The sequence below is a fragment of the Bartonella sp. MR63HLJHH genome (genome assembly GCF_042194155.1).
Classification (GTDB): Bacteria; Pseudomonadota; Alphaproteobacteria; order Rhizobiales; family Rhizobiaceae; genus Bartonella; species Bartonella grahamii.
The window spans coordinates 1-41185 of sequence record NZ_JBHIMN010000005.1; the positions used below are offsets into that span (position 1 = coordinate 1).

Consider the following 41185-nt stretch of genomic DNA (forward strand, 5'->3'; position numbering starts at 1 on the left):
CAAGCCCTTGCTCTATCTGGCGCAGATTGGTCGGCTTCCCAATAAGGTTTGGAAAAGCCGTGGTGATTTCTCCTTGAGATTTCCTTCCAACTTTATGCCCATCAAGGGTAATATCTTCCATCACACCTTCAACTACAACAATCTTGAGATGACCGTGCAGGCAGAGTAAAATAGGCTTAAAATTTGCCAACAGTTAGAGGAATTAGTGTCTAAAAAATTCTGCTAATGAGGTTTATTTTGCTTTTCCTTGACTTTTAAGCCACGCTAGCATGTCTGAATCCACACGCACAGTTAGCAACAGTTTTCGTTGGTTTATAGAATGGATTGAGAACGGCGTTTTTCCAGAATGCATCATTGAGTGACGAAATATCTCTATGATCAATTGTACTGTCCGGCATTACAGCCAGTTTATCAACTTCAACTCTCTGTTTATCTGTCAAAGGTGATAAGTTACCTACCTCAATTTCATAACGAACTTTCTTCTTTATAACGTTTCCTTTCTTTCAAGTTGGCTCGCCGTGCTGAAATAATACGGATTACCTCTATGCCATCTTTATCGTCATGGACAGTATGCGCTACGAATAATAATAAAAAAACATCTATGAGCCCTAAAGCTTGCTAACCATACTCTCCGTTTTCAATACGATCTTGTTTAGCTATGGAGAATGGGTCCGAAAAAACACATGCAGCCATTTCAAAACTTACACGGTGCTTTCTAAGATTATTTTTTGTTTTAGCTTCATCCCACTCAAATCTTATTTTTATACCTTATATTAACACATTTATAAGGGTATTATGTACATCAAGAGTTTTAAATGAACACTGAATTATCGATGTTTTTGTACAATTAATATAATTTAATACTTTAAAAATTATTGATTAATTAACTGAAAATATTAAAAAAATAATAAATAATCCTAAGGCGTTATGCATATAATATGCAAATCGAATAAAACTTACAAGCATGTTGAATAAAATGATATTAATTGACTATTTAGGGGTCTGCTCCTGAAAGCAAAAAATAAATTTTGGTGCCGAAATATTCAACTTTCGTATGGCTACCTTTGAGAGCTATACAGATAAAAATACCAATAAAAAGTAAATAAAACAGAATGGTATTCCGTGGTACTTTTTAATCCACATACATTTGGTAAAAATTGTTCTTCAGTACAGAACTACCCCTTTTTAAGAATGAATGAGAGGAGCGATTTTTTTAATGGTCAACGCTACAAAGGATGCAATCAGCACTTTCAAGAAACCACCAGCCAAAAAACCTAATGAACTTATTAAAACCGTCAGCAAAGGAACCTGAGTCATATAAGCTACCCATGGTATTCCAAAAGAATAAACTATCCCAATGCCGCCCACAGTATTTATCACAAATAATGTTATAAAATTTAACCGCTTCCAAAACAATTCTACCATTAAACCAATAAAAAATGCAGCAAATGGAAAACTAATCAGATAACCACTCGTAACTCCTGAAAAAACACTAATTCCACCACGACCACCAGGCAATAGAGGTAACCCAATCGCAATAAGAACAAGGAAAAGAAGTGATGCTAAAGCTCCCCTTTTCGCTCCAAGTATAGAGCCTGCTAACATCGGAGCCATAGACTGAGCTGTAATAGGGACACCCAGCAAAAAAGGAAAATAAATAGGAGGAAAAAGACTCAAAACAGCGTAAATAGCGGCAAATAAAGCAATATAAACTAAATCTTTTGTATTCACTGAATTATTCCTTCACTATGAAAAAACTTTTGCTATTGTTGTATAATTAATAAAAAGTATCAGATTTATAAAAGTACACTTTAAATGCCTTAGATATAGAGAAAAATACTATAATAATTTATTTTAATAATATCACTTATATAAATCACATTGGATTCTACAATGTTTAATTACATCATAGATTACTATGGTTAAATTCAGTAAACTTATTGTGATACATGAATATCATATAATAACAGCATAACAAAATAATACATTTATTTTAGCTTGTTCTTATTATGCTTTGAATGAATGAGAGGAACAGATCTTTTAATCGCGAGTGCAACAAAGGATGCAATCAACACTTTTAAACAATCGCCTATCAAAAAACCTGATGAAGCCATTAAAACCTTCAGTAAAGAGACTTTGGTCATATACGCTGTCCATGGAACACCAAAAGAATAAACTATCCCAATGCCACCAACAGTATTTATCACAAATAATGTTATAAAATTTAACCGCTTCCAAAACAATTCTACCATTAAACCAATAAAAAATGCAGCAAATGGAAAACCTATTAAGTAACCACTTGCAATCCCTGAAAAGACACTGATCCCACCGCGACCACCAGGTAACAGAGGTAATCCAATCGCAACAAGAATAAGAAAAAGGAGTGACGCTAAAGCACCCCTTTTTGCCCCAAGAATAGACCCTGCTAGCATCGGTCCCATCGATTGAGCTGTAATAGGTACCCCTAGAAGAAAAGGAAGATAAATAGAAGGGAAAAGTCCCAAAATAGCATAAATAGCGGCAAATAAAGCAATATAAACTAAATCTTTTGTATTCATTTGATTCTTCTTTCACTATAAAAAACTTTGATTATTATGAGATGCTGTATCAATGGTATCAGCATCATAAGAACGCGCTTCCAATGCTTCAGCCACTTCTGAAGCCATTCTTATGGTTCGTATAATTAAAGGTATCGCAAGAGCGACAATGTTAGTATTAAGTCCCCGTGCTTGCTGTGCTTCATGTACCTCATTAAACTTTTCACTCAAAAGAGGAATAAACCTGATCGCCATAGAGATAACCATACTCACTTTTGATGGATTTATACCAAAACAGCAAAAAGGCTGAAGCCCGACTTCAATTGCATCCACCATATCTGAAACTTTTGTTGTGAATGAAACAAGTGATGATAAAGAAAAGAGGATAACAAGACGTAATATGACCTCAACCCCCGTAAGCCAACCGCTAAAAATAGTTTGAAATACAAATAAAAGAACTAAAAGCAATCCCATCGATTTAAATTGCTTTATCGCAGTTTTGAAAGGGACCTTGGCGACTCTATAGAATAAGATGACCAACAACAAAAATAACCCAAGAAGCGCTATGGAAGAAACCATTATTATAAAAGTTCCACACGCCGCAAGAAATAATAACTTAACTCCAGGACTTAACCTATGAATAAACGTATCCCTTGGAATATATAAACCGATCATGACATTCTTCTTATATACTCCTTGATAGCAACAAAAGGTACATCATCAATTGCTATCTCCCCCTTATCAAAAACCAGCACTCTATCAAACTTTTTCAAAAACTCCAAATCATGCGATACAACTATTGCCGTTTGTGGTAATTCTTCTATCACTTGCGTAACGCGATGCTTATTTCGCAAATCAAGTAATGTCGTCGGCTCATCAAAAATAATGTAGTCTGGTTTCATTGCAACTACACCGGAAATAGCAACGAGTTGTTTTTGCCCACCACTTAATAAATGGACAGCGTGATTTCTGAAGTCTTGAAGTTCATAGCGCTGTAAAATTTCATCTACACGCTCCTTAATTTCATCTTTACTAAGCTTTAAATTTTTGAGACCAAATGATAAGTCCTCTTCAACTAATGGTAAAACAATCTGATTATCGGGATTCTGAAATACAAATCCAACTTTACGCTTTACTGCTTTTGCATCGCGCTTGGTATCAAGCCCATCAACGCTTACAAAACCGTGAGATGGTAATTGGAGTCCATTAATAAGACGAACAAATGTACTTTTTCCAGAACCATTCGCACCTATAACAGCAATTCGTTTTTCGGTAAGCTGTACAGTAATATTTTTTAAAACACACAAATCACCAAAAACTTGTGTTACCTCATCAAATTTTATAGTCCCCAAGATTTATTCCAATCAATCCCTTTTATTAGCTCTTCTTTCTCTATCGTTTCAGTTTATAACCTAAAAGTAATAATAAGCACCATAGAGGAATAATAATGACTGCCAAACTCATATCAGGCATCTGTACAGGAATATATGTTTCAAGAAAAGGCACGCTTATTCCTATCATATCAAAAAGTCGAGTCATCAATCCATTTTGCCCAAAACCACTGATAAACATAATGCAAAATAATAAAGCAAGAAAGCAGAGACAAAGATAGTTAGCGTAAGGATATAAACCAAACGCATAAGTAAAGTCGCCTTTTTTGTTCTTATGTGCATTGCGAAATTTCAAATGAACAATAACAATAATAGCCCAAGTAATCACTGCTGCTGCAGTTGCAAGAGCCATGATCCGCATGAAACTATTATCAGGAACAAGAGCATTAACAACGACAATCAACACCGTACAGAATGATGAAAAAAGGATAGCAATATAAGGAACACGAGCAGCACTCAGTTTACTAAAAATATGTGGTGCATTTTTTTGTACAGCTAAACTATAAAGCATACGTCCATTAGAATAAATGCCACTATTGTAAACAGAAATAGCAGCCATAATCACCACAAAATTCAAAATATGACCAGCAGCAGGAATTCCTATAGTCTCGAAAATTGTAACAAAAGGACTACCATTTTTTCCAATCATATTCCAAGGGCTGATTATCATAATAACGCTGATAGAACCAATATAAAAAATTATAATTCTCCACATAACTTGACGGATAGCCGCTGGAATTGTTTTTTGTGGATCAGATGCCTCTCCAGCAGCAATACCAATAAGCTCTGTTCCTCCAAAAGAAAACATTACTACAGAAGTCGCTAAAACAACCCCTACTGCTCCATAAGGGAAGAAACCGCCATGGTCCCAAAGATAATGAATATTCGCTTGATTTTCCCCTAGTCCAGTGACAATGAGAAAAATTCCCAAAATAATCATACCAATAACAGCAACCACTTTGATCAAAGCGCAAGCAAATTCAAATTCTCCATAAAAACGAACATTAAACAAGTTAATGAATGTAACAAATAAAAGAACAACGAAAGATGCCTTCCAGTGATCAATCAAAATCCAATGATCAAGGTAAAACCCTATCACTGTAAGTTCAGCCATGCTCACAAGAATATAAAGAAACCAATAATTCCAACCTGTTATGAAACCAGCTAATCTCCCCCAATATTTATAAGCAAAAAAACTAAATGCTCCTGAAGACGGTTCTTCTACTGACATTTCACCAAGCATTCGCATAATGAAATACATAATAAGCCCGCCGACAAGATAAGATAAAATGACTGAGGGACCAGCTAATTGAATTGCCTCGGTTGATCCATAAAAAAGTCCCGTCCCAATAACGCCACCCAAAGCAATCATTTGAATATGGCGATTTTGAAGGCTACGCTTCAATTCATTGTGCTTTTTTTCAAACATCATGCCTCATTACTTTTGTTGAACCTAACCTCAACTTTTATCGAAAAATTAGGCACCTTTTTCAAAAAACACAAAACAAACGTAAACCTATTTTCTTATCATAATGCAACTCCTTATTTTTTTGTGCATTATACATATGCCCCGTTGAAGTTTTAAGAAAAAATATGCTCCACTATTTATTTAAATTAATGTCCTTCATTTTCGTTACACTAACCATTATAGCATTGGTCATTGATAACGCACACTCTGTAATCACATCACATTGGACAACAACCCCCTTTAATAAAATTTTAATAAACCTTCTGCAAACAGATGTCTACCACCTTAATCAATCTCTATGCAAAGTAATGCCTGATTTTCTGTCTTCAATTTGCATTACTCTCACTTATTTACCAGCATGGTTTATCTTTGGTGCTTTAGCAATAGTATTTTGTATCTTAAATTACGAAAAACAAAAACCTTTTCACAAAATATCATATACATATAACGAAGAATATATTTAATCTTGAAAAAGACTTCTAGAGCTCTTTGTACTATACACAACCGATATCGCTTAGAGCACCTCACCCGATTAAAACAACTGAAAATAACTTGATCATCAGAATGGATTAAAACGCTTTATTATAAATATACGCGCTCACTTATGATTTCTATAGATAACGATAACATCACTTCATTTGTATCACTTTAAAAAAATTAGCGAATAAATCTAACTCCCATCTATAGAAAACTCTGTACAGAAAAAACTTAACATATTGAAGTTCATATATTTTTATGGATGCTTTTTATACTCTACAAAAACTTTTCTTAATTTTAGTACTAGAAATCACATATAAAAAACGTCTTCTAATATCAGCACTCCTTATAAAATTGGAACTTCTTGAAATTAATGAAGAAGCTTATAAAAATTATTCTACAAATCTAACAAAATGCGTTAAATAAAAACTAATCTGTAAATAATTGCAATTGTAATAAAGAACATTTTGCACCTTCCTCCCATTGTGATATCCACCCTATTACATCTAAAAAAATCCAAGAGACTATTAGTAGAAAAATTTTTAAGCACCTTCTCCCTATTGAGAAAATGGTAAAATAACAGCTTCAGTAACACTCTGTTCTTTTAAATCTGAAAATCGTCTCGCTAAAACATCAACTTTTTTAGATATCTCATCCAAACTTTTCCATTGATTCGTTACCACTCGAGAAAGTTCCTCAATGAATTTTTCTTGGTAAGCTAGCTTTATTTCTAGTTCTATCAGCCGATCTTCATCCGACATGATTCTTACTCCATCTTAAATAAAAAAACGTGATTAATTTTATTAATCCTCCCCCTTTTTCTTCCCCTAAAAATGAGAAGTAACTTTTCAACTAATTCTACTCATCTTATTTGCACATTATAAAGGGTTTATAATGATCTTTATTTTCCTAATCACTTATTCAACAAATTTCTTTCTTAAGAATCAGAAATGTTTTTATCTTTACTAAGTTATCTTGACACCATTTTCCATCCTAAGGATCTACATTCCCAGCTTCTTAATTTGAGTGCTATCGTAAATTGGAAAGCATTTATAGTATTAAGATCAAAGAATACTGTCCTCTGACTTTTACATACTTCTCCTGCAAATTATTATCATATTTTATAAATTATTGAAAAAATGCATTCTTGCTTTTATACGTACTTTTAGCTATTACCCTCAAATTAGTTTTGTCTCATTGATTTACAAACCTATGCCGCATTAGCTCAGTTGGTAGAGCACATCATTCGTAATGATGGGGTCGCTGGTTCGAATCCGGCATGCGGCACCGCATTTTCTCTTTTTCATATTAGAACATATGGATTTTTATTTAATTATCTGTTTGAAGACCACCTTCTACAGTTTATATAATTTTACCTAATTTGTTCTTATTTCTTTGGAGTAAAGGCTAAGATCTCTTTCTTTCTCCACCTCACCGCTCTCCCTAGCTTATATGGCTCCGGAAACAACCCCTGAAGCACCCAATTGCGAATCGTTGTTGTGGATACACTAAAAAGCTGTACACATTCACGGGTTGTTACATATCTATCGCCATCATCAAATATCATCTCATTACCTTTCTCTTTTTTATGTTATGTAAATGGGCGGAGATGCTAGGAGGAGAGAACCTCCCATATCTTCAAGCGGCTTTTTGTTAAAATCTTTTGTATCTCTTGTACTATTGCCTCTAAAAAGATTTCAATAGCTTGATTGATTTGTTTAAGACGCTTCTGGAAACGTAGCCAATACAACACTAGACAAAGATGATACCATTGTCCCCGAATGCCCCATAAAACACTTCATATGAAAAAGACGAAAGCATTATTCATATGGAAAAATATATGAAACCGAAATCATCATTCAAGTTTATTACAATACAATATTCTTTACAACACTATCCAATATCATTGGTCCATATATTGAATATGCTCCACTACTATATTGTTTTAGTTGGAAACAGACTACTAGAGAGGGAGAAAATATCGATTATGTTTTTATATAACATTTTATTTAAAATCCTTCATAAAGATATTTTTTAAGAAAATTAAGCAATTAGAGGAAAAAATAAATAACAGTTAAATTCACTATAGATTTTTTGATTAAATATGTATAATACGTTATGTGTATATCGTATTGATTCTAAGATAATTTGTAGATCTATAATATTCAACTGTAATGTTTTTTTGTTTTTATGAAAATAATTCTATGGTGTAAGTTATGGGTTATGCAATTACTTGAAAATCAATACCTATTATTTCATTACTTATTATATCTCTTATTTTTTTGTTAAAAAATGCTTTTTTTCATCAGGATTATTGAAGTTTTTTTAAGTAAAGTTCTTCTAAATCATTCTGGATCAACTGTAAGAATTTATGAGTAAAATCTATCTGATTATAAATGGATTTATTATAAAGTTATTATATTGAGATGGAGATCAATTGCTGCAAAATGAATGGTGTTTAGCATAATATTTGTTCAAAAAACGATATGGGTTTTAACATAACTCACTATGGAGATTTTGAATTTATTATGCCCTTTCGCTGTTCTGTTCTTAAAAATGAGTAGATGTAAGTTTTCGATTCATATCCTGCTTTGTGTAGTTTTTTTATAGGTAAGAATAATGCGAAAAATATCAAAAGAAGGGCTTGCATTGATTAAGCAATTGGAAGGCTTACGTTTATCGGCTTATGAATATTCTGGTGGTGTATGGACAATTGGTTATGGACATACAAATGCTGCTGGTGCTCCAAGCGTCCACAAAGACATGCAAATTACGGAAAAAGAAGCTGAAAAAATCCTTTGTCAGGATTTGAGAGAGTGTGAACTCGTTGTTGAAAAAGCCGTTACCGTTCCTTTAAACAATGAACAATTCGCGGCATTAGTATCATTTTGCTATAACGTAGGAATAACAGCCTTTTGCAATTCTACACTTTTAAAAAAGCTCAATAAAGGTGCATATGAAGTGGTACCAACTGAATTGCAAAAATGGACAAGAGTAGGAGGAAAACGTATCCAAGGTCTTGTCAATCGCCGAGCAGCCGAAGCAGGATTATGGGCGAAAGGATCTCATGTTGCCCCAAATTATCATGTAGTAGAATCAGAAGGTGTGACAGGTATTTGCAAAGTAGAAGCTCTTGCACCAATCATAGGTTCTTTTTCAGGGCTTGGAGGGCTTTTTTCAGGAAATGGTCCTGTTCAATGGGTTTTAGCAGGCATTATGGTTTTAGCTGCTTGTACAGCTATGGTATACATTGCTAAACGCTTTCAAGAACACCGCCTATGATCTTATGGATAAAAAAATATCTAACAATGACGTCAGTGACCATAGCAACTTTTCTTATAGCTTTAGTGAAAGCCTTTTTTCTTGGGAAACAAGTTGAGAAGCAAAAGCAAACAAAGGAAGCTTTCAAGATAGGACAACACGGCTTAAGGTAGAAAATGAAGATTAATAAGAAAAGTGATGCTGCTATGCGTACTAAGCTTTCTAACTGGCTGCGCGACGAATGAACGAACTTCTTGTATTGGATGGCTGCCAATTTATTTGAATCGACAAGATATCAATGTGATTAATCCAAATTTGGCGAGAGATATTTAAAACATAATGAACAAGGTGCAGGTCTATGTGGTTGGAGACATAAACGGAAAATAAAGTGCTAAAGATACAATTCCTCTGAAACATTAATCAATGAAAAGATTTGAAAGAGGTCGATATATTCAGATTAAAAGTAAAAGAACTTAAAGGATAAAAACACTCTGGTGGTCGATTGGATTTAATTAGAGTGACGGAGATGTCTGAGTTGAAGCGAAAGAATTCAACAAGGTTATATTTGTATAAAGTGATTGAGTCTATTGATGTATTCTAAGAGCATCTTTGTTATCCTACCAAAAGAAGATGAGAAAAGATTTTACGGATTGCACTGCTATCGTCGTTCAAAGAACTAATGATAAACAACGTTCTGTCTTCAACAAAATAGGGTTTGGCATGCTTAAGAAAAACAATCTACGGGATTGTATAATGAATAATGGACAGCTTTTATGTGATTTGTGAATGACGTTGTTTCAGTTTTCTAATTGTAATAATGATGTTGAAGATAAGACAAATAGTTTCGCACGGTATCTGCTTTTTCATGCTAAAGTGGCGCAAAAACATTGTGAGTGATATTGGCTGTTAATTTTTCTGTAGTAAATTCCCTATGTGGGAAATAACATGAAACTCTAGTGGAGAAAACCAGCAACCGTTTTTACCTTCATTTTTCAACTCTGCTTTTTTGCTTTCAAAAGCCGTTTTTGCAATTTCTTGAAAAATATTGCTTTGCTGTTGTAAGATAACTTGTTCCTGAAATAAAATGGGACCATTACCTTCTTTTAAAATATCACTGTAATATCTTGCAAACTCATATGCTGCTTTTAGAGAAAGTTTGTAACGTGCCTTTCACGGCGTTTATTGTGATGTGTATAACGGAAAAATTAAGAGTGCGTATTATCTTTTCGAACATTCAACCACAATCTTACTTCATCACAATATTTACCTTAGGAAGATACTTTTACAAAAGATGCTGATAATCTATAAATCGCCCTCACCTAATTCACCTTCTCGTTCATCCTTCTATGCATTGCCCGTCCACCTTTTAAACCACCTTAAATTTTTGATATAGAATTTTTTCTTTAGTTTTTATTTTTTATTGAATCATAAAAATGATCTGTACCAATCTTGCCTCTATGCATCTTTATACATTTTGATTCTTGTTTCTAAAGCCCAGTCTACAAGCATGTCACTCTGTTTTTTATATTTAATATATATTTTTAGATTTATTCGTAACTTGCTAGAAAAGTTTCTATATTTTGATAGCAAATCTTCTATCAGTTCACTTTTTTCAAAAGATTCTGAAAGGATTCTCAAAAAGTCTACAAATTTAAAGACTCTTTAATGCGTATTGTTTCTTTTTTAGAAATCAAAATTGGTGATGCCTCATTCCTTACCAGAAATTGTATTATTTGAAGAGCAATCTGTATAAGATGATGTCATCTCTTTTATGAAGTTAACTAAAGTTTTTTGAATTTCTAGCATATTGTTTAAAGACAAAAGAAACCTCCCTTTTATTTATGCAAGCAGCTTAGACATCGGCTGATAATTCTCCCGCTTATAAAAAGCTTTTCTGGAATAACCTTCAGAACCACAATAAAGTGGTGAAAGATAAAACAAGTTTTTAGATGATCATAACGCACAATAAAATCAGACCAGTTTAAATGTTCAATGCTAACACCTGCTAAACAAAGGCAAATAAGTTTTAGCACGCCTTCAAATTGGAAAGACTTAAACCCACGCGCTACGACGGATTTCAACTCTCATCGTACGATTTACCTTCCCTCTAAAACTTAATCGCTGTAAATATAAAAACCTTGAAGCCTGTTCTAAATCCGTGAGAGTTGCTGGCTCTTGCTGTATTAAACGTTGAAACTCCTCACAGCTACTCATCTGAAATGCTAGCATTTTTCATAAAAGGACGATAGTAGCGTTGTAACATCCCCAAAAAGTTTACGACATCACCTGAGAGATTATTGCTGATTTCAGGGGATAGAATCAATTTCTGCTCAAAGAAAATCCCAGCCATACCAACAAAAGATTTAGTCTACATGCTATGAGAAATATCCTCAATAATTTTGATAATTTTTTTAGTCAAATTTCTTTTGTTACCAATATCAGCAGCAACTGTTGTGGAATTAACAGAATTATAATTTTTTATCTTAAAATGTATCCATTATTTTTTACATTCTTTCATCTATCTTAGCCTTCTTTTCACAGCTTCAAATGATAAAAAGTAGCTGCAATGTTAAGTTGTCTTGCATCGAACAAATTTCTCGCAAACTATCCCTATTGGCTAGATGACAACACATCCTCTATTTAAAGAAAGAAAACTTTTCTTTTTTATTCAGCGATAAAGTAAATATTATCCAATTACTTATGAGAGTAATTCGATCAAATGGAAACTGTAATTTTTTCCACTCTGAGTAATCCTGTACCCGTTTATATAGATTTGAAAAACACGCTGTTATGAATATTCATAAAAATGCTTTAAAAATTGATATCAGAAAAACTTCTGTTTAAAAAGGGAAAGGTGTTCTCTTACTTGCTACTGAAGAACCTGTTCAGATTTGTCTTGATATTGCTGTAGAGCTTCAAAAAACATAAAGTTATCCCAACGTTTACAAGTGTGCCAACAATTCAACTTTGAGATAATATATCTGTGCTAGAGTTATGCCAATCTCACCAATCTGTTATTGTCTGTGAAGAGCATAGTATCAATGGAGAAGCCTAGAGATGCAATTGTTAAATCGCTTATAGAACAAAACATTCTATGCCAATTTGTATCATTAGGAATACCTAACGACCCCATCTGCAATAAAAACAAACTGGATTTTTAATAAATTATGCAATCAATAGAGAAAGCATAAACAGTGTTAGCAATGACATACTATACAAAAAATATTCAACTGCTTCCTAATATGTTCGCCAGTTCAAAAACATCATAACTCATTGAGGATGCAAGAAAATAAGAAAGAAAAGCACATTAATTCACGCAGTCTTGCTCTCAGTAAACGAGCTTTTTTAAAGATTGGATGGGTATTTTTTTCATTGCTTAAAAATGTACTCCATAAAAACAATATCATACCCATATAATATATTATCCAATAAAATTAATATAAATAATATATAGATTATAGAAATATTATTTATTAGATCCATTTTTATTATAATTATAGCTTTCAATAAATACATATTGACATTTTTAATAATTTTATTTATATACCATAATTAATATTATTCTATATTAAAATAAAACTAAATGAAGCTTATAAATTTACGTTTTATGCTAATGTGGGAAAGAAGTAATTAACATGTTATATTTTTATATATAGGAGGGAAAAATGCTCACAGCATTATTTATATCTATTTTTTCTATATCAACAGTTGTTTTACCTTTAATATCAGCGCTTGTTCCTTTTTATCCATAGAATGAGCTTTTAATAAAGTAAGTAAAAGATGTATGCAATGTTATTAGTATTTTTTTTGTGTTTATTATTATTAAGATTTTTGCGTTAATATTATTGTAATTACCGAGTATTTTCTGTGATTTTATAGAGGAGCTTTTTGATCTTTTCTATTTAAATTTAACTGTCAACATATTTGTAAAATATATAATTATGCTCCTCTATAAAAAGACTTTCTTTTTCTGAAAGCAGTATAACATATTGCTTTCATTGCTTAAAAACATCTATATTTACTAAACTCTTGCGTGTAATATCTTTGATTGTCTGAGTACCGGTCAGTGTCATAGCTACCCGCATTTCATTGGCAAAAAGATCAAGGAGATGCATAACACCTTTCTTACCTGCTGCTGCAAGCGCATAAACAAAAGCACGGCCAATCATAACAGCATCCGCACCTTGTGCTATCATGCGTACAACATCAAGACCAGAACGAACACCTGAGTCCGCTAAAATAGTCAAATGATCCTTTACAGCATCCGCAATTGCAGGCAACGCTCGTGTTGTTGATAATACACCATCAAGCTGACGTCCACCGTGATTAGAAACAACAATACCATCCGCACCAAATTTTACTGCTTCTCGTGCATCTTCTGGATCAAGAATACCTTTCAAAATCATTTTTCCTTTCCAAAAATCGCGAATCCATTGTAGATCATGCCAACCAATTGATGGATCAAAATTTTCACCAAGCCAACCAACGTAATCATCCAATGCAATTTTCTTTTTGAGATAAGTGGAGACATTTCCAAGATCATGGGGGCGCCCCATAACACCAACGTTCCAAGCCCAATATGGATGAGTAAACGCTTGTAAAAAACGACGTAATCCAGCATAAGGACCAGACATCCCCGAATGCGCATCACGATAACGTGCACCAGGAACTGGCATATCAACTGTAAAAACCAACGTACGTACACCAGCTAACCAAGCCCGTTCTAGTGCATCACGCATGAAACCGCGATCTTTGAGAACATAAAGTTGAAACCAAAATGCACCTCCAACCGCTTCTTGCACTTCCGCAATGGGACAAACTGAAACAGAGGATAGAGTAAAAGGAATCCCTTTTGCCGCTGCGGCACGCGCCGCTTCTACCTCTCCACGACGTGTATACATGCCCGTTAGCCCAACAGGTGCAAGTACAATCGGTAAATCAAGTGTCTGTTCAAAAAGCTTGATTGAAAGATCAACTTCACCAACTTGCCTCAGAATCCTTTGACGCAGTGCAAGAGCTTGAAGATCTGTACAGTTACGTCGCATCGTTTCTTCAGCATAAGCCCCACCATCAATATAGTGAAAAAGAAAGGGAGGAAGACGACGCTTTGCCGCCTTACGATAATCAAGTGTTGAAGAAATAATCATTGATGGCACCATTGTTCCTAAATAAAAAGAGAAGACATACTAAAACGCATAAAAGCGAACCCGTGTACCTTCCTACTCGATATTCTCCCAAAACGCTCTATTGAATAGATAGAAGCAACAGAGATTGCAACTTTCTAAAAAAACTAATTGATAAAAACAATGTCTTTATTTCTCCTATCCAAATTTAAAATCTCACAGTATGGGGTATCATTAATAACGTATCCTCTCATATATTGTTCATGTACAATTGAAATATTATACTTTCTTTAAACGAATACCTCTTCGAAAGCGATTGCTCCGCAGCTTAATTAGTTATAATTTAAAGTCGTTTCTCCCTCCAAAGATCCTTAAATTATCGGTTATAAGAATATAGATCCTGTAGTCATTAAGTATAAACCATAATCTCCCCCAAAAGATAAAAAAATACTTTATTAATACTGGAAATAAAGCTGTCGCATACATCCAGAAATCTTCTTATATCAATACTCAAAACTGAGACCTGTTACTTATTCATGAAAGTTTATAAAAATATACAGTGCCTAATTCACATAAAGCATAAAAAATTTTTTTAATGTTCATACGAGTAGAAGCTTTCCATATTGAATTGAATAATTTTCTAGCAATATTTTATATCTTGAAGCTATAAATGAGTTACTAAAAGTAGAACAATGTTTATTAAAAAAATTGTTACTAAACTGTAGTGAAAAACTTCTTTATTGGCTTTCAAGGATAATTTTTATACGAAATAAAATATACTGGTCATTCAAGCTCTAGAAAAATGGAGCAATAGCAGCATCCAATCTCGCATGTTTACTTTGAAAAACAAATACGTTACTGTTATATTGAATTTTAGTAATTTATTGATTTATTATAATCAATAAATACGAATAACATATTGAATATAGTAAAATTCTTTCATTTTAGATTTTTTCATGATGAAATAATCAAAACTATTCTTTTGCACATCATAAACGAAGTTCGTATAGATAAAACCTCTTGAAAAAAAGAAGTAAAAATGCCTCTCAAATGCAAGGGATGCAATAACTTTGGAAACTAAAAATAGAATGAATGGCGCCAATTTTGCGAAGAACAAAATTTTCTTTTATCCAAAATACACTTTCTGCATACATGTTATCAAAACTCGTAGTTTCCAACTCATTTAAAATGCTTGGACAACTTTAAACCCTGTGCTTGATAATGTGATCCAACATCATGTCCATAAAGGGTTGATGGTCGATTAAGCATATGCTCATAGACCAAACGGCCAATCATTTGACCATGCTCTAAGATAAAAGGAACTTCATGGCTCCGCACTTCTAAAACCGCTCTTGCTCCTTTTCCACCCGCTTCCATATGCCCAAATCCTGGATCAAAAAAGCCTGCATAATGCACCCTAAACTCACCAACTAAAGGATCAAAAGGAGTCATTTCTGCAGCATAAAGCGGAGGCACATGAACAGACTCTCGTGAAACTAAAATATAAAATTCATCAGGATCAAGAACCAACTCCCTTTGACCACGATCAAAAAGAGGTTCCCAAAAATCTAAAACGTGGGCAACAGCACGTTTATCAATATCAATAACACTTGTATGATGTTTACCACGATAACCTATAAGGCCGTTTTCGTCTCCCTTTAAATTAATGGAAAGACCAATACCACCAGCGCTAATATTAGGAATATCCTCCGATATCAGTGTTTCTTGCTTTTGCAAAGTGTGTAACTCAACTTCATTTAAATAACTTTGCCCTTTTCTAAACCGAAGCTGTGATAAATGTGAGCCTTTATGCACCAAAATTGGAAATGTGCGTGGACTAATTTCCAAATAAAGAGGACCATGATAACCAGCACAAATTTTATCAAACTCCTGAGCATTATCCGTAATGACACGCGTAAAAATATCTAATCGGCCTGTAGAACTTTTGGGATTGGCAACAGCAGATAAAAATTCTGGTAAAGCTAAATTTTCCAAAAGAGGAACAATATAAACACACCCCGTTTCCAAAACGGCTCCGTCTCGTAAGTCAAACTCATGTAACTTTAACCGTTCAAGCTTATCCAAAACTTTTGTATTAGGGCCCGGCATAAAAGAAGCACGTATACGATAAGCTTTCTCCCCTAAACGAAGATCAAGGCTTGCTGGTTGTATTTGAAATCTATCAAATGGATACTGAGCCTTGAGAAAGTTATTCTCAATCAAAGCTTGTATATCACTATCTGCTAAAATACCGCTTATACGCGCCATATATATTGCCTTTCCTTTTTACATTGTTTCTTTTTTGACCTAGATGATAAATTGGTGCAAGCTATTTTAAGGTGATAAAAACTATTTTTTGTGTTTTTTCCAACCGATTTGTTAACATAAAATAAAATAGGAGGTATTGTAAAAAATAATACCTTCCATACTCTCTTATTCTTGAATGTCGCGCAAATGATGTTATCATAATTTTCTATAGAAGCCTTAAGATTCCTGTTAGAATTTATTATGATTATACGCCATCTTAGCGAAAATATTATTAATCAAATCGCCGCTGGTGAAGTTATTGAACGACCAGCAAATGTTGTCAAAGAACTTGTTGAAAACGCTATTGATGCTAGTGCAACACGCATCGAAATTATTACAGCAAATGGTGGAAAAAATTTTATAAAGGTGAGTGATAATGGTTACGGAATTCCTGCAGATCAGTTAACTTTAGCAGTTTCTCGCCATTGTACCTCAAAGATTACCGATGACGTACACAATATCTGCTTCCTTGGGTTTAGAGGAGAAGCCCTCCCCTCTATTGGTTCTGTTGCTAAACTTAAACTCATTTCACGAACAAAAGATGCTGAGAGCGCTGCTGAAATTTCCGTTACTGCAGGAAAAATTGTAGGACCCAAACCAGCTGCTGCAAACCTTGGAACAATTGTTGAAGTTCGTGATCTTTTCTTTGTCACGCCGGCACGATTAAAATTTATGAAAACCGATCGAGCTGAAACAAATGCTATTAGCGATATGATTAAGCGAATTGCTATCGCATTTCCACATATCCGCTTTTCTCTTTCAGGACTAGACAGAACATCTATGGAACTGTCCGCTACAGAAAATAATATTCAAGGACAATTACAACGTATTACGCAAATTATGGGAAAAGAATTCGCCCCTAATAGCATCGCACTGAATGCTGAACGCGAAGCAGTGCGCTTAACGGGTTTTGCCTGTTTGCCATCTTTCAACCGAAATAATAGTCTTCATCAATTTGCTTATGTTAATGGGCGTCCCGTGCGTGATAAATTTCTATGGGGCGCTATCCGGGGCGCTTATGCTGATGTGATGACACGAGATCGTTATCCTGTCGCTATTCTTTTTATTGATCTCCCACCTGCTGAGGTAGATGTTAATGTACATCCAGCCAAAGCTGATGTACGATTCCGTGATCCAGGATTAATTCGTGGTTTGATCGTTGGAGCTATTCGTGAAGCATTACAGCAATCTGGTATTCGTCCTACTTCAACCCGTTCTGAAGCAACGCTAGCTGCATTTCAAATACAAAAACCATTGGCACAACAACCGTTAGGCAATTTTAAGAACACGCACCAGTCCTCTTCTTATAGCCCACAACCTCATCATTTTGCCGCTGCTTCAATGGTTCACAAACCATTGGATATTACTAGTTCTTTTGGTTTAAAAGAAGATGCTACTCCTATTATGGAGGGCTTAAATATACCAAGTGGGGATACATACATTCCAAACACTACATCTTCATCAGAAGAGTTATCTTATCCACTAGGAGCGGCCAGAGCACAAATCCATAAAAACTATATTATCGCCCAAACACAAGATAGTTTGATCATTGTCGATCAGCATGCAGCTCACGAACGATTGGTTTATGAAGCACTCAAAAATGCACTTTATTCCAAACCGCTTCCTTCACAGTTATTACTTATTCCTGAAATTGTAGAACTCTCTGAAGAGGATGCAACATGCCTTTTAACGCATAAAGATGCTTTGCAAAAATTTGGATTAGGAATAGAACCATTTGGACCAGGAGCAATTGTTGTGCGTGAAACACCTTCCATGTTAGGAGAGATCAACGTCCAAGCCCTTATTAAAGATCTTGCAGATGAAGCCGCTGAGTATGATACAACAAACAATTTAAAAGCAATGCTTGATTATGTTGCAGCAACGATGGCTTGTCACGGTTCAATACGGTCAGGGCGCCTTTTACGTCCCGAAGAAATGAACACACTGTTGCGACAAATGGAGGCAATACCCAATACAAGTACATGTAATCATGGACGCCCTACTTATATTGAACTCAAATTGGCAGATATAGAACGGCTATTTGGCAGAAAATAAACTCTTAACTATTTTGACAAGAAAAATATTTTTAAATTAACTCTCGACTTTATAATATATCTTATGGCACTTTTCTTGAATCTCTTGTATTAGTAAAAAGGAATTATAATGTTTTCCGATAGTGAACGCGAAGCAAAAATTCATTATTCTAATAATGGATATGACATTATAGAATATGGTACCTACACCATTTGTGCTGTTAGCGGACAAAAAATCCCTATAGATGATTTAAAATATTGGAATCATCACCGTCAAGAAGCATATGCTAGTTGTGAAATCTCCTATCAGCGCGAACTTGAGTGCAACCCATATCTCAAGCAATTGTTAAAAACAAAAGAAAAATAAACCCTCGAAAGCTATAAATTTAGCCTTTACCTTTTAGACAAGAAAATTCAAGGGAACGTTTTCTAAAGCGGGTCATGACCTCCTCAAGGACCATACGACAGAAATCTTTTTGAACAAAATCGACATTCACATCAAAGACAATAAGATTTTTAAAATCTTTTTGCGTGTGAATTGTCTGTATACGGATATAATCTTTAGCTGTTGTTGCTAGCCATAAATTGTGCATTTTAGCCTTTTGTATAAGGCTTTTTAAATTTTTATCTGTGAAAAAATAGTGGTCTGGATACATGTAAGTTTGCACCACATGACCAGATAATTCTTTAATAGATTTAAAAAATTTATCTGGATTGCCAATACCGGCAAATGCCAAAAATGATTTTCCTGAAACCTCATCAGAGGCACTGGCTTTAAGATGAGCACGATATAAAGGCTTTCCAGTACGAGAAACAAGAAAAGAAACATTATCAGGCGCATCGGAATGACCAATCAATAAAACACTATCCATAAAAGAAAACTGCGTTTTTAATGGTACGCGCAAAGGTCCTGCTGGAAAGACAGCTCCATTACCAAAACCGCGCATCGCATCAACAACGAGTAACGTATAATCCATATAAAGACGGCGACTTTGAAATCCGTCATCCATTAAAATAAGATTACATCCCTCTTGCTTAAGCTGTTGTGCCGCTGCATAACGATTAGGTGATACAGCTACCAAAGCATGCCGTGCAAGTAAAAGTGCCTCATCTCCAACATTGTGTGGAGTATCATATTTCTCATTTACAAGATGTACCCCTTTAACTGATCCACCATAACCACGTGATACAACACCAGGTACGAAACCAAGTTCTTTAGCCACTTTGGTAAAAGCAATAACAACCGGCGTTTTACCCGCACCGCCACATGTAAAATTTCCAATACACAAAACTGGCAAATCAATCACGGAAGGCTGTCTTGTCATAAAACGACTTGAAAAATAACCATACCCCCATGAAACTGGAGCTAATACAAAACGCAAAAAGCTTTTATTTTTCCACCAAAAATGGGGGGCGCTAATATGCATATCTACCCTGACGCTGACGTAAACCCGTTTGTATTACAAGGGGTTGTAAAAATGGATCTAAAGTCTTTAATGTGCGCTCAAGTGCACCTGCCATATCTGTCGCCACTTCATGAGCCTTATCAACCATTTCTTGTCGCAATGTTTCATTTGTTAAAAGCTTATACACCTGAATAGCAAGCTGTTTTGTATCTTGAACTATATATGCTGCATCATGCGTTAAAAATTGTTCGAACATCTCTTGAAAATTTGAAACATGGGGCCCTGTCAAAATAGCGGAACCAAGCAAAGCCAATTCCAATGGATTGTGTCCACCATTTCCACATAACGACTTACCAACGAAAGAAACTTTCGATAAGCGAAGAAAAAGCCCCATTTCTCCAATTGTATCTCCCCATAAAATATCGGTATTCATGTTTGGAACAGCATCTCTACTCCTCCGAATAAAACGCAACCCCTTATTATCGCATTTTCTGATAAGATCTTCTGAACGTTCAGGATGACGAGGCACAATAATTGTTAATAAATCTGGCAAATAATTTTTAACAATCTTATGGACCTCAAAAGCAATCTCCTCTTCCCCTTCATGCGTTGAAACAGCTGCCCAAACTGGGCGATTGCCGATTGCATTACGATAACGTGCAAGCAATGCTTGATTTTCAACCAGAACAACATCAGCCTTGAGATTCCCAGAAAACGTAACAGATTTTACGCCAAGTGTATGGTAATAAGCTACATCTCTTTCGTTTTGACCAATCGCCAAATCAATATCCTTAAAAATATGTTTGGCAAGAACGCGTCGTTTTTGCCAAGCTTTAAAAGAACGTTCAGACATATGGGCATTAACCAAAATCTGCGGAATACGCATTTTTGCAAGTTCTTTAATACGAAGAGGCCAAATTTCTGATTCACAAATCAAGGCGAGATCAGGCTTCCAATGACTAATAAAACGGCGCACTGCAAAATCTAAATCCAAAGGAGCATATTGATGAATCAACCTATTACCAAAATGTTTTTTCACAAGAGTAGAAGATGTCACAGTCCCTGTCGTCATTAACACATTGATTTTCAATGATAAAATATAATTTATAAGTGGGACAAGTGCAAGTGTTTCTCCAACACTTGCTGCATGCAACCAAACTAACGAACCTTGGGGGCGTACATGAGAACTTTTACCTAAACGCTCTTTTTTGCGACACCACTCTTCTTTTCCACGAATAGCACGGAAGAACAAATAAAAAGGAATAACAGGACATAAGCAAAAACCAATCATCCGATAGCTTAAAAGAGCCGTATGTGCCTTTAATTCTACCATTTAAAATCACCTCTTCCAGCTATTTTAAGATATCTATATGCTTATTTTGTTAAAAAATTCACACTATTAGTTACATCCATATTTTTTTAATATCATCCATATCTTGAATAAAAAACGCTTCACCCATGAGAAAATTCAATACATAAAGGACAAAAAACGTAATTTTATCGCCATATTTTTTTTAAAATTTTCCTATAAAGATAACCTATACACGTTATTTAAATCTCTTTTAATGAAACTTTGTCACTTATATGGATTTTATCACTTCATTCTGCACCCTATAAAAAATCTTACTCAAAAAATAACAAAGCTACATTTCAGTCGATTATAATTTTGAAAATATAAATGATAAATATCATACAACCTATAACATAGATTGTATCAATTTTTTTCAGCTCACTGAATAAATACTTCTTATGATTTTAGTAAAACTTTGAATTTTGCACGTTGGTATTTTAAAGAAAAAACTTATGTTTACATATATTATGTATTATCAATTTTTCAAAAAATAATCCATATAAATATTATAACCTATATAAAGCCAATAAATAAAATATGTTTTAAAAAAGCCTAATCTCTATGATTTCATTTCAATAAAATGAATATGTAAAACTAATCTTAAAAAAACTTTTGAACGGTATAAAGTTCTCATTTTAAATTGTGATATAATCTCTTAAAGGTAATCCAGAAAAATCTAATCTTGTTTAATAGAAAATTTCTTAAAAGTCTTAAAGCAATTTAAATAAGAGTTTTCAAAATTTTAAATCCTCTCTTTTCAGGAGATCGCATGGTGTATTATTCCTTTTAAGATTGTGTATAATCAACACAAAATGATTAATTTATAGATTGTAGTTTTAAACGAGTACTCAAAAAAACTTATGAGGTAAGTTAACTTCATCAATCTATTCAGTTTTTCTAAGTTTCTAATTTTGGTAAGTTTCTAACGACTTTCATGGTTTCTAAGCTTATAGTGATAACTTGTTGGAAAAATTCCAATGGATAAGTAGGGAGTGCTAATAATCTCAACGGAGTAGTAATTGGTATCATTAATAATGCTACTCTTTTTATTAATCTGAACGCATTAATGTTTCATACTCCATTCAAAAGCAGAGTGACTATTCACAATATAATCATAAACTTCGAGTGATAGCTCGTCATGATAATATTGCTGTTGTAAATAGGTTAATAGAACTGTCTTGCATTTTTATTAACCGCAAAGATGGTGGTGCAACAATGGATTTTATAACTTGCACGGATACCATTATGAATGTGCTTGGGTGCCTTGAAAGATGTTTCCTTAAGAAAACATATGAATTTTAAACAACAAGCATATTCTTTTCACAGCATTCTATTTTACCCGAAGAACGTACCTATGAAAAGGACGACTAAACAAAAGCGTGAAGCAATCTACAGGCTATAATGACCAAATATTCAAGCTTTACTCTGCATCGCCTAACTCAGCATCAAGAAACTGATGCAAATCTACAATGCAATAACGTTGTAATGCATTATCTACACTGCTTTGTGCTTTTGCCTGCCATGCTTCTTGAGCGGATTGATAATCTGAGAAAATACCAACCACATCTAAATCATCAGGATTCTTAAATTGATTACTGTTAAGATTTTTTAATTCCCCACCAAATACAAGATATAAATATTGTTTTTTTTCGTTGGTTTCAGTCATATGTGCCTCCATATCATTTAGATTATTTTAGCGCGCTTTTACGTGATTAAACTAACTTTGTTTGACGAACAACATCTATCATATCTTGACAGCAATTATTTTTACCAGCAATTAAAAGTCCATATTGGTAAGGTTCAATTCCATAAGATAGTAAAGGGGCATCAAGCGATAAAAAACACCCTCCACACTCCTGCAAAATAAGATCAGCAGCGGCAATATCCCATTCATGACAATTCGGACGAACTAATACGATATCAATTTCATCTTGAGCAACAAGAACAATACGATAAGCAAGAGAAGGAAGATAATGGTAAAGACTAACTCGATTGAGAAAATCATCTGGTAATTTTTTTGCGAGCGATTTATCAAGCGAAATTTTATATTTTCGATGCCCCCCCGAGGCTAAACGAGGAAGTTTTATCCCATTTAATGTTGCCCCTCCACCCGTTACAGCTGCATAAATATCTCCTTGAGCCGGACATTGTAGAACGCCCACAATAGGACGCCCATTCTCAATAATGGCAACCGAAATACACCAATAAGGACTGCCAGAAAGAAAACCTCGTGTTCCATCAATAGGATCAACCACAAAGGAGCGTTCATAATCTTGTTGTTCTCGATTATCTTTTGTTTCTTCTGAAATCCATCCATAATTTGGACGCGCTCCAAGAAGCTTCTCTTTCAAAAAATGATCAACAGCAAAATCTGCCTCACTGACCGGTGAATTCCCCTCTTTAATCCAAACATCCAACGTGCATCCAAAATACCGCATTGCTAAATCTCCTGCCTCTCGACAAACATCCCGCAAAAGATTTAAATCAGAAGAATGATGCGTGTTATTTTCCTGCAAGTGTCATCCCTTCAATTAACAATGTTGGAGCCGCCGTACCATAACGCCGATCAATATCATTGGCAGGTGTTAAATGTGCTAACATATGAAGCAAATCAGAACCTAGCGTTACTTCACTCACCGGATAAGCAATTTCACCATTTTCAATCCAAAAACCGGAAGCCCCACGACTATACTGACCAGTAATAAAATCAATGCCGTGACCGAATAATTCGGTCACATAAAATCCATTTCGCAAATCTTTTATCATATCGCAAGGCGATACTAAACCCGGTTCAATTGCAAAATTTGTACTTGTCGGCTGCACTAATGATGCCGAACGCACACCGTGTCCATTTGTTTTAAGTCCCAATTCACGTGCTGTAGATGATGAAAGAAGCCAATTTTTTAAAATACCATTTTCAATAATATTGAGTGTTTGCCCCTCTACCCCTTCTCCATCAAAAGGATGAGAAGCATTTCCACGTAATCGCAAAGGTTGATCGGTTACATTAACATTAGGCTTCATCACTTCCTTGCCTAGGAAATTCTGTAAAAGACTTGTTTTACGAGCTACAGAGGCTCCATTGACCATAGATGCGATATGCCCTGCAATTCCGCGAGCCGTACGCGGATTAAAAATAACATCAACGCCCCCAGTCGCCGCACGAACTGCACCCAAACGTCGGACAGCACCAAACCCTGCATTCTTTCCAACAGTTTCTGCTGCCTCTAAATCAGAAAAATGTAAGGCTGTTGTATAATCATAATCCCGCTCCATTTGTGTGCCTTCACCTGCAAGAGCACTACAAGAACGTGAAAAGCAACTGGAGCGATAGGCTCCACAAAAACCATCGCTGGTCACAAGAATAAACCCACTCCGACCATAAGCTGTTGCAGCGCCACCAGAATTACTTACACCTTTAACATCAAGAGCTGCTGCCTCTGTTTTTAAAGCATCTTCTGTTAAAAAATGACTGCTTGGCACAAAATCATCAAAAAGATCAAGATCTTTAGGAGACTTAACCAAACACTCTTTATCTGCCAAACCTTCAAATAAACTATCGGGAGAAGCTTTAGCCATCGCAACAGCACGTTCCGCAAGTTCTTGCGGATAAGACGCTAAATTAGCAGAAACACTTGCTACTTTTTTTCCAACAAAAACCCTTAGAGTAAAATCATTGCTCTCTGCTGCTTCTGTTGATTCGACTTTCCCAAAACGAACTGATACACTGGTAGAATGAGCATGAACAATAACGGCATCAGCAGCATCTGCCCCAGAACGCCTTGCTGCTTCAACCAGTGAAACAGCTTTCTCAATCTGGTTTTTGTCAGTCATTATAGACTCCCTGAAATATTTTATTATTTACATTGATAAGCACTCTGACAATTTTATATAAATCAGAATATAACTCTTGTATGTTTATTCATAAAATTACGCACATTTCATGCATTTTTTCTTTTAATGCATCGAATAATTTCCTTTTTAGCTTCTTTATGAAAAGACGCAATATGTCGTAAAATTTCTTTAGTTTCAAGATTTCTCATTGCCCCTTATCATTTTAGATAACCCAATCTGTACTGATAATCAAATCAACCGAAAACTTGGCAATCAACAAACGACCTAGCAATAACACTTGAATTTAAGTCAAAATCCTCAAAAATTCGAAAAGCATAAAACGACTTAAGTCACAAACCTTATGTCCTCTGGATAGTCAAACAACTTCCTTTATTCCTATAGCATTCTTTAATTTCCAAGCAAGAATCAAGAAAATGCCTTATATTTGTGTATACTTCTTTGCTTCTATAAACTCTCTCATAATAAGATGGCAATCTTGTAAACAAAAAACATAAACGGAATAAAAAATTTTTCCTTTCATTATGGTTTCAACAAAATGAGCAGTCATAAACTTCTTTACCCTCATGGACGTGGTATCACAAAGAACTCATTTTTTATATTTATCAGAAATAAGTTATAATCATAACATTCTCTCTCGTTTCTAATGCGTCTAATCGAGAGCATCTCATTTTTTCATGCGTCATCCTTAATCGGTTATTTTGTTATTAAACAGGCATAATTTGACAGACTTCTTTTTCCTGAAACAAAAATTCTAAGATACTGGATAGATTTTGATTTAAGAACTATACTCTTTCCTCTTTCCCCTCCATTAAAAAATAAAGAAGTGTAATATTGTCATAAAACGATAATCAATAAAACTTTTATATGAAACTCAACGTTGTATCTATCTTTCAATTCAATCTGCAATAAGCGTATTCTTCCAATTAATTTTGACAAGTTTATCGCTCATAATTGTTTTAACAGATACAAAAGTATTTGCAGAAACTAGGATATCTGTATGCATTTTAAAAAATCGCTTTTTTAAACATTTAAACCAAATATATACAATGATACGAAATTAATTTTACGGAAATTAAGAGTGAGCTTATTTATCCTTTAGAGCCTTTTAAAGCTGTACTCTTTAGAAAGTCATCATCTTTTAATCAAAAAAAACACTTTGATTTATAATTATAATTGATCGTTTTGTAATTTGCATAAAAGAATCAAATATCATTAAATTTTCTCCATTTTAAACTTATTTATGTTGAGGAAATCACAACTATTCGCTCTCACATCATGAATAGAGGTAATGTTGATAAAAACTATTTAAGAAGAAGTCAAAATGCCTTTTATCAAGGCTCTCAAATCAAAAACTATCGCAATACTAGAAACTGGCAAATATCATGACAATATTGACCTACAGATTCACAAGAGCAGAAGCTTCTACAACTTTCTTTATTTTCAGTAAAAATGCGCACCTCATAAGCTTTTATATATTGAATAAAATTCAATGACTCTTATAAGATCTTTGGTGCAAAATTAATTTTCTCAGATGATTTGACTCGATTTCAACGACTAATGAAAAAACAAATCATACCTCATCGATTTGCTATATACTCATAACTGATTTCATTCTAACAAGGCTAAGATTTCTGCGCCTTTGTAAAGGTATTAACTTCTTTATAAATGCACCCCCTTACGAGATGATTTTGTTTTCAATAAGAGCACGTCTGCTCATTTCAATCATTGCATCACGAAGGTGTAACTTAATTTTTGACCCAATAACCATTCCAAAGAAAGGAGAAAGTAAACCAGACATGGTTACAGTATGGCGAATTTTGTTATTTGAAGAATGAGATTTTTTTGAACAAATATATTCATGATCAAAACTCATGTGAGTAAGAGGCAGTTTAGCATAATCAGAAAAGAAAACATTTTTTATAACTTTATCAAGTGTAAAAGTTACTGTAGGTCCCTTTTTAGGTTTCATGCGTCCTGTAGCCCCTTCTTTGAAAGGACCAGAAAGTTCTACCCACTCAAGTTCACTATCCCAGCAAGGCCATGATGACACATCTTCCCATATAGCCCAAATTTGCTCAGCACTCGCTTCTGTGTTAATTTCTTCGCTATATATCCATTTAAACATGATAATCTTCCCTGTTTTAGAAATCATTTAGCTTTATTGCTAAAGAATAATATAAAAATTATTCTTAAAAATGTAATAACGATAACACACTTAATACTTTCAGATTTACTTAATATATAATGATTAACTCAACAAGCGATATTAATAAATAAACACACAAATGTTCAGTATAAATGAACACTATTGTCTACCTTAAATAGAAAATATCTGTTTTAAGTTCATACAATAATAAAGATAAAAGTTACACACTATTTAGGATATAAATGCAGACTGCATAGTTGAAAGCTTTCAGCTGCTAATGAGATGTTGATGATTAATGTGCAGCCGAAAGAAATTAGACAAAAAGGTATTATAACTGTTGTCGTGAAATATATATCCTATTGGAGAAAAAACATTCATCGGTAGTAAAGCTAATAATACACTAAAGCTTTGACAATGTGTTACACTTTTAATGTAGATGAAATTAACAAATCAGCATATAACTTACAAAAATTAGCAGCAATACATACTGCTAATTTAGGTCCAATAGCATTACACCTCAAAGCAATTTTTGGCTAGACAGAAGAACAGATGGCCCCTCTATATTAAAGGGCGTATATTGTAAAAGACTCGCTCTTGGGGCTATGAAAAACTTCAAAAAATGAGAGATTCAGACAAAAAACATAATGAAATCAAAATTCATCAATTCCTTTAACATTAGAATCTTTTATTTATTTTCTGTTTAACCTTTTAAAAACCATATAAAATGAAGAAAACTGTAAAGAAGCATTTTTTCATCCTACCGGATAAAAACAAGAACTTTCTCAAAATGTAAGCGATCGTAATTTATAGAGACGTATTGCTGTCTCACCATAAAAACGCTCATCGTCTAGATAAAAGACATCAGGTAAATGAATCATTGTATCTTTCTTTTCTTCAAGTATGAAGAGTGTATCAGCTTTTGCCCACCCTCCTCGCAAAGCTTCTACGAAAGCACGTTCACCTAAACAACGGCTATAGGGAGGATCAGCGCAGATAACATCAAATGGAAGCATTGTGCCAATATTGCCAAGTTTTGTCGCATCACGACGCAAAATCCGTCCTATCGACTGTAATTCAAAGGCTTCTATATTTTTTTGAAGCAACCCACGCCCCTCAACCGAGTTTTCAACAAAAACAGCCGCCTTTGCTCCACGTGAAAGTGCTTCGATGCCTAAAGCACCAGTACCAGCAAAAAGATCAAGAATACGTTTATTGGTCCAAAATTGTTCTTCACGGCTAGAAAGAATATTAAAAAGGCTTTCACGTGTACGATCACTCGTTGGGCGAATCGACTGATTAACAGGCGAAAACAAAACACGCCCAGCAAATTTACCGCCTATGATCCGCACGTGAACCTCCAAATCGCTTCGAAGTTTTTGCACCATCCCTATGTGGTTTAGATTTTTTCATAGCACCACCAAACGATTTTACCTTTTTCTTTCTCTCAAAAGAATGCTCCTCATGTCCACTTTTTATCATTTTCTCTTTATCCTTGAAAAAGCGATCTTTCTTACCAGAGGGATGCGTCTCGTCATAAGATGTTTTGCCACGTTTTTGAACAAAACTTCCCCTCTTCTCTTTGTGTAACGGACTTTCTTTTAGTTTTTCCTTGCCTCGATGAAAGGATTTTCTACCATCCAAATCGCTCTTATGGTCATGCGATTTCTCCTCACTATAGGAAGGCTTTCTACGTGTACTCTGCGGACGTGCACCAGGAGCCATCCAAACATTAGCACGGCGAGAACGCGGTAGAAAACGCTCTGCTTTTCCTTCCTCACTTTTCTCCTTCTTTACATTCTCATGAGACTTTGTACTTAATCGTGCACGACTATGTTCAACAGAATCATCTCTTGGTCGGCGCCGTATCGCCCTTTCACTTGAGAAAACCCAACCATCATTTGCAACAGAAAGATCTTTTTGGCTTTGCTTTTCTGCAACAACTGCAGAATTTGAAAATGGCTTAAGAATAGGAGCATCAAAATCTGCATTAGCTTGCATAATCAAACGCTCCCCCAACTGATCTCGTAACATCCGCCCTTTTAACTCTTGCACGGCTCCTTCTTCTAAATCAGAGAGATGAAATGGACCATAAGATACACGTATTAATCGATTAACTGATAATCCCAACGCCCCTAAAACATTCTTTATTTCACGATTTTTTCCTTCACGCAAAGCGACAGAAAGCCATATATTAGATCCTTGTTCACGTTCAATTGATGCTTCAATCGAACCATAAAAAATGCCATTAATCGCAATACCATTTTTAAGGTTATCCAGCGCGCTCTTCTTTACTCTTCCATGAGCACGGACGCGATATTTGCGGACCCATCCTGTTACAGGAAGCTCTAATACACGCGCTAAGCCACCATCATTAGTTAAAAGCAAAAGCCCTTCCGTGTTAATGTCAAGCCTTCCAACAGAAAGAACACGCGGCATTCCTTTTGGTAAATTACTAAATACTGTAGGTCTGCCTTCAGGATCACGGTTCGTGGTGACAAGGCCTGCTGGCTTATGGTAAAGCCATAAACGCGTTCGTTCTATAGGAGGTAAAGGTTTGCCATCAACTTTAATAACATCAGAGCGGCTAACATTAAAAGCAGGCGTTGTCACGACCGTACCATTTACAGAAATGCGACCTGCAACAATCATCATTTCTGCATCTCGACGCGAAGCAACACCAGCACGCGCTAACCTTTTAGCAATTCGTTCACTCTCATTATTTTCATTCATTTGCGTTTCAAACCAATCTTTGCCAGTATGTTCAGAAAATTATTCACATGCACCATACCGCTTATCCTGAAAGAGGAAGTAGCATAATCATTTATCATTTTCTATCCTTTAACGACAATAATGTATTTGTTGACTTGCACGTTTGTTTTAAACACTTTAAAAAATAGAGGTATTCCTTTCATTATAAAAGCGTAATAAATTATTCATTCCATCACATTTCTTATCGAGATAACCTTTAGATTTTCTATACCTTCAGTAGAAAGAATATGATGACTTTGACGCCCATGGAAATAGCCCTTTTAGAAGCGCAATGGGCTGCAAAAAAAGATGAAGTTCCCGTAGGCGCTGTCATTACACGTGGAAAAGCTATCATTGCACGCGCTGGTAACTTTATAAAATCTGCATATGACCCTACAGGACACGCAGAAATGCGCGCAATCCGTATGGCTTGCGAAACATTGCAAAGCGAAAGGCTTCCTGATTGCGACCTTTATGTAACACTTGAGCCTTGTGCTATGTGTGCTGCTGCCATTTCATTTGCACGCATACGACGTCTCTATTACGCAACAAATGATCCCAAAGGGGGAGCTATAGAAAATGGTCCACGTTTTTATCAGCAACCAACCTGCCATCACAAACCTGAGATTTATTCTGGTTTTAAAGAAAAAGAAGCTGCTCAATTACTTAAAGATTTTTTTATACAAAAGCGATACTAAAAACAATTCTTCTTCCATAACTTTCACTCTTTAAAAACTATCCTATTTCTCAAAAAAAGACTATTAATTCCTCTGATATATATAGCAAAAGCCATTTCGAAGCATTTTTTCTCTTTTTTAATGCTGAATATTGCTTCTATTAGATAATACATTCACTCATAAGAATAATTCATTATTTTGTATATAAAATATAAAGTCCAAAATATCGTAGATATACTCTCATTTCAAATTACATTGAAGCAATAAAAGTTACTTTCTTGCACATCATAAGCGGGATTATCTTCTGGATAAAGAACGTTTTAGAAAAGACTAAAAATGTCTCTTATGAAGGCTCTCAAATGCAAGAATTGTCGCAACATTGGAGTTTGGAAAATAAAATGATAGTATCAGTTTTCTCCTTCCTAAGCATAAAGATATTGGAGCACAATAGATTTTACGTTATACTATCCACATGAGCGATGTTGTAAAATGAGCTTGAGAAATGTTTCGTGTTAGGAAACGCATAAGGACTCTCTCGATGCTGTTGTCATATTGCTATTTCATGAGAATAACACCCCTCCTACAACAGCATTATAACTGCGCGAGAATGAGAGCTTGGTATAATAAGTAATTAGAAAAATTCTTTACTTTAAATATTTTGTCTTTTCCCTATCGACCAATAGGTGCGGTTTTTGCCGGTTGGCGATAACTTAAAGGTGGTTCAGTGAGATAGCGACGGTATTTTGAACTTCCAACTTGTGCTCTCTGACGACGTAAATATTCCTGTCGTTGCTTCGCATTCAACTGTGAAGGGTTTTCTGAACCAGCGCCATTAATTGACGATCCTTTGTGAGGAAAAGACTTATTTCCTTGATGCTTCTTCGATGCTGCTATTTCATTGACAGATCTATCTTGTTGTGGAATCGGTAAAAATCCGCGCGAACTAGGGCTTGGTATTACAAGTTTTGGATGAGGTTTCATAACAATCTGGCTACTGTTATTTGTTGGTGTTAATGAAGTAATATTAGCAACATCTTCAAAAAACTGTATCGAAACTGGTTTATCGGTACCATAGGTAGGAGCTGATAAATTGCATCCCGTTAAAACAAAGCACATCCCTAAAATTCCTATTGGAAATATTTTTATTTCACGTTTTCTCACTGCCTATTCCATTTCCTAAGTATATGGCTAATTAACATTCCCGTTATTTATGAGAGAACGTTCCATACACAAATTTCCCCCCTGCAGATAAAACAACGGAATTTTTCTCGTACCACAAAAAACTATATTCATCAATATGAGAAATTTACTTGCATTTCTTTCCTTTGATCTAAAATTTTAAATCTTGCCAAGAATCTGCAATTCCCGCAAAGCAGCTGCATCACGAGCAGATACATCCGGATAAGCAGGATCACTCCCAACATCTTGTGTATAACGCCATGATCGAGCACATTTTTTTCCTAATGCCTTCTCTGGATATACACCAACACCTTCAACATCATTCAAAGTAAAAGCATCGGAAGGTATTGTATCCTGCGTAATTGTGAGTTCACTGGTAATACAGATCTCCGCCATATCCACATTTTCTAATGCTTCTCGTAAAGCCGGATTGGAAATAAAAACAACAGGAGCGGCTTCTAACGAGGATCCAATACGCTTATCAACGCGTTCAAGCTCTAAAGCACCTGTAACAACTTTACGGACCTGCCGAATTTTTTTCCAACGCTCAGACAAAGATTGATTTTGCCATTCTTCTGGTACAGAGCGAAATTGTTCTAAATGCACCGATTGGCTTTCTGGGTAACGCTCTAACCAAGCTTCCTCCATAGTAAAAGGCAACATTGGAGCAAGCCATGTTACCATACGCTCAAAAATCTCACGGACAACCTGCAAGGAAGACTTGCGTTTTTTTGATGAAGGCGCATCACAATAAAGAGAATCCTTGCGGATATCAAAATAAAATGCCGATAACTCAATGATTGAAAAATCCAATAATGCACGCATAATCTTTTTAAAATCAAATTCATCGTAAGCGCGATTAATCAACTGATCAAGTTCAAAAAGCCTATGCAATATAAATTTTTCAAGATCCGGCAGTGCGCCATAAGATATTTCTTCTCCATCATCATACGCTAAAGTTCCAAGCATCCAACGAATTGCATTGCGTAGTTTACGATATGAATCCACATTTGTTTGAAGGATTTTTTTGCCTAAACGCTGATCTTCCCAATAATCAGTTGTCATAACCCAGAGACGAAAAATATCAGCTCCAGATGTTTTAATGATCTCTTGTGGAACAACCGTATTGCCTAAAGATTTAGACATTTTCTTACCATTCTCATCCAAAGTAAAACCATGTGTGATCACTGCCTTATAGGGAGAGCAAGCACGCGTACCACAGCTTTCCAAAAGAGAAGATTGGAACCATCCGCGATGTTGATCTGAACCTTCAAAATAAACATCAGCAGGCCATTTCAAATCAGCCCGATCTTCTAACACAAAGCTATGGCTTGCTCCAGAATCAAACCAAACATCCAAAATATCATAAACCTGTACCCAAGGCTCATGTGCACGCTCACCTAAAAAACGTTCACGTGCTCCTTCAGCAAACCATGCATCTGCCCCTTCTGCTTCAAAAGCCCGTAAAATACGCTCGTTCACACCTTCATCTTTTAGAATAACACCATCCTCATTCGCAAAAATACAAATAGGAACACCCCAAGAACGCTGACGAGAAAGAACCCAATCAGGACGATCTTCTATCATAGAAGCTAGGCGGTTTTGCCCAGAAGACGGCACAAAACGCGTTTTTGAAACAGCTTCCAAAGCCCGACTACGTAAAGTTGAACCATCCCCAAAATCTTTATCCATTGAAATAAACCATTGCGGTGTATTGCGAAAAATAACGGGTTTTTTTGAACGCCAACTATGGGGATAGGAATGCTTTAAACGCCCCCGTGCAAACAATCGATCTGCTTTAATTAAAGCGTTAATGACCTCTTTATTAGCATCACCCATTTTTCCATTATCATCTATAATACGTGCAGGTCCTCCTTCACGATCTGGTCCCAAACCTGGAACATCTTTCGTATAGAACCCTGCATCATCAACAGGAAACGGTATAGATGAATCAATCCCCGTTTGCTCCAGTAAGGACTTATAATCATTCCAAATTTCAAAGTCCTCACGCCCATGGCTTGGCGCTGTATGAACAAAACCTGTACCAGCACTCTCTGTTACGTGCGAACCATCAAACAATGGAATTTTAAAGTTATACCCCCCAGCCAAACCTTTGAGTGGATGAGAAAGAACAAGAGCTTTCAATTCTTCAGCAGAAATAACACGCAAACGCTTCAAAACAAGTTTGGCTTTTTCTGCACAACTCATAGCTAACGCATCAGCAAAGAGAAGTTTTTCCCCAGCTTGAGGACCAAAATCATTTTCAGTACTTTCAACTTCGTAAATACCATAAGAAATCTGCGAAGAATAACTCACTGCACGGTTAGCAGGAATTGTCCACGGTGTTGTTGTCCAAATGACGACATAAGCACCATATAAATCATCAGAATTTGCTTTAAAAACAGGAAACTTAACCCAAAGCACCTCTGATTCATGATCATGATATTCAATCTCAGCCTCTGCCAAAGCCGTACGCTCCACAACAGACCACATCACCGGCTTGGAACCACGATAAATCTGATCTGACATAGCAAATTTTATCAATTCACTGGCAATGCGTGCTTCTGCATGAAAAGCCATTGTAGTATAAGGCGTGTTAAAATCTCCCACGACACCAAGGCGTTTAAATTCTTCACTTTGAACGGTTACCCAATGCTGTGCAAATTCACGGCATTCTTGACGAAACTCGTGAAGAGGTACCTCATCCTTATTTTTTCCTTGTGCTCGATATTTTTCTTCAATTTTCCATTCAATTGGAAGCCCATGGCAATCCCAACCAGGTACATAATTTGCATTAAAACCGCGCATTTGGAATGAACGAACAACCACATCCTTTAGAACTTTGTTTAAAGCATGCCCGATATGAATATGACCATTTGCATAAGGTGGACCATCATGAAGAATATAAAATGGACGATCTTTTGCTTGTTGGCGCAATTGCGCATAAAGCCCCATATTTTCCCAACGCGCCATCAATTCAAGCTCTTTTTGCGGAAGCCCTGCACGCATAGGAAAATTTGTCTGTGGGAGATAAAGAGTTTTTGAATAATCTATTGTTTCATTTTTCACAGTCATTGTGAAATATCCCTGTCCACTTTTACGGTTTCATTTTTGCATAACTTCCCTGAACCCTGCAACTCTGGTTTTTATCTATAGGGAAAGCCGAGCTTATCATTCGTATTAAGCAGCGATCAGGAAAATATATCATCACACTCTATGGGCTTTATCATGAAATTCACAAGAAAAGAAACCAAAAAGTGATCTTTTAAAAAATAAAGGCTCCACTAATAGTGGAGCCTTTTAGAAATTTACTCTTTTAAAAATTAGAATTTATAAGCTACACCAACACGGAAATCATTGGTTTTGTAGTTAACTTCAAGTTTTTCCTTTGCAAATTTCTTTTTACCAAAATCAGAGTAACGATATTCTGCACGTACAATCACATTATCCAGAAGCGAGAAATCAACGCCACCACCAAGTGTGTAACCAATCATGGTTTTTGTTTCATCAGCTAAGTTCTTAGAAGAAACGACTCTTCCATCCTCATCCTTAACGGATATTGATACAGTGTCTTGGAACTGCCCATAAGCAATACCGCCAGCAAGATAAGGCATAAAGCGATCAGCAGCAAAACCAATACGTACCCGTGTAGCACCACCCCAATTTTGTTTGAAAGTATGATTTAAAGTTTCAACTTCATCCTCTTGATCAAGACCAAGTTCAGAAGCCAGCTTTTTCATTTGTTCTATACCATATGCACTGGAATTGTTCTTATCCACCGCTTGTGTACTTTGTGCACCGTGTCCAGCCATATTCTGTCCACCATGAGAACGAGAAGCATGTGAACTAGCACCATGCGCATGAGCGCCAGAGCCATGCCCACCTCCATGAGATGCACCATGCGGATTAGCATTTCCGCTACCATGGGCACCATGATGACCTCCGTTTTGGGCTCCGCTTGTTCCATTGGAATCTTTTTCTGACTCAGAGGTTGAACCTGATCTCGCGAGTACAAGTCTCCCTCCGCTCGATACCGTTTTTTCTGCTGCTGATGATTGCGATGCTGATTGTACCGATGTAGCTGCTTTTGCTGTGGTCTGGCTTGCGTCTGTTCCTGTTGATGAGGTAGAAGATGCAGGTTTTATAGCAACTGGTTTTTCAGACGCTTTTGATTCACTTGCCCTTACGCCTGATGACTGATCTCCTAAAGCTGATCTCGTCCCTGAGCTAGGTACTGATTCAGATGTCGCAGCTGGTTGTTTTAAACTAACACTACCCGTTGTTGTCGATTGCGCTGTTTTTGTTGCTTCTGATTGTGTTCCTACCTGTGGTGATTTTAGCTGTGTTTTTGAAGCTCCTACTTCAGGTGTGGCAGATCTTGTTACTGTGGATCCTGCTGGTGCAGATCCTACTGAGGAGGATCCTGTTGGTGCAGGTTTTGCTGGGACAGTTTTTTTTGAAGAAGCTTTTTGTGTTTGTACACTTGGCGTTGATGGTGATGTTGCTGTTGATTTGAGTGTTCCTGTTGATGCTTCTGAGGCAGATGCTCTTGACCCAGGGTTTGTTACTGCGGATGTTCCTGAGGCGGTTTTTTGTGTTTGTGTTCCTGTTGATGGTAGTGCTTTTGGGGCTGGAAGCGTTTGTGGGTTTGCGGATCTGCGGGATCTTATGACTGCATTTTCTACTGTAGTGTTATCAGCCGCACCTATGGTAATTGTCTTTGTGTGCTTTTTACCAGATATCATTAAATCCGTATCGACACCAAAAATAAAGTTATCACCGAGATCAATATTAGAACCTGCATAAAAACCACCTACAAAACCTGAAAGTTTAGGAGAGAACTCTTTATCTAATGGCAAATTCTTTTCTTGATCAACAAGAGCCATATCAGATTTGCTCGAAAAACCACCAGCTTGGACACCTAAATAAAGACCTGTCCATGAAAAAGTAGGCGCAACAATGGTAGAAGATGTCGATGGTGCTGGTTGATGAGGAATCATAACATCAGCAGCTAGCGCTGTAGACGCTGAAATTAAAGAAAAAATAGATGCTGTTATTAAACGTTTTGTATTCATAAAATCTCTCCAAATATCCAAAATGAGATGTATATAGAGCATCTTTTTTGAAAGATCTGTAGCAAAAATGACACACTCACAAAAAAATAAAGATTTTTTGAAAATAAGGCTTCTTTAACTTTCAATTTTGCATTCAATGAGAATTTATAAACTAAATCACACTAGAATTATGTGTCTTAAAGTTGGATTCATTTTCATTAAATTTTCGCATAACTGTTAATGGCAATATTCTTTATAAATTTCTTTTTACCGAAATTTGAATAACAGTATTATGCATGCAATAAACTATCATCTGTTATTGCAAAATCAATGCCTGTGCAAACAGTGAAATCAAATGTTGCCTTTTTAAAAACCAAGCGCCATCAAAGTTTCATCTATTTATCAGCATGATCTATTTTTGGTGCTTTAGCAATAATATTTTGTATCTAAAATTAAGAAAAACAAAGGACTTATTCAAACACTCGCAAAAAAACTTTTAGGTTCTTTGCATAAACGTCTTCATCATGACGCATCAGTTTGATTTATAAGGATAATTTATTGTTTTCATGTTGAATAAAAAACTAATACTTTAGGATTCTATCATTTAAAACCTGTTTCATGTTGTATTAATCAAAACCATGTCTCTCGATAGCGGAAACAGTCTGTGGATAAAAAAATTAAAAGAATTTTAAATGCCTCTTATGAACGCTTTTAACAGCCAAGGTCTGTCCACAACATTGGTGGCTAGCAAAGTTGTATGATGATGCTAGCTTGCTCTTTTTATTAAGCGTGTAACGATAGTGGTGCTCTATAGATTTTATATTATTTCATTGGGAGGTTTTACCGTCTTATATCACTCACGGATACTGACATGAAGTGGGCTTGATGTAGTTTGAAAAATATTTCTTTAAAACAAATGTGTGAAGACACAACAACAAGTGTATTCCGTTTGGGGCGTTCTGTTTTGCATAAGGAGTGTGATCCCATAAAAAGAATGCAATAAACAAAAACGTAAGACAATGCCCTAAATACTTTTGAAAATCGTAAAGCTAAATTAAAAGAAGATGGTAAAGTTGGAAACTGGTTTCTATCTTTACATCTTCATATTCTTCCCCAATGAGACTGTATTTCCCAAAGCTTACTCCAACAGATATACGCAATATGCTCGCTCTAATCTGGCATATGCAGAATAAAGTTAGTCACTGGTTATGATCTTTTCCTATTTCTGAGATTAATTGAATACTTTTCTCTTAGGCGTAAAATGATAGCCGTGATATAAGATTTTATGTAATCAGTAGCTATAAAATCCATATATACCACCAATTCGCCCTCTATAATATAAAACTTTTTTCTTTAAAGTCTTATAGCACAAAATGATACAAATAAAAATAGAAGGGATTAAGAGATATAGAATAGAGAGCTAATAAAATAAAGGCCCCGTTAAACGAGGCCTTAGTATTTTTTATGCTTCTAATTTCATTTTTACGAAATTAGAATTTGTAAGCAACACCTACACGGAAGTCATTGGTTTTGTAATTGAATTCACGTGTATCGTTTGCAAACTTCTTTTTACCAAAATCGGAGTAACGGTATTCTGCACGTAAAAGAACGTTGTCTGTCATTGCAAAGTCAACTCCACCACCAATAGTGAAACCAAGCATTGTCTTCGTGTCATCAGCCCAAGTACCACCAGTCAAATCTATGCTTTGCTTAGCTGGCACATTTTCATCCCCGTCAGCTTTCTGCTCAACTTTAGCTCTCTCTCCTTTTCCTGCAACGGATTGAATGCCCTGTACCTGCGCATAGGCAATACCACCAGCAACATAAGGCATAATCCGGTCAACAGCAGCAAAACCGATACGGACGCGTGTCGCACCAGACCATTTTTCTTTGTAACTGTGCGTTTCTGTTACCTTGTCACCGTTTTCAAACTGTTGCTGATCTTTTAATTCAACCTTAGCTTTTTCAAGGGCATCATTAAAATTTGCTGCATCTTTTTCAGTAAGCGTCAATTCACGGGCTTTTTTTGATTCTTCACGGTCTGCCCAAACTGCATCGGTTTCAACACCGAGAATGAGACCATTTCCGAGGTCTACGTTAGATCCGGCATAAATACCACCCATGAAACCAGAAGGACTAGGTGTGTTATCTTTTTTGAAAAGCTCTTTATCTGCTCCTGGAATAGTTACTTTAGTTTTACTCGAAAAGTTGCCAACTTGACCACCAAGATAAAAACCCGTCCAAGAAAATGAAGGTGCTGCTGCGATAACTGCTGGTGCGACTTCATGAGGGATCATCACATCAGCAGCTTGTGCTGCAGAAGCTGAAATTAAAGCGGCAACAGAAGTTGCTATTAAATATTTTGTATTCATAATTTTGCTCCTAAATTAACTATAAAATGACCTTACAAGATTATAGATAGAAAAGCTGTAGTAAAAATGTCACAGTCATACAAATAAAAGCCCAGAAAACAGCAGTTTTGTCAAAGTCAAGATCTCTTGAAATTTTAATTTTTTATTAATACTTTTTATTCATAATCGCACTTTTGATGAAATTAGAACTTGTAAGCTACACCTACATGAAAGTCATTGGTTTTGTAGCCTAGTTTAGGGTAACCCTTTTTAAATTCCTTCTTACCAAAGTCTGAGTAACAGTATTCTGCACGAAGCAGAATATGATTTGTCATAGCGAAATCTATACCACCACCAAGGGTGAAACCCACCATCGTTTTTGTTTTATCAAATATCGTAGCAGAAACTTCTTTACTTGATTTACCATTTGCCGACTTTTTTGTTTCTGAAACTTTATCGACACCTTGTATTTACGCATAGGCAATACCATTGGCAACATAAGGCATAATGCGGTCAGCGACGGAAAAACCAACACAAACCCATGTTGCACCAGACTATTTTTCTTTGAAACCAATACGATACACTGCTGTGTCACCTTTTTGAAACTTTTTATTTTCATCCAATACAACAACACCAATGCAACACCAGCATCTTCAAATTCATCATTAAAATCATTAAATTCATCAATCGCAAGAATCTTTGAGACCGTCTTCGTTTCTCCTCGGTCTATCCAGACTGCATCGGTTTCAACACCTAGAATTGAGGACATTTCCAAGTTCTATGTTGGAACCTAAATAAATACCACCTATGAAACCTCAAGGCTTAGGTAGTCCATCTTTATCTGAAGTTTTTTCTTTTGTCTCTAAATCAAATACATCAATTTTGACTTGAAAAGTTGCCAACTTGACCACCGAAATAAAAATCTGTCCAAGAAAATGAAGGGGCTGTGATAACAACTGCTGGGGCTGTTTCACGAGGAACGATAATATCAGCAGCTTGTGCTGCAGAAGCTGCTGATAGCGATAATAGAAATTGTGACTAAAGATTTTATATTCGTAAACTTTTCTCCTCATTTATTTATGAGCAGGGTGCTATATGATTAGAGAAAGAAACGCTGTAGTAAAATGATACAATCATAAGAAACGAAAGATGACGCAAGATAAAGTCATTTCATAACTTCACTTTTTGCAAGAAATTGTAAGTTACAAGTACGTATAAGTCATTGATTTAGCGCGTAATTATTGCTTGTTGTTTATGAAAATCTTTTTAAAGAAATCTGAATAATATCTTTTCATCCCCCAATAAATATGGGAATATAACAACAGAAAATAATAGAGGCCCTGTCTTTGACAGAGCCTCTTGGAAGCTTATTTCGTTGTTGACGAAATTAGAATTTGTAAGCTACACCAACACGGAAGTCATTGGTTCTGAAATTATATTCTTTTTCTTTTGCAAAAAATTTCTTTTTACCATAGTCCGAGTAACGGTATTCTGCACGCAACAGGACATTATCAGTCACAGCAAAATCAAGACCGCCACCAATAGTGAAACCAACCATTGTTGCTGTTTCATCAGATGAACCTGAAACAAAAGTTTTATCACCTACCTTCACTTCTCCATGAGCAGCCTCTAGCTGTGTATAGGCAACACCTCCAGCAACATAAGGCATAATGCGGTCAGCAGCAGCAAAACCAATACGTACTCGCGTAGCACCAGCCCATTTCTGTTTAAAACCAACACCTTCTGATACATCTACAACTTCTTGTGCACCTGCATTTCTAATACTTAAACTCTTTACAGTTTCAGTTCCACTAGCTGGAG

31 protein-coding genes, 1 tRNA gene and 2 pseudogenes are annotated in these 41185 nt (G+C 35.6%); 5 read left to right on the plus strand and 29 right to left on the minus strand.

All coding sequences use genetic code 11. The annotated features are described in order from the left end of the window. The 8 genes from ACFIKQ_RS04250 to ACFIKQ_RS04285 all read right to left on the minus strand — a co-directional run. On the minus strand, window positions 1-190 hold a 190-nt coding region (locus tag ACFIKQ_RS04250; protein ID WP_375645039.1), incomplete at its 3' end, for a POTRA domain-containing protein. 428 nt (window positions 191-618) lie between these two features. Then, window positions 619-765 (minus strand): BrnT family toxin, encoded by a 147-nt coding sequence (locus ACFIKQ_RS04255; RefSeq protein WP_375656070.1) that lies wholly within the window; start codon window positions 763-765, stop codon window positions 619-621. Window positions 766-1185: 420 nt separating this feature from the next. Then, entirely contained in the window at window positions 1186-1731 is a 546-nt protein-coding gene (locus ACFIKQ_RS04260) for a biotin transporter BioY (protein WP_375656043.1), read from the minus strand. A 257-nt stretch (window positions 1732-1988) separates the two neighbouring features. After that, complete coding sequence (locus tag ACFIKQ_RS04265; protein ID WP_375635939.1) at window positions 1989-2558, minus strand: biotin transporter BioY; 570 nt, start codon at window positions 2556-2558, stop codon at window positions 1989-1991. A gap of 15 nt (window positions 2559-2573) precedes the next feature. Beyond that, window positions 2574-3212 (minus strand): energy-coupling factor transporter transmembrane component T family protein, encoded by a 639-nt coding sequence (locus ACFIKQ_RS04270; protein WP_375635940.1) that lies wholly within the window; start codon window positions 3210-3212, stop codon window positions 2574-2576. Next, on the minus strand, window positions 3209-3889 hold the full coding sequence (locus tag ACFIKQ_RS04275) for an energy-coupling factor ABC transporter ATP-binding protein (RefSeq protein ID WP_375635941.1): 681 nt from the start codon (window positions 3887-3889) through the stop codon (window positions 3209-3211). Before ACFIKQ_RS04275 ends, ACFIKQ_RS04270 begins: the two co-directional genes overlap by 4 nt. A 40-nt stretch (window positions 3890-3929) precedes the next feature. Continuing rightward, window positions 3930-5357, minus strand: a complete 1428-nt coding sequence (locus tag ACFIKQ_RS04280; protein ID WP_375656071.1) for an amino acid permease — start codon at window positions 5355-5357, stop codon at window positions 3930-3932. A gap of 1073 nt (window positions 5358-6430) precedes the next feature. After that, a complete protein-coding gene (locus ACFIKQ_RS04285; RefSeq protein ID WP_012754685.1) occupies window positions 6431-6634 on the minus strand; it encodes a SlyX family protein in 204 nt (67 codons plus the stop codon). Between the two features lie 453 nt (window positions 6635-7087). On the opposite strand from ACFIKQ_RS04285, the gene ACFIKQ_RS04290 reads away from it, so the two are divergent. Continuing rightward, a tRNA-Thr gene (locus ACFIKQ_RS04290) sits at window positions 7088-7160 on the plus strand. Window positions 7161-7260: 100 nt separating this feature from the next. On the opposite strand, the gene ACFIKQ_RS04295 is transcribed toward ACFIKQ_RS04290, so the two are convergent. Beyond that, on the minus strand, window positions 7261-7440 hold the full coding sequence (locus ACFIKQ_RS04295) for a helix-turn-helix transcriptional regulator (protein ID WP_375635942.1): 180 nt from the start codon (window positions 7438-7440) through the stop codon (window positions 7261-7263). Between the two features lie 1052 nt (window positions 7441-8492). Here ACFIKQ_RS04295 and ACFIKQ_RS04300 point away from each other — a divergent pair. Then, window positions 8493-9155 (plus strand): lysozyme, encoded by a 663-nt coding sequence (locus ACFIKQ_RS04300; protein WP_012754682.1) that lies wholly within the window; start codon window positions 8493-8495, stop codon window positions 9153-9155. A gap of 850 nt (window positions 9156-10005) precedes the next feature. On the opposite strand, the pseudogene ACFIKQ_RS04305 reads toward ACFIKQ_RS04300, so the two are convergent. The 4 genes and pseudogenes from ACFIKQ_RS04305 to ACFIKQ_RS04320 all read right to left on the minus strand — a co-directional run. After that, window positions 10006-10453 (minus strand): annotated as a pseudogene (locus tag ACFIKQ_RS04305) (integrase); the annotation flags it as partial. A 733-nt stretch (window positions 10454-11186) separates the two neighbouring features. Next, a complete protein-coding gene (locus ACFIKQ_RS04310) occupies window positions 11187-11348 on the minus strand; it encodes a hypothetical protein (protein WP_375635943.1) in 162 nt (53 codons plus the stop codon). Between the two features lie 1781 nt (window positions 11349-13129). Continuing rightward, complete coding sequence (gene lldD, locus ACFIKQ_RS04315; protein WP_026500225.1) at window positions 13130-14281, minus strand: FMN-dependent L-lactate dehydrogenase LldD; 1152 nt, start codon at window positions 14279-14281, stop codon at window positions 13130-13132. Between the two features lie 1155 nt (window positions 14282-15436). After that, on the minus strand, window positions 15437-16525 hold the full coding sequence (locus ACFIKQ_RS04320; RefSeq protein ID WP_375656044.1) for a 2'-deoxycytidine 5'-triphosphate deaminase: 1089 nt from the start codon (window positions 16523-16525) through the stop codon (window positions 15437-15439). Between the two features lie 240 nt (window positions 16526-16765). Between ACFIKQ_RS04320 and mutL the strand changes: the two genes are divergently transcribed. Both mutL and ACFIKQ_RS04330 read left to right on the plus strand, forming a co-directional pair. Further along, a complete protein-coding gene (mutL, locus tag ACFIKQ_RS04325) occupies window positions 16766-18619 on the plus strand; it encodes a DNA mismatch repair endonuclease MutL (protein WP_375656045.1) in 1854 nt (617 codons plus the stop codon). A 108-nt stretch (window positions 18620-18727) separates the two neighbouring features. Further along, the gene (locus tag ACFIKQ_RS04330) at window positions 18728-18964 is read left to right on the plus strand and encodes a DUF2093 domain-containing protein (protein ID WP_273787833.1); all 237 of its coding nucleotides are present in this window, start codon (window positions 18728-18730) and stop codon (window positions 18962-18964) included. Window positions 18965-18983: 19 nt separating this feature from the next. On the opposite strand, the gene lpxK is transcribed toward ACFIKQ_RS04330, so the two are convergent. From lpxK to ACFIKQ_RS04375, 9 genes and pseudogenes are all read right to left on the minus strand, one after another. After that, on the minus strand, window positions 18984-20024 hold the full coding sequence (gene lpxK / locus ACFIKQ_RS04335) for a tetraacyldisaccharide 4'-kinase (RefSeq protein ID WP_375652662.1): 1041 nt from the start codon (window positions 20022-20024) through the stop codon (window positions 18984-18986). Beyond that, the gene (gene waaA / locus ACFIKQ_RS04340; RefSeq protein WP_375635947.1) at window positions 20014-21336 is read right to left on the minus strand and encodes a lipid IV(A) 3-deoxy-D-manno-octulosonic acid transferase; all 1323 of its coding nucleotides are present in this window, start codon (window positions 21334-21336) and stop codon (window positions 20014-20016) included. The genes lpxK and waaA overlap by 11 nt, the downstream gene beginning before the upstream one ends. Before the next feature lie 915 nt (window positions 21337-22251). Further along, window positions 22252-22515, minus strand: a pseudogene (locus tag ACFIKQ_RS04345) (type ISP restriction/modification enzyme); the annotation flags it as partial. A 259-nt stretch (window positions 22516-22774) separates the two neighbouring features. Then, on the minus strand, window positions 22775-23020 hold the full coding sequence (locus ACFIKQ_RS04350) for a DUF4170 domain-containing protein (RefSeq protein ID WP_375635948.1): 246 nt from the start codon (window positions 23018-23020) through the stop codon (window positions 22775-22777). Between the two features lie 46 nt (window positions 23021-23066). Continuing rightward, window positions 23067-23870 (minus strand): 3'(2'),5'-bisphosphate nucleotidase CysQ, encoded by an 804-nt coding sequence (locus ACFIKQ_RS04355; protein WP_375652661.1) that lies wholly within the window; start codon window positions 23868-23870, stop codon window positions 23067-23069. Further along, a complete protein-coding gene (locus ACFIKQ_RS04360) occupies window positions 23857-25188 on the minus strand; it encodes a TldD/PmbA family protein (RefSeq protein WP_375644615.1) in 1332 nt (443 codons plus the stop codon). Before ACFIKQ_RS04360 ends, ACFIKQ_RS04355 begins: the two co-directional genes overlap by 14 nt. A gap of 1696 nt (window positions 25189-26884) precedes the next feature. After that, window positions 26885-27334, minus strand: coding sequence for a hypothetical protein (locus ACFIKQ_RS04365; RefSeq protein ID WP_375656046.1), 450 nt, complete (start codon window positions 27332-27334; stop codon window positions 26885-26887). A gap of 803 nt (window positions 27335-28137) precedes the next feature. Further along, window positions 28138-28704: a 16S rRNA (guanine(966)-N(2))-methyltransferase RsmD gene (rsmD, locus tag ACFIKQ_RS04370; RefSeq protein WP_273787828.1), complete on the minus strand. Its 567-nt coding sequence runs from the start codon at window positions 28702-28704 to the stop codon at window positions 28138-28140. After that, window positions 28685-30085: a pseudouridine synthase gene (locus ACFIKQ_RS04375; RefSeq protein WP_375656047.1), complete on the minus strand. Its 1401-nt coding sequence runs from the start codon at window positions 30083-30085 to the stop codon at window positions 28685-28687. Before ACFIKQ_RS04375 ends, rsmD begins: the two co-directional genes overlap by 20 nt. A gap of 269 nt (window positions 30086-30354) precedes the next feature. Here ACFIKQ_RS04375 and ACFIKQ_RS04380 point away from each other — a divergent pair, with 269 nt between their 5' ends. Then, window positions 30355-30801: a nucleoside deaminase gene (locus tag ACFIKQ_RS04380; protein ID WP_375636040.1), complete on the plus strand. Its 447-nt coding sequence runs from the start codon at window positions 30355-30357 to the stop codon at window positions 30799-30801. A gap of 648 nt (window positions 30802-31449) precedes the next feature. Here the strand turns inward: ACFIKQ_RS04380 and ACFIKQ_RS04385 are convergent. The 7 genes from ACFIKQ_RS04385 to ACFIKQ_RS04415 form a co-directional block, all read right to left on the minus strand. Then, window positions 31450-31941 (minus strand): hypothetical protein, encoded by a 492-nt coding sequence (locus tag ACFIKQ_RS04385; RefSeq protein WP_375644617.1) that lies wholly within the window; start codon window positions 31939-31941, stop codon window positions 31450-31452. Window positions 31942-32118: 177 nt separating this feature from the next. Beyond that, the gene (gene ileS, locus ACFIKQ_RS04390) at window positions 32119-35034 is read right to left on the minus strand and encodes an isoleucine--tRNA ligase (protein WP_375635954.1); all 2916 of its coding nucleotides are present in this window, start codon (window positions 35032-35034) and stop codon (window positions 32119-32121) included. Window positions 35035-35282: 248 nt separating this feature from the next. Continuing rightward, window positions 35283-37034, minus strand: coding sequence for a porin (locus tag ACFIKQ_RS04395; protein ID WP_375656048.1), 1752 nt, complete (start codon window positions 37032-37034; stop codon window positions 35283-35285). 1469 nt (window positions 37035-38503) lie between these two features. Next, the gene (locus ACFIKQ_RS04400) at window positions 38504-39385 is read right to left on the minus strand and encodes an outer membrane protein (RefSeq protein WP_375647121.1); all 882 of its coding nucleotides are present in this window, start codon (window positions 39383-39385) and stop codon (window positions 38504-38506) included. Window positions 39386-39567: 182 nt separating this feature from the next. Beyond that, on the minus strand, window positions 39568-39738 hold the full coding sequence (locus ACFIKQ_RS04405; RefSeq protein WP_375635957.1) for an outer membrane protein: 171 nt from the start codon (window positions 39736-39738) through the stop codon (window positions 39568-39570). After that, a complete protein-coding gene (locus ACFIKQ_RS04410) occupies window positions 39708-40133 on the minus strand; it encodes a hypothetical protein (protein ID WP_375652654.1) in 426 nt (141 codons plus the stop codon). Before ACFIKQ_RS04410 ends, ACFIKQ_RS04405 begins: the two co-directional genes overlap by 31 nt. A 618-nt stretch (window positions 40134-40751) precedes the next feature. Next, window positions 40752-41185: outer membrane protein (locus ACFIKQ_RS04415; protein ID WP_375652652.1), on the minus strand; the 434-nt coding region annotated here is incomplete at its 5' end.

What these genes read in the sequence shown, in the direction of transcription:
- ACFIKQ_RS04350 (WP_375635948.1), bottom strand. Translation starts at nt 23,020, where the DNA reads ATGACTGAAACCAACGAAAAAAAACAATATTTATATCTTGTATTTGGT.
- ACFIKQ_RS04295 (WP_375635942.1), bottom strand. Translation starts at nt 7,440, where the DNA reads ATGATATTTGATGATGGCGATAGATATGTAACAACCCGTGAATGTGTA.
- ACFIKQ_RS04320 (WP_375656044.1), bottom strand. Translation starts at nt 16,525, where the DNA reads ATGGCGCGTATAAGCGGTATTTTAGCAGATAGTGATATACAAGCTTTG.
- lldD (WP_026500225.1), bottom strand. Translation starts at nt 14,281, where the DNA reads ATGATTATTTCTTCAACACTTGATTATCGTAAGGCGGCAAAGCGTCGT.
- mutL (WP_375656045.1), top strand. Translation starts at nt 16,766, where the DNA reads ATGATTATACGCCATCTTAGCGAAAATATTATTAATCAAATCGCCGCT.
- ACFIKQ_RS04310 (WP_375635943.1), bottom strand. Translation starts at nt 11,348, where the DNA reads ATGAGTAGCTGTGAGGAGTTTCAACGTTTAATACAGCAAGAGCCAGCA.
- ACFIKQ_RS04265 (WP_375635939.1), bottom strand. Translation starts at nt 2,558, where the DNA reads ATGAATACAAAAGATTTAGTTTATATTGCTTTATTTGCCGCTATTTAT.
- ACFIKQ_RS04360 (WP_375644615.1), bottom strand. Translation starts at nt 25,188, where the DNA reads ATGACTGACAAAAACCAGATTGAGAAAGCTGTTTCACTGGTTGAAGCA.
- ACFIKQ_RS04400 (WP_375647121.1), bottom strand. Translation starts at nt 39,385, where the DNA reads ATGAATACAAAATATTTAATAGCAACTTCTGTTGCCGCTTTAATTTCA.
- ACFIKQ_RS04300 (WP_012754682.1), top strand. Translation starts at nt 8,493, where the DNA reads ATGCGAAAAATATCAAAAGAAGGGCTTGCATTGATTAAGCAATTGGAA.
- ACFIKQ_RS04285 (WP_012754685.1), bottom strand. Translation starts at nt 6,634, where the DNA reads ATGTCGGATGAAGATCGGCTGATAGAACTAGAAATAAAGCTAGCTTAC.
- ileS (WP_375635954.1), bottom strand. Translation starts at nt 35,034, where the DNA reads ATGACTGTGAAAAATGAAACAATAGATTATTCAAAAACTCTTTATCTC.
- ACFIKQ_RS04270 (WP_375635940.1), bottom strand. Translation starts at nt 3,212, where the DNA reads ATGATCGGTTTATATATTCCAAGGGATACGTTTATTCATAGGTTAAGT.
- waaA (WP_375635947.1), bottom strand. Translation starts at nt 21,336, where the DNA reads ATGGTAGAATTAAAGGCACATACGGCTCTTTTAAGCTATCGGATGATT.
- ACFIKQ_RS04380 (WP_375636040.1), top strand. Translation starts at nt 30,355, where the DNA reads ATGACTTTGACGCCCATGGAAATAGCCCTTTTAGAAGCGCAATGGGCT.
- ACFIKQ_RS04280 (WP_375656071.1), bottom strand. Translation starts at nt 5,357, where the DNA reads ATGTTTGAAAAAAAGCACAATGAATTGAAGCGTAGCCTTCAAAATCGC.
- ACFIKQ_RS04365 (WP_375656046.1), bottom strand. Translation starts at nt 27,334, where the DNA reads ATGTTTAAATGGATATATAGCGAAGAAATTAACACAGAAGCGAGTGCT.
- ACFIKQ_RS04375 (WP_375656047.1), bottom strand. Translation starts at nt 30,085, where the DNA reads ATGAATGAAAATAATGAGAGTGAACGAATTGCTAAAAGGTTAGCGCGT.
- ACFIKQ_RS04405 (WP_375635957.1), bottom strand. Translation starts at nt 39,738, where the DNA reads ATGGTGGGTTTCACCCTTGGTGGTGGTATAGATTTCGCTATGACAAAT.
- lpxK (WP_375652662.1), bottom strand. Translation starts at nt 20,024, where the DNA reads ATGCATATTAGCGCCCCCCATTTTTGGTGGAAAAATAAAAGCTTTTTG.
- ACFIKQ_RS04330 (WP_273787833.1), top strand. Translation starts at nt 18,728, where the DNA reads ATGTTTTCCGATAGTGAACGCGAAGCAAAAATTCATTATTCTAATAAT.
- ACFIKQ_RS04410 (WP_375652654.1), bottom strand. Translation starts at nt 40,133, where the DNA reads ATGTCCTCAATTCTAGGTGTTGAAACCGATGCAGTCTGGATAGACCGA.
- ACFIKQ_RS04395 (WP_375656048.1), bottom strand. Translation starts at nt 37,034, where the DNA reads ATGAATACAAAACGTTTAATAACAGCATCTATTTTTTCTTTAATTTCA.